The organism is Flavobacterium sp. B114r, assembly GCF_056824125.1.
In genome coordinates, this window is sequence record NZ_CP124858.1 from 3921656 (window position 1) to 3979326 (window position 57671).

The following is a 57671-nucleotide window of genomic DNA, read 5'->3' on the forward strand; positions in this document are numbered from 1 at the left end:
GAAATTACAGATTATTTTACCTCAGGGAACTGTAATTACACCACAACATATCGAGGAAAATATTGGTTTCAGTAAGGATTATAATGTGTTCGAACTTCGAAAAGCAATTGGCGAACGCAATCAGCTTAAAGCATATAAAATAGCAGAAAATTTTGCACATAATCCTAAAGAATATCCATTAGTGATGACAACCGGATTGGTCTTTGGTTTTTTTATTCAGCTTTTAAAATATCATGGACTCAAGGATAAAAACCCCAAAAATGTAGCCACAGTTATTGGTGTAAATCCATATTTTTTAAAAGAATATGATTTAGCCATAAAAAACTACCCAATGCGAAAAGTGAGTCAGATTATAGGAGCTTTGCGTGATGTCGATGTGAAAAGTAAAGGAGTGGGAGCAAATGCTTTGTCCCAAGGAGATTTATTAAAAGAAATGCTGTATAAAATATTTAATTAAGCCGTGAAAATTCACGATATTTGCATCTCTGAAAAAATTACTACTTTAAAATAATAATTACACAATTATGGGAATGAATAAAAATACCGTTTTAGGATGGGCTACTTTTATAATGGTACTTATGGGATTGTTACTTATAGGTCTTGGTGCTTTTAGATATAGAGACGTATCTGGTTGGGGATTTGTAGCAGTTGGTGTTGGTTTCTTTGCTAATGCCTGGGTTTTTAATGCTTTAAAAGGTAGAGTTTAATCAAGTTTCAATTGCAATACAGATCAAATAGAAAATAAATAATTAAAAATTAAAAATAAATAGAATGTCAGACGATAAGAAAGTAATTTTCTCAATGCAAAAATTGAGCAAAACCTATCAGGGAGCAGATAAGCCAGTGCTTAAAAACATTTACTTGAGCTTCTTTTATGGTGCTAAAATTGGTATTCTTGGACTTAATGGTTCAGGAAAATCTTCTTTATTAAAGATTATCGCAGGAGTTGATAAAAATTATCAGGGAGATGTTGTTTTTCAACCTGGATATACTGTAGGTTATTTAGAGCAAGAACCAATTCTTGATGATTCTAAAACTGTAATCGAAATTGTTCGTGAAGGAGCTGCCGAAACTATCGCAGTTTTAGAAGAATACAATCAAATAAATGATTTATTTGGTCTTCCTGAAAATTACGAAGATCAGGATAAAATGGATAAATTGATGGACCGTCAAGCGGCGTTACAAGACAAAATTGATGCTCTTGGTGCTTGGGAAATCGATACTAAACTTGAAATTGCAATGGATGCGTTGCGTACTCCGGAAGGTGATACGCCTATTAAAAACCTTTCAGGAGGTGAGCGCCGTCGTGTAGCTTTATGTCGTTTGTTATTGCAACAACCGGATGTATTATTGCTTGATGAGCCTACCAACCACCTTGATGCTGAATCTGTTCTTTGGTTAGAGCAACACTTGGCACAATATGCAGGAACTGTTATTGCTGTAACACACGATAGATACTTCCTTGATAATGTGGCAGGTTGGATTTTAGAGCTTGACAGAGGAGAAGGTATTCCGTGGAAAGGAAATTATTCTTCCTGGTTAGACCAAAAATCAAGCCGTATGGCGCAAGAAGAAAAAGTAGCTTCTAAACGTAGAAAAACTTTAGAACGTGAGTTGGACTGGGTTCGTCAAGGAGCAAAAGGCCGTCAAACAAAGCAAAAAGCACGTTTACAGAATTACGATAAATTATTAAATGAAGACCAAAAACAATTGGATGAAAACTTGGAAATCTACATTCCAAATGGTCCACGTTTAGGAACAAATGTTATAGAAGCTAAAAATGTTGCCAAAGCTTTTGGAGATAAATTATTATATGATAATTTGAATTTTACTTTGCCACAAGCTGGAATTGTTGGAATTATCGGACCAAACGGTGCTGGTAAATCTACGATTTTCAGAATGATTATGGGAGAAGAAAAAACAGATAGCGGAGAATTTTCAGTTGGTGAAACTGTAAAAATCGCTTATGTGGATCAATCACACTCTAACATTGATCCAAATAAATCTATTTGGGAAAACTTTGCCGATGGTCAGGAATTAGTAATGATGGGCGGAAAACAAGTTAACTCAAGAGCTTATTTGTCACGTTTCAACTTTGGTGGAGGCGAGCAAAATAAAAAAGTGTCAATGTTATCTGGTGGAGAACGTAACCGTTTACACCTAGCAATGACATTAAAAGAAGAAGGAAACGTACTTTTACTGGATGAGCCTACGAATGATCTGGACGTAAACACACTTCGTGCACTAGAAGAAGGTTTAGAGAATTTTGCAGGTTGTGCCGTAATTATTTCGCACGATAGATGGTTCTTAGACAGAATTTGTACGCACATTTTAGCTTTCGAAGGAGATTCTGAAGTGTACTATTTCGAAGGAGGTTTCTCTGAATATGAAGAAAACAAAAAGAAACGTTTAGGTGGTGATTTAACTCCAAAACGTTTGAAATACAGAAAGTTGATTAGATAATAATTTCTGATTAAAAGTATAAGCCTCAAGTTCTTAGAATTTGAGGCTTTTTTTTATTTTAATGATTTATTGGAAAAGTAATGTCCGTAATATTTTACAAAGAATTAGGAGCTATTTCCTGCTATTCACTACAATCTTTTTATTTTTAAAGAAAAAACAAAAAGGATTTTCGTTTCTATCAGGGCTAGGGCAGTCGTTTCAAAAGAAATTTTATTTTTTTTACAATTCTGTCAGACTGAACAAAGTCAAAGTTCCGCAAAGTAAATCATAAAGTGAATTTTATCATCGAATCACTAACTAAGCTTTCTCGTTCGAGATCACAAAAAACAAAAGACCTGTGCAAAACCTGTTCAACCCGTAAAATCCGTGTGCCAACTTTTTATAAAAATTTAGCCTTCAATTCCGGAGTAGGAATCATGCAGCTTTCTTTTTTGCCATACCATTTGTATCGATTTTTAGCAATACAATCATAAATATAATTTCGGAAACTTTCTGGGAAAATTTTAAAAACAAACATCAGATTATAAAAACCTCCTAAGTTTTTCGCAATTTCTAAAACTGCTGAAGATTTGTAATAATAAGCTACTCCGGGATTGTATAAAATAATACTATCAATTTTTTTTTGATCAACACCAATATAATTGGAAATTTCAATTCCTAATTCTGATTGCAAAGCCACAAATCTAAAAATATCCTTTTTGTCATTTTTTATAATAAACTGGACCGCGCCGTTGCATAAATTACAAACACCGTCGAATAGGATTATTTTTTTATTTTTTGGAAGATTGTTCTGCATTTGGAAAATTTCAAGGTTTCAAGTTTTTTAGCTTTGTCAAAGTTTTGAACTTTGACAAAGCTTTCCGTATAGTTTATCATTTCGAGGAATGAGAAATTATACGTGTACCTCTAAAAAGATTAGCAATTCTCTTTACGGAGTTTTATGTGTAATTTCTCCATGGTCGAGATGACAACGATTGTTATAATTGTAATCTTTAATTAGTTTTTATTAGATCTGTTTTATTTATCGATAAAATAAAATCCATAATTTTTATCAATCACAAACGGCTTTCATAAATTATTTTTAAGCGCTTTTTTAAAAATATCCATCTTCATAATTGCCTTTTTGAAAATGTTTGCTAAAATCGCGTTATTTTAATTTTTGATGTTTTATTACGTTTTTAGTAACTGAAAACTGCTACTAAAAACTGAAAACTTATTTCTTTGCAGCTTCAACCAATTCCAATTCATCCAAACTTACCTTTGAAGTAAAAATTCCATAATTGACAGTTGCCTTATTTTTTTCAATCGAATCAATACTTCCAACAGATCTTCCGTCGAGCATTCTTACTCTGTCGCCAACTTTTAAAATTGGCTTTGGTTTTTCGATTACAGGTTTAAGTTTTTTCTCTTTTTTCTCTTTTCGAATTTCTTCCACCTGAACAGAAACTTCTGCGATAACTTCTTTTTTCTTCTCGGTTATGGCTTTGGCTTCTTTTGGAGTTGCTTTTTTGCGTTTTGAATTTTCAATTTCTATAATTTTCAAAAATTCTCCAAGCAATTCTTTTTTATTTTTATTGTTGAAATATTTCTCTGAGATATCTTCTATTTTCTGACCAATGTAAATTGTCTTTTGATTACTATCATATAATTCCTGATAGCTTTCTAATTTCTGTTTGATTTTTACATTGATGTTTTCCATCTTTTTGCTTTCCTCTCGCGCCCTGGTTTCTTCTTCTTTTAAATTGATCGAAGTTTTTTCAAGCTTAGAACGCTCTTTCTGAAGTGTTGCAATCGTTTTATCAAAACGGACTTTTCCAACTTCAATTTTCTTTTTGGCACGATTAATCAAACCAAACGGAATGCCATTTTTTAAGGCAACTTCAAATGTAAACGAACTACCAGCTTGACCTAAAGCAAGTTTGTACATTGGTTCAAGCGATTTTTCATCAAACATCATATTCGCATTTGTGGCAAAAGGCAATTCATTTGCCAGAATTTTCAAATTGGAATAATGTGTTGTGATAATTCCAAAAGCTTCACGATGGTAAAATTCTTCCAGGAAAATCTCAGCCAAAGCACCACCTAATTCCGGATCAGAACCTGTACCAAATTCATCAATCAAAAACATGGTTTTCTTGTTGCATTTCTTCAGGAAATAATTCATGTTTTTTAATCGGTAACTATAAGTACTCAGATGATTTTCAATAGATTGATTGTCACCAATATCTGTTAGAATTCTGTCGAACAAGAAAGTTTCACTTCGTTCATGCACCGGAATCAACATTCCTGATTGCAGCATCAATTGTAATAAACCAACTGTTTTAAGCGAAATTGTTTTTCCTCCAGCATTTGGTCCTGAAATTACAATGATTCGATTATCTTGTTTTAATTCAATAGTTTGCGGATGTGTAATTTCGTTTTTTTGCTTGTTGTTCAAATACAAAATAGGGTGATAAGCTTCTCTAAAGAATAATCTGCGTTCTTCTGTAATTGTTGGTAATATTCCGTTGATTCTGTTGGCGTATTTTGCTTTTCCGGCAACTACATCAATGTCACTCAAAAACTCCTGATACTCAATTAATATTGGTAAAAACGGACGAATAGCATTCGATAATTGCTTTAAAATTCTCGTGATTTCTTCCTTTTCCTCGTATTCTAAATTGCTTAGTTCACGAGAATATTGAAGTGTAGTTTCGGGTTCGATATAAGCAATACTTCCAGTTTTAGAACTTCCTAAAATAGAACCTTTTACTTTACGGCGATACATGGCCAGGACTGCCAAAACCCTACGGTTTTGAACAAAGCTTTCTTTGATGTCATCAAGATATCCAAGGCTGTTATATTGCGTTAATGCGACCCCAAAGCTTTGATTGACCTTGCCGCGAACGATATTCATATTCTGGCGAATACTCAGTAAAGCGGGTGAAGCGTTGTCTTTGATTTCTCCGTATTTATCAACAATAGCGTCAATTAAAGTAACGATGTCTTTGGTATACTCAACTCTCGAAGCTCTTGCATTTAGATTTGGGTAATAATCGTCGAATTTTTTAAAAAAAGTCAACAACACATTTGCAGTTGATGAAAGAGTAGCTATTTTTCTAAAGCTGCCTACTTCCAGAAAACTATCTTCTATTGCAAGGAATTTGATTTCGTGAGTAATCGCGTCAAACCCATGATTGGGAATGGCGTTATTATTTTCAAAAGACGAAACATACTCAGATGTTTGCATCAAAGCCTGCATCAAAGTTTCTTTATCTCTGAAAGGAGTTATTTTTAAAGCTTTTTCTTTTCCTATGTCAGTATTACAGCCTGCCGAAATGGTTTCGAGCACTGTTGGGAATTGTAAATCTTGTAATGTTTTTTCGGTAATAGATATCATTTATATCGTAAGTTGTAAAGGTTCAAAGTTACAAAGTTTTAGAACGAAATGATACTATTAATTAGTACTTTGAAAAAAACTTTGCGTAATTTGTAATAAATTGTATTGAAAATGAAAATTAATCTTTCTCCTGAATGGCAAGTTGTTTTGTCAGATGAAATTGAAAAACCTTATTTTAAAGATTTGCTTTTGTCATTAGAAGACGAATGCAAGAAACATATTTGTTATCCGCCATTAGATTTAATCTTTTCGGCGTTCAATCATTGTTCGTTCAATGATGTAAAGGTTGTTATTATTGGTCAGGATCCTTATCACGGAGTAGGAGAAGCAAATGGTTTAAGCTTTTCGGTTAATGATAATGTGAAAATCCCACCTTCTTTGCGTAATATTTTTAGGGAAATAAATAGTGATCTGGATTCTGTATTTATGCCAACCTCAGGAAATCTGGAAAAATGGGCAGATCAAGGCGTTCTGCTTTTAAATGCTTCTTTAACAGTTAGGAAAGATACTCCTAATAGTCACAAACATCTCAAATGGAACTTATTTACTGATGCAGTTATTCAGGCTATCTCTGATAAAAAGGAAAATGTCGTGTTCTTATTATGGGGTAATTTTGCACAGAAAAAAGGACTTAAAATTGATCGCTCAAAACATTTCGTTTTAGAATCGGGACATCCATCTCCAATGAGCGCGAACCAGAGAAAATGGTTCGGAAACAAACATTTTAGTAAAACGAATGAATTTTTAAAATCTAAGGGAATTAAAGAAATTGAGTGGTTTTGAAACCAATTTAAAACTTTAATTTCTACAATATTACTATTTAAGCCTGAGGAAAAATCATAGTAGTAATTCCGTACAAACGTCATTAATTTTTCTCAAGTTTCATGTGTGATTTCTCCTTAGTCGAAGTGAAAAGAAAGTTCGATTAATTTAGATTTTAAGAACTATTTTTCTAAAGGCTTTTTTATAATTTCATCCAGAACAGCTTTGTTCTCGTAATTAATTACTTTAAGAATAATTTCCTGATTTTTTACTGTTTTTCCTTCAATGATATATAGTTTTCCTTTTTTGAAAGGCACATTGCTCTGATCAAAATCAACGTCTCCAAATTTTAATGTATTTTTGATATCAGCTGTATCAACCCATTTTTCATTCAGAACCTGAATTGCTTTTTCAGAATACTGAAAAGGTTTTGTGCGCAAAGTATTTAAAACTCGGGCATTCGGGAAATAGTTGCAACGGGTATCTTTTCCGCTAAAAACAAGGGCTACAAAAAAGCATCCCATAACTAAACCAACTAAATAATAAGCGAAACGGTGTGCGAACTTCATGAAATAAAATTTTTGCAAAGGTACATTAAAGTTCTCTTAAAATACAAGTAAATTGATGTCGTTATCCGGTAAATCAAACCATTCGCCAATTGCTTTGTTCGTTAAAATTCCGTGATATAAGTAAATTCCGTTTTTTAAACCTTTATTACATCTAATAGCACTTTCTAATCCGCCGTCTTCAGCTATTTGAAGTAAATACGGAGTTAAAATATTACTTATTGATAATGAGGCAGTTTTAGAATATCTCGAAGGAATATTTGGAACGCAATAATGCAAAACATTGCTTTTTATAAAAGTTGGTTTTTCGTGGGTCGTAACTTCAGAGGTTTCAAAACAACCTCCGGTATCAATACTCACATCGACTATTACGGCACCTTTTTTCATGTGCTCAACCATAGTTTCTGTAACTATAATAGGACAACGTTCTTTGCCGCGCATGGCACCAATAGCGACATCGCAACGACGTAAAGCTTTTAATAAGGCTTTTTGCTGCACTGTAGAAGTAAAGATTCTTTGATTTAAATTATTTTGTAAACGACGTAATTTTGTAATCGAATTGTCAAAAACTTTCACGTTTGCACCTAAACCAATAGCGGTTTTAGCCGCAAATTCGCCAACAGTTCCAGCGCCTAGAATCACAACTTCAGTAGGAGGTACGCCAGTAATGTTTCCAAATAAAAGTCCTTTTCCAAACTCGTCAGTAATCATTAATTCGGCAGCAATGAGTATAGAAGCTGTTCCGGCAATTTCACTTAATGATTTTACAGCAGGATAAGATCCGTCTTCATCTTTAATATATTCAAAAGCAAGTGCTGTGATTTTTTTTTGAGCCAGAGCTTCAAAATATTCTTTCTTCTTGGTTTTTAACTGTATAGCCGAAATGATAATTGTTTCAGGATTAATCATTTTGATCTCGGCAAGCGTTGGAGGTTCAACCTTTAATAGCAGCGGACATCCAAAAACTTTTTTAGTATCTTTTGTTACTTCAGCTCCTGCATCAGAATATTCTTTATCAGAGTAACTTGAACTCTCTCCGGCACCAGATTCAATCATGACGCGATGACCTTCATAAGTAAGCGAATTTACAGCATCTGGCGTCAGGCAAATGCGACGTTCCTGATAACTTGTTTCTTTGGGAATCCCTATAAAAAGTTCGCTTTTGAATCGGCCAATTTCAAGTTTTTCTTCTTGTGGCAACAATTGTTGCTTCGTAAATGGAGTTAAAGTAATTGACATGGGTGGTGCAAAAATTAAGAGTACAAATTACGTAAAAAGTTTTAGAATCAATGTAAAAATTCTGCTAATACTACAAGATGAAATTATGGTATATTTTTCTCCATTTTAATGTCAGCTCTTTCATAGCTCACATCACCTAAAGGGATTTGGGTAAAACCAAATTTTTCATACAGATGAATTGCCGGAAGTAACTTTCGATTTGAATATAGAAATAGTTTCCTGATGTTATTTTCTTTAGCTACAGCCATGCAGTGAACTAATAATTTATTTCCAATTCCTAGACCTTGCGCTTTATCTGAAACCGCCATTTTACTCAATTCAAAAGTCACATCATCTTCTTTGAGTAAAGATACAGTTCCAAGAATTTCATTATTATATCTGGCATAATAAATAAATCCGCCTTTATCAATAATTTCTTCCTGAGGATTCGAGAGTACAATCTCGTCATTTTCTTCAACTCTGAAATATTTTTGAAGCCATTCCTTATTTAAGGTTTTAATTGGCTCTTTTAGGGCTGGAGAGAAAGGGATTATTTCTACTGTGTTTTCGAGGTTCATTTATATATATATGTTATTTCACAGAAATTAATGAAGAAGTTCTACAAGGGGCCGCAAATTTTTGTTAGAAAGACCTTTGTGTTTCTCTATTAAATCTTGACAAATCTCTATAGAATTAAACTAGTACTAATTTTCTTTTTCCATCAGCCATTAGCTCAATTGTAACTACGGAATGTTCTTCGGGAATAAGATTTTTAATTTTTTCTGACCATTCGATAAAACACCAGTTTCCGGAATATAAATAATCATCAACTCCCATATCGAGCGCTTCTGTTTCTTTGTTTAATCGGTAAAAATCAAAATGGTAAACAATCTGATTATTAGTCGTGTAATATTCGTTAACTAAAGAAAAGGTTGGGCTGCTTGTAGCTTCTTCGACGTCGAGACTTTTGCATAATTGTTTGATTAAAGTAGTTTTTCCAACGCCCATTTCTCCATTAAAAAGTATGATTTTTTTTGGATTTGACGCTAAAATTTTTTCTGCTACTTCCTGAATTTGATCTAATGAAAAAACGATATTCATTGTACTGTATTTAATGTGACTGCCTGCTAAAGCAGACTATTTTTTGCCACAAATTTCACAAATTTTCACAAATTAAAAATTAAATAAGAGTATTTATTAAAAAAAATAATTTGTGAAAATTTGCGAAATTTGTGGCAACTTTTCTTTACTGCAAACTGAGACTGAAAACTCTTTTTTACTATTTAGGATTAAATACCAGAAACGGAATAATCATTTCTTCTAGTGAGATTCCGCCATGTTGATATGTATTTCTATAATAACTTACATAATGATTGTAGTTATTTACATAAGCCAAAAAGAAATCATTTTTAGCAAATATAAACGAGCTGCTCATATTTATGGCTGGCAAACCAATATCCTTTGGTTCTTTTACAACATAAACATCTTTTTGCTCGTATGTTAAACTACGACCAGTTTTATAACGCAAATTTAGACTTGTATTTTTATCTCCAACTACTTTCGATGGATTTTTTACATTAATTGTTCCGTGATCGGTGGTAAGAATTAATTTAAAACCTAGAAGTTGAGCTTGTTGTATAATCTCTAAAAGCGGAGAGTTCTTAAACCAGCTCAACGTCAAAGAGCGATACGCTTTATCATCTGATGCAAGTTCTTTTACTACATCCATTTCGGTTTTGGCGTGCGACAACATGTCAACAAAATTATACACTACCGTTACCAAATCATTGCCTTTTAGGGCTTTAAAGTTTTCGGCTAATTTTTTTCCACCGGCATAATTGGTGATTTTAAAATAGTCTTCTTTAATATTTAATCCTAAACGTTTTAATTGTGCACTTAAAAACTCTGCTTCATACAGGTTTTTTCCACCTTCTTCAACGTCGTTTTTCCAGTATTGCGGAAATTGTTTTTCCATTTCTGTAGGCAATAGACCAGAGAAAATAGCATTTCTGGCATATTGTGTTGCAGTTGGAAGTATAGAAAAGTAAGGAACTTCTTTTTCTAGTTTATAATAATTAGCTACAACAGTCTCAAATGATTTCCATTGGTCGTAACGCAAATTGTCAATTACAACAAACAAAATCGGCTTATCTTTCTTTTTGATTTCAGGAACTACTAATTCTTTGAATAAAGTATGAGATTGAATTGGTTTTTCGGCTTTTGGAGCAAACCAGTCTTCGTAATTTCTTTCGATAAATTTACCGAATTGCGAATTGGCTTCTACTTTCTGAGACTCAAGAATCTCAATCATTCCCTGATCATTGATGTTTTCTAATTCTAATTCCCAGAATATTAGTTTTTTATATAGTTCTACCCAATCTTCATAAGAATTGACCATTGCCATTTCCATCGAAATTTTTCTAAATTCTTTTTGGTAATCTAAAGTTGTTTTTTCAGAAATTAACCTTGAATGATCCAGGTTTTTCTTTAAACTCAATAAAATCTGGTTGGGATTTACTGGTTTTATCAAATAATCGGCGATTTTAGAACCAATAGCCTCTTCCATTATGTATTCTTCCTCACTTTTAGTGATCATAATCATCGGAGTAGCTGATTTTTTTTCCTTCATTTCCGAAAGGGTTTCCAGACCGCTCATTCCTGGCATGTTTTCATCTAAAAAGACAATGTCAAAATTACCTTCTTCAAATAAGGTAATAGCATCCAAACCATTATTACAAGTGGTTACAGCGTAGTTTTTTTTCTCGAGAAATAATATGTGGGGCTTTAAAAGATCGATTTCATCATCGACCCAAAGTATTTTTATCTTATCCATAAACGTGTTTAATTTTAATGCAATTTAGATGTATAGAACTTAAAAAGTATTAAAAATAGTATAAATTTCCGTATCACAAATGATGTTTTTTTTATAAAAACTTATTTCAAATTAAGTATTCCCTTGAAAATCACAACAATTTAATGTTGATTTTTAAATGAAAAACGCAAAGCTGTTTATGGTTATTTACTTATATTTGTTGACCTAAAAATAACCAAATAGTGACTCATATCAATAAGTTAAAAATATTCAACGACCCTATCTACGGGTTTATTTCTATCCCGAACGAACTTATTTACGACTTAATCCAGCATCCGTATTTTCAGCGTTTACGCCGTATTTCGCAAATGGGAATGTCGTATTTGGTTTATCCCGGAGCGAATCATACGCGTTTTCATCATGCATTGGGCTGCATGCATTTAATGCAAAAAGCAGTTGAAACACTTCGTTTTAAAGGTGTTGCAATTTCATCTGAAGAAGAAAATGCTTTGTTTATTGCTATCTTACTCCACGACATTGGTCACGGGCCATTTTCGCACGCTATGGAAAAAAGTATCGTGGAAGATGTGAATCACGAGGCAATTTCATTATTGTTTATGAATCAGCTAAATGACGAGTTTGACGGAAAATTAAGTTTAGCAATTCAGGTTTTTAAAGGTGATTATCATAGAAAATTCATGTTGCAGCTGATCTCGAGTCAGTTGGATATGGATCGAATGGATTATCTAAAACGTGATAGTTTTTATACTGGAGTCGCAGAAGGTAACGTTAATTCTGAGCGTCTGATCCAGATGATGAACGTTGTTGACGGAACTTTGGTTATTGAAGAAAAAGGAATCTATTCTGTTGAGAAATTCTTACTTTCGAGAAGATTAATGTACTGGCAGGCTTATTTACATAAAACAAGTTTGGTAGCAGAGTTAATTTTGATGAATGTTCTAAAAAGAGCGAAAGAATTAACATTAAAAGGAATTAGTTTGCCTTGCAGCGAGCCGCTTTTGTATTTTATGCAAAATAAGGTGACTTTGGAGGATTTTGATACTGAGAAGTTGGATTTATTTGCTCAACTAGATGATTTTGATATTATTAGCGCCTTGAAAGCATGGCAAAAGCAAGATGATTTTATATTGTCTACTTTGAGTAAGATGTTGATTAATAGAGATTTATTAAAGATTAAATTAAGCGCTGAGAAAATTTCGGCGGAAGAGTCTCAATCTTTAAAAGAAGATTTTGCTAATAAGCATAATATCACGCAGTTAGAGGCTGGTTATTTTATTTTTAGAGGAAAAATAAAAAATCAGGCCTATAGTAAAGAAGCTGAACCGATACGAATTTTGAAAAAAGATAAAACAATTGAGGATGTCGTAGAAGCATCTGATCAGCTGAATTTGAAATCGTTATCTAAATTGGTAACAAAATATTACATCTGTTTTCCAAAACAACTTATCTAAAATTAACATTTAAAATCTATTTTTTATATTTTTGTCGCAATGAAATTTACAGCAGAACAAATAGCGGGGATTTTAGAGGGAGAGGTTGTTGGGAATCCCAATGCGGAAGTTTCTCGGCTCTCTAAGATAGAAGAAGGGGAGGAAGGATCTCTTACTTTTTTGGCTAATCCAAAATATATCAATTACATATATACTACAAAAGCTTCAGTAACGATTGTTAATGACAGCTTTATACCTGAACAGGAAATTACCACAACTTTAATTAAAGTAGAAGATGCTTATGCTTCGTTTTCTAAGCTTTTACAATTTTACAATCAGGTAAAATTGAATAAAAACGGAATAGAAGCACATTCTTTTATGTCTGAAGGAACTAAATATGGAGAGAATTTATATTTAGGAAGCTTTAGTTATATAGGACAAAATGTTGTGCTGGGTGATAATGTAAAAATTTATCCTAACAGTTTTATTGGCGATAATGTTGTTATTGGTGATAATGTGTATATTTTTGCAGGTGCTAAAATTTATTCTGAAACTATTATTGGTAACAATTGTACGATTCATTCAGGAACTATTATTGGTGCAGACGGATTTGGTTTTGTTCCGGATGAAGAAGGAGTGTATAGCAAAGTTCCTCAAATTGGGAACGTTGTTATAGAGGATAATGTTGATATTGGAGCAAATACTACAATAGATCGCGCAACTCTTGGTTCTACAATAATTAGAAAAGGAGTTAAATTAGACAATCAAATTCAGATTGCCCATAATGTAGAAATTGGTAAAAACACTGTAATTGCAGCGCAATCCGGTGTGGCTGGTTCTACAAAAATAGGCGAAAACTGTATGATTGGCGGGCAAGTAGGTATTGCAGGTCACTTAATAATAGGTAATAATGTCAGACTGCAGGCTCAATCCGGAGTAGCAAGAAATATTAAAGATGATGAAACGCTTCAAGGGACACCGTCTCTTGCTTATACTGATTTTAATAAATCGTATGTGCATTTTAGAAATCTACCTAAAATTGTAGCCGAAATTGATGAATTAAAAAAACAAATAATAAACCCAAAAAATGGAAATAATGGTTAAACAGAAGACCATCAAAAATGAAATTTCACTAACAGGCGTTGGATTACACACTGGAAAAGAAGTTACAATGACTTTTAAACCGGCTCCAATTAATAATGGTTTCACTTTTGTTAGAGTAGATTTGCAAGGTCATCCCGTGATCGAAGCAGATGCTAATTATGTTGTTAATACGCAAAGAGGTACTAATTTAGAAAAATTAGGTGTAAAAATTCAAACCCCTGAACACGTTTTAGCGGCACTAGTTGGTTGCGATTTGGATAACGTTATTATAGAATTGAACGCGTCTGAACTTCCTATCATGGATGGTTCTTCGAAATATTTTGTTGAAGCGATTGAAAATGCCGGTATTGAAGAACAAAATGCTAAACGTAACGTTTATGTAGTAAAAGAAGTTATTTCGTTTACTGATGAAACTACCGGAAGCGAGATTTTAGTAATGCCAAGCGATGATTATCAGGTAACTGCAATGGTTGATTTTGGTACTAAAGTTTTGGGTACTCAAAATGCAACTATGAAAAGCATAGCTGACTTTAAAGAGGAAATTGCTAATTCAAGAACTTTTAGTTTTTTACATGAGTTAGAGTCTCTTTTAGAGAACGGACTTATAAAAGGTGGAGATTTAAACAATGCCATTGTATATGTAGATAAAGAAATTTCTGACGCTACAATGGAGAATTTAAAGAAAGCGTTTGGTAAAGACAAAATTTCTGTTAAACCAAATGGTGTTTTAGATAATCTTACTTTACACTATCCAAATGAAGCTGCAAGACATAAATTATTAGATGTTGTTGGAGATTTATCTTTGATTGGAGTTAGAATTCAGGGGAAAATTATAGCTAATAAACCTGGACACTATGTAAACACTCAGTTTGCTAAAAAACTGGCTAAAATCATCAAAATTGAACAAAGAAATCATGTTCCTGTTTATGACTTAAATTTGGAACCATTGATGGATATTCATAAAATTATGGCCGTGTTGCCGCACAGACCTCCATTTTTATTAATTGACAGAATTATAGAAATGTCTGATAGTCATGTGGTAGGAATGAAAAATGTTACAATGAATGAAAATTTCTTTGTTGGACATTTTCCTGAAGCTCCGGTTATGCCGGGTGTTTTAATTGTGGAAGCAATGGCACAAACAGGAGGGATTTTGGTATTAAGTACTGTTCCTGACCCTGAAAATTACTTGACATACTTCATGAAAATTGACAATGTTAAGTTCAAGCATAAAGTATTGCCTGGTGATACCTTAATTTTTAAATGCGAATTAATTTCTCCTATCAGAAGAGGAATTTGTCACATGCAGGCAAATGCATACGCAAATGGAAAATTGGTAACAGAGGCAGAATTAATGGCTCAAATTGCAAGAAAACAATAATAATTAATCATTTTTATTGTTTACGTTTGTTGCCCAAATTAGACTATTTTAATATAAAATATAAAACTTACAGATGAATCAACCATTAGCATATGTTCATCCCGGCGCTAAAATCGCTAAAAATGTTGTAATTGAGCCTTTTACAACAATTCACAATAATGTTATTATTGGTGACGGTACTTGGATTGGTTCAAATGTAACCATCATGGAAGGTGCCCGAATTGGTAAAAATTGTAATATTTTTCCAGGTGCAGTAATTTCAGCCGTACCACAAGATTTAAAATTTGGAGGAGAAGATTCTTTAGCTATTATAGGTGATAACTGTACTATTAGAGAGTGTGTAACGATCAATAGAGGTACAGTTGCTTCAGGACAAACAATTTTAGGTAATAATTGTTTAATTATGGCTTATGCTCACATTGCACACGATTGTGAGATTGGTAATAATGCAATTATTGTAAATGGTGTTGCATTGGCAGGTCACGTTGTTGTTGGTAATTATGCCGTTATTGGAGGTTTGGCAGCCATACATCAATTTATTCATATTGGTGATCATGCTATGATTTCTGGTGGATCTTTGGTCAGAAAAGATGTTCCGCCATATACAAAAGCAGCAAAAGAACCGTTATCCTACGTAGGAATCAATTCAGTAGGTTTAAGAAGAAGAGGATTTAGTACTGAAAAAATTAGAGAAATTCAGGAAATTTACAGAATTTTATACCAGAAGAACTACAATACAACGCAAGCTTTAAGTATTATTGAAGCCGAAATGGAAGCTACTCCTGAGAGAGATGAGATTTTAGATTTTATCAGAAATTCATCAAGAGGAATTATGAAAGGTTATTCAGGAAATTATTAGATAAAAGTTGAATCGTTTATTTGTGAATCGTTAAATCGAAAACAGATAAACGATTTAACGATTCAACAAAATATTAAATAAAACAAAACAAAATGGCATCTACATCAGATATTAGAAACGGATTGTGTATTAAGTTCAATCACGATATTTATAAAATCGTTGAATTTCTTCACGTAAAACCTGGAAAAGGACCTGCTTTCGTAAGAACAAAATTAAGAAGTTTAACTACAGGAAGAGTATTGGACAATACATTTTCGGCAGGACACAAAATAGAGGATGTACGTGTTGAGACACATACTTATCAGTTTTTATATGCTGAAGGAGATGAGTTTCATTTTATGAATACAGAATCTTTTGAGCAAATTTCTTTGAATAAAGCAATTTTGGATGCTCCGGGATTGTTAAAAGAAGGAACAAATGTTATGGTTCAGGTTAATACTGAAACTGATTTGCCTTTATCTGTAGATATGCCTGCTTCTGTAATTCTGGAAATTACTTATGCTGAGCCAGGAGTTAAAGGAAATACAGCTACAAATGCTACAAAATCTGCTACGGTAGAAACTGGCGCAACTGTAAATGTTCCTTTGTTTATCAATGAAGGTGATAAAATTAAAATCGATACAGCTTCAGGGAATTACATGGAGCGTGTAAAAGAGTAGTTTCTTAATTGGATAATTTGTCAATGAGTCAATTAGAAAATTAGTGAATCATCACAATTTTGAGTATTCATTTTCTGATTGACACATTTTCTAATTGGCACATTTTCTAATTGACAAATTTTCTAATTTAAATATATGAAATTTCCAAAGATTCATTCTTTACAAGAAATTGCAAATTTGCTTCAATGCGAATTTATAGGTGATCAAAACTTTCCGGTTTCTGGCATGAACGAAATACATGTCGTTGAACCTGGAGATATTGTTTTTGTCGACCACCCAAAATATTATGACAAAGCTTTACAATCAGCAGCTACTATTGTTTTAATAAATAAAAAAGTAGATTGTCCGGAAGGTAAAGCTCTTTTAATTTCTGATGATCCTTTCAGAGATTTTAATACCCTGACCAAGCATTTTAGACCTTTTCAAGCTACGACTGTTTCTATTGCTCTTTCTGCAACTATTGGAGAAGGAACAGTAATTCAGCCTAATTGTTTTGTTGGGAACAATGTTACAATTGGTAAAAACTGTTTGATACATCCTAATGTTACAATTTATGATCATACAGTAATTGGTGATAATGTAATCATTCATGCCGGAACTATTTTAGGAGCTGATGCGTTCTATTATAAAAAACGTCCTGATGGTTTCGATCAGTTACTTTCAGGAGGAAGAGTTGTGATTCAGGATAATGTGGGTATAGGTGCGCTTTGCACAATCGATAAAGGGGTTACTGGTGATACCACTATTGGCGAAGGAACAAAACTCGATAATCAGGTACACGTTGGGCATGATACTGTAATTGGTAAAAAATGTCTAATCGCGTCACAAACTGGTATTGCAGGTTGTGTTATCATCGAAGACGAAGTTACAATTTGGGGTCAAGTTGGTACTACCAGCGGCATCACAATAGGAGCTAAGGCTGTTATTATGGGACAGACCGGAGTAACTAAGTCAGTAGAAGGAGGTAAATCATATTTTGGAACTCCAATCGAAGAATCAAGAGAAAAGTTAAAACAATTGGCCAATATCAAAAAGATTCCTGAAATTTTAAATAAATTGAAGTAATATGTCTATTAAAGAATTTGTTCAGAAATTTTACAAGTCAGATGCCTTAATTGATAGCGAAATCATGAAAACCTATTTGCATCCCGATGTAAAGTTAGATTGGAATAGCACGAAAGGATTAATTGAGATGGATCATAATTCGATGCTAGATATGGCGAATGAGCTAAGTCGTGCTTATGTACGATCAAAAGTAAGAATAAGCCATATTTTAGCCGAAGACGACTTGGTTTCAGTTCGATATTCTCATTTTGTGAAAACGATTGAAAACCCAAGAGAAGAGATGTTATTGGCACATTTTGCTATAATTTGGCAAATAAAAGATGATAAATTATATCGAGGTTATCAAATGAGTCAATTTTCTTAATTTTTTTGAAGACAAAAAGGTTAAAATACGTTACAAAACCTTACTTTTGCATCACAATTTTAAAAACTACATAAAATATATATCATGAGTGTTTTAGTTAATAAAGATTCCAAAATAATTGTTCAAGGATTTACAGGAAGCGAAGGAACTTTCCACGCTTCTCAAATGATTGAGTACGGTACTAATGTTGTTGGTGGTGTTACTCCGGGTAAAGGAGGAACGAGCCATTTAGATCGTCCGGTTTTTAATACAGTAAAAGATGCTGTTGAGCAAGCTGGAGCTGATACATCTATCATTTTTGTACCACCAGCTTTTGCTGCTGATGCAATTATGGAAGCTGCTGATGCTGGAATCAAAGTAATTATTGCTATTACAGAAGGAATTCCTGTAGCAGATATGATTAAAGCAAATAATTATGTTAAAGAAAGAAATTCTAGATTAATCGGGCCAAACTGTCCGGGAGTAATCACTCCGGGTGAAGCTAAAGTTGGTATTATGCCAGGTTTCGTTTTCAAAAAAGGAACAGTTGGTATCGTTTCTAAATCGGGAACTTTAACTTATGAAGCTGCTGACCAGGTTGTAAAACAAGGTTTAGGAATTACTACAGCTATTGGTATTGGTGGAGATCCAATTATTGGAACTACAACTAAAGAAGCTGTTGAATTATTAATGAACGATCCAGAAACTGAAATTATCATCATGATTGGTGAAATTGGAGGTCAATTAGAAGCTGATGCCGCTAAATGGGTTAGAGCTGATGGTAACCGTAAACCAGTTGTTGGTTTTATCGCTGGAGAAACTGCTCCTGCTGGTAGAACAATGGGGCACGCAGGTGCTATTGTTGGTGGTTCTGATGATACAGCTGCTGCTAAAAAACAAATTATGAGAGACAACGGAATTCACGTTGTTGATTCGCCAGCTGAAATTGGTAAAAAAGTAAAAGAAATATTAGGATAATTTCTAATATTCAAAATAATAAATTCCAAAAAAAAGTCTCAATATTTTGTTGAGACTTTTTTACATTTTTAAAATGTGCGGAACAAAATTAAAAATCTCAGCAACTTAGTCCCTATATCTATCAGGATAGACTTAGAAGCTTAAAATAAGAAATATGTACAAAGAATTAGAAAAATTTAAAGTAAGCAATAGTTTTACTTTTACAACAGAAGACAGTTTAGAACAAGTTTGCAATGCTCCTGAGGCTGGCGCAGGTGTTTTTGTTGTTTATGCTGTTGGTGATGAAAAAGAGTTAATTATGGTAGGTTCTACAGGAACTGTTCAAAATGATGGAACTCTTAAAAGTAAAAATGGCGGATTGTATGATAAAATTGTAAACGGTCATCAATTTGCTAAAACCGGAAGAAAATATTCTTGGCCGGCACAAATGAAGTTAGAAGGTATCTCTACTCTTGAAGTTGTTTGGTACGAAACTTATAACGCAGATGTAAAAGGAATTCCTACTGCAGTTGAAGGTCAGGTTTTGCAAAATTTCTTAGATGAAAATGCAAAATTACCAAAATGGAATGTAGCTTTCTAAAAAGCTTTTTTTCGAATAAAAATTATCAAAAGCCTTGCTATTTATTTAGTGAGGCTTTTTTTGTTCAAAATCCTAAAATCTGTATGTTAAATTTTTTAAGGGACAAAGTATTTAATTTGTTAAAAAAAAATTTAAATTAAATGGTAATTTAATCTTACAAAAATAAACATTAACAAAAAACTAAAATATTTTTTTTATCGCTTCAATCCGCAGTAAGTCAATAAACAGTGACTGTTCCTGATGTTAGGAAACCATCTTTTTTATGTAAAAAAATTTGTTTTATATATTTGCTTTTATATATTTATCGCACAGAAATAAAGGATAATGTTAAAAAACCGTATTCTTTATGTTAAAACCAAGTGCTTATTTTTAAGAATTCTACCCAAAATTAATATGAAGGCCAAAACTTTACAATTCAAGACTTTTGATGATAATACACTTTGGAATAACTTGAAAGATGGAGATGAAAAATCATTCTCAATTTTATTTGAGAAATATTATACAGATTTAGTTCGTTACGGAAATTCACTTTCACCATTTGCAGAGAAAGTACAAGATTGTGTACAGGACGTCTTTACAGACATCTGGGTTTATCGTAACGGATTACAAAATTCGGTTGTAGTAAAAGCTTATTTATTATCAAGTGTACGTAAGCGAATTGCACGATTGCACGAACGTGATCGTATTTTTCGTAAAGCGACTAGTACAGATACAATAGCATTCCTTTTAGAGTTTTCAGTAGAAAATGACCTTGTAGATGATGATTATGCAACGAGGGAGAAAGTTGTTCATTTGAATAAATTATTAAATGATTTGCCATCGCGCCAAAAGGAGGCTTTGTATTTACGCTACCATCAAGGTTTGACAGTAGAACAAATTGCCGAAATGTTAGAAGTTAATTATCAATCAGCAAGCAACCTCTTACACCGCGGTCTGCTTACATTACGTAAGGAATGGAAGGGGAGTTTTTCGTTAATTTTTCTACTATCTTTAACTGCATGTTAAATTTGTTTTAAAAAAAATAAAAAAAAATCACAATTTAGTGAGTATATAATAAGAAAAGTGTCCTCTATGTTTTTGTAACCTTATTTTTAAATGCAAAAACGTAACAAATATACCGAAATTGAAGATTTTTTATCTGACGAATCATTCCAGTCATGGGTTTTATTTAAAACTGATGAGAATGGTTGGGAAGAATGGACTTTAGAAAGTCGCCAACGTGCTAAGTTGGTAGAAGACGCAAGATTATTATTGTTGGCTATGAAAGTGCCAGATTCAAATTTGACTGCATCTGATATCCACAATGCGTTACAAACTACATGGATTAAAATTGAAGAGAAAGAAAATCAAAACAGTTCAATTCAGGATTCGAAAATAAATTTTTTTAGAAAATATTTCCTTAGTGGTGCTGCAGCTATTTTAGTTTGTGGCCTGATATCAGTTTGGTTTTATCAAAATCAAATTGGCCCCAAAAGTAATGTAATTACGTATAAAGAACTTATAGATGAAAATAGTGAAGGATTAGTTGAGCAGACTAATAATTCAAATAAACCACAAATCATCACATTGTCTGACGGCAGTTCTGTTTTATTGCAACCAAATAGTAAATTAAGTTATCCTAAAATCTTTACCGGAAACGAAAGAAAGGTGTATTTATCCGGCGAAGGTTTCTTTGAAATTAGTAAAAATCCTAAAAAGCCTTTTTTTGTTTATGCAAACGAAATCGTTACAAAGGTAGTTGGAACTAGTTTTAGAGTTAAAGCTTATTCTGATCAGCCTGATGTAGAAGTTCTTGTGCGCACCGGTAAAGTTAGGGTAAAATCTAATGATTTATTAGCTAAATCTAATCAGAAAGAAGTGGTTTTACTACCCAACCAGGCACTCCGTTTTTTACGAAGTGATTTGAGTTTTAACAAAATTACAAACATTACCCAAGATGTCGCTTTGACTCGTAATGTTGGTAATATTGAGCAGTTGAGTTTCGAATTTACCGATATTCCTGTATCACAGATTTTTCAAACAATCGAACAAGCTTATCTGGTAGACATTGATTACCCTAAAAATAAACTAAAAGATTGTCACCTTACCACTTCACTTAGTGATCAGCCATTGACAGAAAAACTAAAAATTGTCTGTAATAGCATAGGCAATAATACCAGTTTTGAAATGAATGGAAATCAAATTATCATTACGTCTGAGGGATGTAATTAATACTACTGTATAACTGTAATTGTATAGTTGGATTTAAATAAAAAAAACAACCAAAAACTAAATTAAAACCAATAGTGAATGCCTATGTAAAAGATTATAATGCAGAAAAAAAGTGCCGAAATGCTGTAACATTACCGACACTTAAATTTATTTGAATTGCTCTCTGTAAAGAGTAATTCGTAACGTTTCTTAAAATACACTCGAATCAGTATTAATCAAAACAATCCAAAATTATGAAAAAACCAGTTGTTAAACAACGATTACTCCATCGAATCATGAAAATAACACTATTTCAGTTTGTCTTGGCGCTTGTATTTTCAAGTGTTGCCATGGCAAATAATGTAAATGGGCAAAAAAAATTAGATACAAAGGTTACTATTAATGTTGATAATTTAACATTAGACAATGCGCTATCTAAGTTGGAGAAGTCTGCCCACGTAAAATTTTCTTATAACTCAAGGTTGCCTCAGCTTGCTCAAAAGGTAAGTATAGATGCAGATCAGGAAGTGCTGTCAAGCATTCTTAACCGAATTTTAATACCTTTTAATATAACCTATACTGAAGTAAGCAATCAAATTGTTTTACAAAAAAATACCGCTGATTCTTTTACAAGTTCAGACGCCAGTAATTCACTGTTTGCAATATTAACTGCAGGTCCAATTATCAAAGGTGTGGTTACAGATGCTAATGGTAGCCCATTACCAGGAGCTACGGTTTCTGTAAAAGGTACAAAAAATGCAGTTCTTACTGATTTTGATGGTAGGTTTACTATCGAAGTACCTTCTAATAGTGATAAACTTGTAATTTCTTATGTTGGAATGGAGTCCAAAGAAATTGGAATATCGAACACTAGTCCAACTATTGTCTTAAATGATGAAGGACAAAATTTAAAAGAAGTTGTAGTAACTACAGGTTACGAAAAAACATCTAAGAGAACCTTTACTGGAGCTATCAGCAAAATTTCTGGTGCAGAATTAAAAGTTGATGGTGTAGTAGATGTAAGCAGAATGATCGAGGGTAAAGCTGCCGGTGTAACTGTGCAAAATGTAACAGGTACTTTTGGTACAGCTCCTAAAATTACAGTGCGTGGATCTTCATCTATTTTTGGGGACACAAAACCTTTATGGGTTATTGATGGAGTTGTTCAGGAAGATATCATAAATGTTTCATTTGCTGATTTGGCTTCTGGAAATTCATCAACATTATTAAGTTCATCTGTAGCGGGTTTAAATGCTAACGATATCCAAAGTATTGAAATTCTTAAAGACGCATCAGCAACATCTATCTATGGTTCAAGATCGTTAAACGGAGTTGTGGTTGTTACAACTAAACAAGGACGTAGAGATTCACCATTAAAAGTGAGTTATTCACTTGAAAACACAGTGAGAACAGTACCAAGTTATACACAATATGACATCTTGAACTCTCAGGAATCTATGAGTGTTTTTCAGGAAATGAAACAAAAAGGATATCTTGATTTAAGTTCTTCTTACACAGGAAGATTTGGAGGAGCATATAATATCCTTGCAAAAGAGATCAACCGTTATAATGAAACAAATGGTCAGTACGGTGTTAGAAATGAACAATCAAATATTAATCAGTTCTTAAAAAAATACGAACTAGCTAATACAGATTGGTTTAGTGTTTTATTTAGACCTTCGATTACTCAAAATCACTCTTTAAGCTTTTCTGGTGGTGGAAAAAATAATACATTTTATGCTTCTTTAGGTTATTATACAGATCCAGGATGGACTATTGCTGATAACGTAAAGCAGTTAACATCAAATATTAAAGGAACATTTTTTATAAATGATAGATTGAACATTACGTTATCTACGATGGGATCTATTCGTGACCAAGAAGCTCCTGGAGCTTATGATAGTAAAAAAGATGTTGTATTTGGAAAAACAGCCAGAGATTTTGATATTAATCCGTTCAACTATGTTTTAAGTACTAGCAGAACATTAAGACCTTATGATGATAATGGTAATCTGGAATATTATCAAAACAACTGGGCACCAATGAACATTGTGAATGAATTAGAAAATAACACTTTAGGAATTAAAGTAAATGATATTCGTTTTCAGGTAGATTTAGATTATAAAATCAATAAACATTTAACTTATAACCTTACCGGTTCTGCGCGTTATGCAAATACATCAAGAGAGCACAAGATTTTAGAAGGCTCGAATGTAGTAGCAGCATACAATGCAGGCGTTGGAGATAACGTAAATACACAAATACAAAAAGATAATGTATTCTTGTATCAGGATCCTACGGATTTAACTATACCAAAAGTTTCCGTATTGCCAAGTGGTGGTTTTCTAAGAAAATACACTAATGATATGACTTCTTATAACGTTAGAAATAGTGTTACTTATAGAAATATTTTTAAAGAAAAACATGAAGTAGAAGGTTTCTTTGGTACAGAATTAAGATCAGTGGATCGAAACAATGATAATTTTACAGCTGTAGGTATTCAATATGATAAAGGACTTACTTCTTTTATTGATCCTAAAATGATCGAGAAAATTGTAAATGGAGGTGATTCATATTACGAATTTGGCGCAGAAAGAGAAAGGACTGTTGGTTTCTTTGGTAAAGTTGGATATACTTATGATCGTCGTTATACAGCTTCGTTGACTGGTCGTTATGATGGATCTAACAGACAAGGAGATACAGGGTCTTCAAGATGGTTGCCTACTTACACAGTTAGTGGAAAATGGAACGTTGCTGAAGAAAAATTCATGAAAAACGTTGAGTCAATCAATACTTTAGCTTTGAGAGCTTCTTATGGACTTACAGCAACAGCTGGACCTGCAACAAATTCATTAGCAATTTATAAAAGTTTTATTACAGACCGTTTTAATCTTTCAGATAGAGAAAATGCGATAAAAATCGAAGATTTACAAAACAAAGATTTGACTTGGGAAAAACAATATGAAACTAATATTGGTTTAGATCTTGGAATGTTTAATAACAGAGTGCAGTTAACTACAGACGTTTACAGCCGTAAGGCATTTGACTTAATTGACTATGTAATTACGTCTGGTGTTGGCGGACAATCTGTCAAACAAGGTAACAATGCTGATATGGAAACTAAAGGTATTGAGTTGGGGTTTACTACTCAAAATATTGTAACTAATAACTTTAAGTGGTCAACAACATTAAACTTTTCTGTTTACAATCAAAAAATCACAAAATTAGCAAACAAACCTTCAGTTTATGATCTGGTAGATTCCAATGGAGGTAATACAGTAGGACACCCTAGAAATTCAATATATTCTTATCAGTTTACCGGATTGAATAATCAAGGATTACCTACTTTTATTTTACAGGACGGAGCAGAAAATAATATTACAAAAGCTAATTTTCAAGATACTAAAGACGTTGCAAATTACTTAAAATATGAAGGATCTATTGAACCTAATAAATCAGTTGGTTTAGCCAATACATTTTCTTATAAAAGCTGGTCGTTATATGTATTTATTGTTGGATCCGGAGGAAATAAAGTTCGTCTAAATCCTGTTTACAGTAACGAGTATAACGATTTGACAGTTTTTACAAAAGAATTTAAAAATAGGTGGATAAGTCCAGGAGATGAAAATAGTACAAACGTTCCTGTTATTGCAGATAAATTATTAAATAGAAATTATGGGGAAAGCGATTTACAAATAGCTTATAATACTTATAATTATTCTGATGTAAGAGTTGCTGATGGTGATTTTTTGCGATTAAAGAATATTTCGCTTAGTTGGGAATTTCCTAAAGATTTTAAAAGAAAGTTAGGTGTTAGTGCATTCACCTTAAAAGGTTCAGCAGTAAATCCCTGGTTGATTTATTCAGATAAAAGATTACACGGCCAGGACCCTGAGTTTCGTAATACAGGAGGAGTTGCATTTCCAATAACTTCTCAATATACATTTACTTTAAATGTTTCATTCTAATATAGTTAATTATGAAAAATATAAAAATAGCACTTTCATTAGTATTACTTGTTAGTATTAGTAGTTGTGATGAATTTCTTTCAGAAGTGCCAGATAACAGAACACAAATAAATACACCAGAAAAGATCTCAGAATTATTAGTAACCGCTTATCCTAACAGGACGTATATGGCGATTGCAGAAACAATGTCTGATAATGTATTCGATAGTGCATTACCAGGGTCAGACTTGGACAATAAACAAAGTTACAACTGGGAAATGCAGACTCAATTTGCAGAAGATACAGAGGCAGCATTTTGGAATTCTTCCTATAAGGCTATAGCAGCTGCAAATCAAGCCTTAGAAGCTATCGATCAATTGGGTAACCTAACTAGTTTGAATCCTCAAAAGGGAGAGGCATTAATAGCAAGAGCTTATTCTCATTTTATGTTGGTTCAATTATGGGCAAATAGATACAACCCTGCGACAGCTGCTACGGATTTAGGGGTTCCGTATATAACAGAGCCGGAAGGAGCTTTATTAGTAAAATACAAACGAAACACAGTTAAGGAAGTATTTGATTTTATCGAGAAAGACATTAATGAAGGATTGAAATATGTTACTAGTAATTATAAAGAACCAAAGTACCATTTTAATGTAGAGGCTACAAAAGCTTTTGCCAGTCGTTTTTATTTAGTAAAAGGAGATTGGGATAAGGTACTTGAGTTTTCAAATGGATTGGGCTCAAAACCGACTACTCTTAGAGATTATGCAGCTTTTAATGCAGTTGCTTTTGCTCAGATGCCTATTGAATATTCTAAGGTAGAGCAAGCAACAAATTTATTAGTAGCTTATCCGGAATCAATCTGGAGTAGAAGCTTTACAAATAGATTTACTCTGGCAGGAAACAAAGTAGATTTAATTTTAGGAAAAGAAACTAGTCTTTTTAATAAAGCCTGGTTAATACGTGCAGCAGGCCAATACAAAGGGGGGCAAACGGTTTTGGTACCTAAGCTTTATGAGTATTTTAAATATACAAATTTAACAGCAGGTGTTGGTGATCCTTATACCAGTACAGTTCTTTTAAGTAATGATGAGTTTTTCCTGAATAGAATTGAAGCACATGTAATGAAAAATCAAATTACAGAAGCGAATGCTGAATTAGAATACTTTTTAGCAACAAGAACTTCAGGATACAATCCAGCGACAGATAAGTTAACACAAGCAAAAGTGATAGAAAAATTTCCAGTAATAGCAGATGAGTTTACACCGTTTTATCCGCTAACTCCTGTACAGGCTTCTTATATAAAAGCTATTGCAGAAGCAAGAAGAAGAGATTTTTTGCATGAGGGTGTTAGGTGGTTTGATATCAAGCGTTTTAATCTTGTTGTAGAACACGATACTTTTGAGTTTGGGCAAGTATCAAGACATAATGTTTTAGTAAAAGATGACAAACGTAGAGCATTACAGATACCAGTTAGAGCTTCTGATAATGGAATCGAACTAAATCCTAGATAAAAATTTAATTTAATTTATTATGAAAATATTAAAAAGATATAAAACGATTTTAATGATTACAGGGACAATATTATTTATTTCTTGTGCACATGAAGATCAGCCTACAGAAAGTCAATTAGATTTTTCACAGTCTACTAAAACGGAATTAGACAAATGGATTGATACTGGTTTCTTGGATCCTTATAATATCAAAGTATATTATGAATGGAATCAAAATCTGGTAGATAATACTCGTTATTTATTTCCACCAACTATAGAAAAGGTAAAGCCAGCTCTTGAGATTGTTAAAACAATATGGATAGACAGTTACACGACTATAGGAGGTGCGAATTTTGTAAAGAAAATTGCACCAAGAGAATTTGTTTTAGTAGGAGGGGTAAACTTAAATACAACTGGTACAAGAACATTAGGTTTAGCAGAAGGAGGACAAAGAGTTACACTTTTTCAGGTAGATTATTTAAATAAAAATAGCAGACCGGATGTTACTGAGTTTATTCATACTATTCAGCACGAGTATGTGCACATTCTAAATCAAACTAAACCTTTTGATGAACAGGCCTGGTCTAAATTAACACCGTCAGGATATACTACCAGTTGGTATGTTGAAGAAATTGAAGATTCAAGAGAATTAGGTTTTATAACAAGTTATGCAAGATTAAATATTTATGAAGATTTTGCAGAAACCGCTTCTACAATATTAACAAGCTCTAAAGCAGAATATGCTGCAATTCTTGCAAGTATTACAGATCCTGCAGGTAAAGCAAGTATTCAAAAGAAAGAAGCTATTGTAGTACAATATTATAAAGATGCCTTTAATATGGATTTCTATGCTTTAAGAGATGAGGCACAAAAAAATACAGATGCAGTTCTTAAAAAGTAATTATAAATAATAATGAGCAATAATTAATAAAAATCAATATTATGAAAATAAAATATATATATAAGTATTTATTAGTTGCTTTTGCGGCAATACTACTAGGTTCTTGTACGAGTACAGAAGCTGATTCGAAATTTGATCAGAACCCTATAGATAGATTAAATGCTAGGGAAAAAGAATTAAATGATTTATTGCTTTCTTCCGCAGATGGGTGGAAAGCGGTTTATTATACAGATAGTACACAATTAGGAGGATTTACACATTTATTCAAATTTCTGCCTGACGGAAAAGTAGATATGGCATCAGATTTCGATGGAGATACCGGTGTTAAAAGAAGTCAGTATGATATTCAATTAGGAAGTACAGTAAGTTTAGTTTTCACAACAGCTAGTAGAATACATCTGTTATCAGAGTCAGATAATTATCCTACCGCGGCCCTTAGAGGTAAAGGATATTTGGGTGATTTCCAATTTTTCTATTACGGTCAGGAGAATGGAGATATTATTTTTAAAACAAACAGGAATTTTAAGGAATTAAGATTTGTAAAAGCGAAACCACAGGACTGGACAGATTTACCTAAAAACACTCCAATAATTGAAAAGATTACAGGAGGAATAACTAGCCCCTTGTTTAGATTGTTAGAAATTAATGATGGTAGTGCAGTGAAGTTATTCGATTTTGATTTCAATCCAAAAGCGCGTTTTGGTATTGCAACATCTTTAGATGCCTCTACAAATCAAATTTATAATCTGGCTCTTTCCTATACTCCAACAGGTGCTATTGTTAAACCAGCTTTAGTGGTAAAAGGACAAAAATTATCAAATTTTGTTTATGATAGTGTCAGCAATAATTTTATCGCTACAGGTACCGGAGGAGTTAGTGCTACTATTAGATTCTCAAATGCACCGCCAAGATTAACTGATGATTATAAAATATTACTCCCGGGTAAAATATTTACTAACTTTGGTTATTATGTTGGTGATTTTACGGAAAGCGCACCTACAAATTCACAATTATTTAAAAAGGAACTTGCTGGAATTAACGCTGCTTTACCAGCAGGCGTATCAGTATCATCTATACAGATTTATACAAATCATTCCCTTGGAAATTTCATCTATTATACATTTGTAGGAAGAGCAGCTATCTTCCATTACGTAGATGTTGTAGAAGATGCGACTGGTAAAAAAATTATCCTGAAACATAAATCTTGGTCAACAGGTACAGTTCCAGCATTTCTTAAGAATTTCGATAGTTATCTAACAGATCCTAGTGGAATCTATGTAAAAAAAGAAAGTTACAAATTAACTTATTCAAATACTGTTTACACCTTTACTGGTGCTTCAAGTTCATTTAGAATGAACACTTGGCAACTTAATTAATTATTTTTGATAAAAGGCAGTTCAATTGAATTGCCTTTTTTTAAGCTAAATCATAGAAAGAAAGTTAGACGCTTAATTTGTGAAAAAAATTAAAAATAGTAATTTAATAAAATATGATGAAGAAGGTTTTTATCCCAATAAATATTGTTGTTTTTTATGAGGCTTAGCGTTGGTAACTATTTCAGGAATATATCCGGAATACAACAGATATTATTTATAGCTTTTAATTTTAGTCTTGATTTTAATAATTACTATTGATCTAAAAAAAAAGAGAAAAGAGGACAAACTTAATAATACTGAAAATTTTAAATTTTCAATGTATAGCATATTAATTTCAGCAGTTATACTTGGAATTTTATTTTTCGCCATAAGCCAAAATTAAATATTCAATTTAACATGAAAAGAAAAAGCAACTCAAAAATGAGTTGCTTTTTTCTTTTCATGTAATTAGAGTTAAATCTTATAAAAAATCATTTTAATAGATGTTTTTTCGTATTTTTATATTGAAAATCAAATAGTTGTGTTTGGTTTTTTGTCTGAAACTCAACAGATAAAAGGATTGAGTATATAAACATCAAACAATTTAATCATTATGTTAAAAACAATTTTGAATTTTAAAGGAGTAGAGATTTTGAGTCGTAACGAGCAAAAAAATATTGCAGGTGGCGGAAACACCTTAACTTATGATTGTGAAAAGGGAGACGGTGCGGTAATGGGACAATATCTAACACCCTGTATAAATCAGCCAGTACCTAAGTGCTTTGAAACAGTAGATGGAGATGGCCCACTGTGTCCATAATTTTATAAGACATTTTTAATAATTAAACCGTTTCACAATCTGAAGCGGTTTTTTTTATCTACATTATTTTTAAAGAAACTTCCAAATTCATAATTTATACTATTGTTATTTTTTTAAAAAGGGAATTATCATATATTTGACAAGTCATTCATAGCTTTGATAAATGCAATATACTTTTCTGTTTTTTAGCAAGGAAAAAAATATAGTGGATATCGAGATTAAGCTACAAATAAATATTAAATTAATTTTGAATATGAAATTACTAGAAGGAAAAGTTGCCATTATTACAGGCGCTAGTCGTGGAATTGGAAGAGGAATTGCAGAAGTTTTTGCTAAACATGGTGCAAATGTGGCGTTTACATATAGCTCATCTGTAGAATCTGCTCAGGCTCTAGAAGCTGAGTTAAACGGTTTAGGAATAAAAGCAAAAGGATACCAGTCGAATGCCGCCGATTTTAATGAATCACAAACTTTTGTTGATGCTGTTTTAGCTGATTTTGGAACAGTTGATATTTTAATTAATAACGCAGGAATTACAAAAGATAATTTATTAATGCGTATGTCTGAAGCTGATTTTGATCAGGTTATTGATGTAAACCTGAAGTCAGTATTTAATATGACAAAAGCGATTCAGAAGACTTTCCTAAAACAACGCGCAGGTTCAATCATTAATATTAGTTCTGTTGTTGGGGTTTCCGGAAACGCAGGACAAACAAATTACGCCGCTTCTAAAGCAGGTGCAATTGGTTTTACAAAATCTGTAGCATTAGAGTTAGGTTCCCGTAATATTCGTTGCAATGCAATTGCTCCTGGATTTATTGAAACTGAAATGACTGCAAAATTACCGGAAGATGTAGTAAAAGGATGGAGAGACGGAATTCCGTTAAAACGTGGCGGAACTGTTGAAGATGTTGCAAATGCATGTCTTTTCCTAGCGTCAGATATGAGTGCTTATGTTACAGGGCAAGTGCTTAATGTTTGCGGAGGAATGCTTACTTAAAAAGTTAATTGTTTATGGCTTGTTGTTTATTGTTCTGCAACCATAAACTAAAAACTATAATCTACAAACTACATAAAATATGACTACAAACACGATTCTATTATTATTACTTTCTTTAGTAATAGCGGGTGGGTTATCGTATTTTCAATATTTTTTTAAAGCCAAAAACAAATCCAATGTGATTTGGTTTTTGGCTTTTTTACGTTTTTTAGCTATTTTCGGCCTGTTGGTTTTGTTGATAAACCCAATAATGACTAAAAATTCGCTGCAAATCACTAAAACACCTTTGGCTATTGCGGTAGATAATTCGAGTTCGATTGAAGTTTTAAAATCAGATAAAAAAGTTGCCGAATTATATCAAAAACTAATTTCGAATCCTGCACTTAAGGAAAAATTTGAAATTCAATCGTATCAATTTGATGCAGATTTTAAACCTTCGGACAAATTTGATTTCAAAGGAAAACAAACAAATCTTGACGAAGTTGCCAAAAATCTAAAAAGCATCAATAAAAACCTGATTTTCCCGACGGTTATAATTACTGACGGAAATCAAACTACAGGAAACGATTACGTATATCGCTTTGATCCTGCTAATAAAGTTTATCCTTTGGTTGTGGGAGATACAACCACTTTTCTTGATTTAAAAATCAATCAGCTTAACGTTAACAAATACGCATTTCATAAAAATAAATTTCCGGTTGAAGTTTTTCTGCAATATTCCGGAGATAAAAATGTAAATGCCGATTTTACCATTACACAGGGAAATAATGTTGTTGCCAAAGAAAAAGTTTCTTTTTCAGCCTCAAAAAAAACAGCTGCTTTAAATTTGTTATTGCCTGCAGATAAAGTAGGATTACAAATTTTTAAAGCCAGTATTTCTTCTGGTTCAAAAGAAAAGAATAGTTATAATAATGTCAAAAATTTTGCTGTTGAAATTATTGATCAAAAGTCGACCATCGCCATAGTTTCTTCTATAAATCATCCTGATATCGCAGCGTTAAAACGTTCTATTGAAGTTAATGCACAGCGTAAAGTGATATTGGCTAAACCTAATGATATTAATCAGTTACAAGAAGCTTCTGTTTTAGTTTTATATCAACCAAATTCAAGTTTTAAAGCAATTTTTGATAATAATAAATTAGCAGGAACCAATACCTTTATTATTACAGGAACCAGTACTGATTTTAATTTTTTGAACCAGCAACAGAACAGTCTGGTTTTTAAAATGAGCAATCAAAGAGAAGATTATTTATGTGAGTTTCAATCGCAATTTAATCTGTTTGCGATCGATAATATTGGTTTCGAAAATTTCCCACCATTGCAAAATTTATTCGGAACGATTACTACAAACGGAAATGTCTCCGTTTTGCTTTCTTCTAAAATCAGAAATGTCGCTACCAACGCGCCTTTATTAGCTTTTACCGAAAATCAGGGCAAAAGAACTTCTTTTCTTCTAGGAGAAAACAGCTGGAAATGGCGTTTGCAAAGTCATGTTGATAATCAGTCATTTGAAAAATACGATATTTTTATAGACAAGATAATTCAGTATTTGGTTTCGACAACTTCTAAAAAATCACTCGTAGTAACACACGAAAGTTTTTATAATTCAGGAGAAGCAATTGTGATCAATGCGCAGTACTTTAATAAAAATTATGAATTTGACGAAAAAGCCAGATTGACCATTGCAGTTACAAATGCAGAAACAAAACAAGCCAAAAACTACGATTTATTAAAAGGGAATAATTCGTTCTCAGTAAATTTAGACGGATTGTCTACAGGAAAATATAATTTTACAGTAAAAGAGTTAAACACGAACACGTTATATTCAAGTCATTTTGAGATTTTAGATTTTGATATTGAAAAACAATTTGTAAATCCTGATGTTTTAAAGCTAAAACAATTGGCGCTGCAAACAAACGGAAAAGCTTTTTTCGAAGATCAGGCCGATGATTTGATTCAGCAACTTCTGGAAAATAAAGAATATAAATCGATAGAAAAAAATGTTTCAACCAAGACTCCGCTAATTGATTGGGTTTGGTTATTGATTTTAATTGCTGCGGTATTGACTACGGAATGGTTTGTTAGGAAATATAATGGAATGTTGTGATGAAATATAATCGCATTCTCTCTAGCTTTTTGTGATCTTGTGGTTATGAATTAAAAGTATAAATTATGAAAGTTAAATTCTTATTTATTGTAGTAATTTTGATGGTGATTTTTTGTTTTTTTTCATTTTCAAAGACAAACAATACTAACCAAAGCAACCTTTTGGGAAATACGATTCAGCAACGTTTTCAACCACCTCCAGGATTTGTGAGAGAAGAGGAATCTAAAACTTCGTTTGGATCTTTTTTACGAAATCTTCCATTAAAGACTTCAGGTTCAAGTGTTTTGTATTTTAACGGAACTGTAAAATCAAATCGAAACGTTTATGAAGCGGTTGTTGATTTACCCATTGGAAAACAAGATTTGCATCAATGTGCTGATGCTGTGATGCGTTTGCGAGCGGATTATTTTTATAGCCAAAAACAGTACGATAAAATACATTTTAATTTTACAAATGGTTTTCGAGTTGATTTTAGTAAATGGGCTGAAGGTTACAGAATTGCAATTAAAGGCAACAAAACCAGTTGGGTTAAAACTGCAAAGCCATCTGATAGTTATCAAACCTATTGGAAATATTTAGAGACGGTTTTTATGTATGCCGGAACTGCTTCGTTAGAAAAAGAACTGAAATCAATTAATGTTACAGACGTAAAAATTGGAGATGTCTTTATAAAAGGTGGCTTTCCAGGTCACGCTGTTATTGTGGTTGATATAGCCGTGAATCCAAAAAATAACCAAAAAATTATGCTATTAGCACAAAGCTATATGCCAGCACAGGAAATCCAAATATTAAAAAATCCAAATAATAGTTCGTTGAGTCCCTGGTATACTGTCGATTTTGGAACCACTCTGAAAACGCCTGAATGGACTTTTAGTTCTTCACAATTAAAACGTTTTTAAATGAAACGATTCCTTTTTTTAGTCCTTATATTCCAAAATGTTTTTTCGCAGGAAATCCCATTGAATGTTCAAAAATTAATTAAAGCATATCCAGATCAAGTTGTTGGTTATAAAGATAATAAAATTATTTTTAGTGATAAATCTAGTTTGATTTACGATGATTTTAAAAATAAAACGAATCAGGAATTGTTGGAAAATCCAGATATTGAAGATCAATTTAAGTTTGTTTATAATAAAGTAAATAAGAATTTAATTCCAAAGGAAGATGCAGGAAGAATTCGAAATGAAGCTTTTTTTAAGAAAATTTACGGAAATTCAAAATCAGAAGTTGAATCAAAAATGACTGAAATTATTTGGTGCCCAAAATTAGTCAATCAAAAAATAAAAGTCACAACAGTGAATGGAATTGATAAAATAGTAAAAAAACTCTCGGCAGAATTAGATAATAATCCAGAATTTAAAAAATATATTAATGCTATTGGAGGTACATTTAGTTGGAGAAAAATTTCAGGAACAAACCGATTGAGTACGCATAGTTATGGAATGACTATAGATATTAATGTCAAAAATTCCAATTATTGGCAATGGGATTGTAAATGTAAAAATGAAGAAGCTATTCTTTCGTATAGAAATCAAATTCCTGTAAAGCTAATTTCAATTTTTGAAAAATATGGCTTTATTTGGGGAGGAAATTGGAAACATTACGACACAATGCATTTTGAGTATCGACCTGAACTTTTTTTATAAATTTTAGAATATTTTATTTCAAAAAAATATTGTGGAGGAAAGTGGGTTACGAATTATAAATTTATGATTATGGATTTCAGGCTAAAAGTTTTCTACACCGTTGCGCTCCGCCTTAATTTTACTAAAGCAGCTCAGGAATTATATATATCGCAGCCGGCAGTTTCTAAACATATCCAGGAACTCGAGGAAACCTATAAAATCAAGCTTTTTGAACGTAATGGTTCTAAAATTGCATTAACTCCTGCCGGAGAAATTCTACTAAAACATACCAAAAACATCTTCGAAATCTATCGCAAGATCGACTTTGATATGAGTTCTTTTATCAACGAGCGTAAAGGTTTATTAAGATTGGGAGCCAGCACTACAATTTCGCAATATATTATTTCCCCAGTTTTGGCCCGCTTTCATCAAAAGCAAAAAGACATTAAAGTCAATTTACTAAACGGAAATACAGAACAAATAGAAAATGCTTTAATCAGCAAAGAAATAGAAATAGGAATTGTCGAAGGGCAATCTAAAAATCAGTTGATTAAATATATTCCGTTTTTAAAAGACGAATTGGTTTTGGTTTGTAATATCAAAAATCCTTTTGTAAAACAAAACGAAATTTCATTAGAAGATTTAAAAGCGATGAAATTTATAACCCGGGAGCGTGGTTCCGGAACACTTGAAGTTATTGAATTTGCTTTGAAACAAGTCAATGTAAAAATAACAGATTTACAAATCGAGATGCAGTTAGGATCTACAGAAAGCATAAAATCATATTTATTAAACTCTGATTGTTTTGCTTTTATGTCAATACACGCGGTAGGCAAGGAGCTTAAAAATAATGAATTAATAGTGTTAGACGTCACTAATCTTTCTATTGAACGTTATTTTTATATTATAACTTTATTGGGTAAATCAGATTCTTTATCAGAATTATTTATACAGAATATGTCTTCTTATTATAACTTAGAGTTATAGTCGATTGCAATTTGCGATTAGTGATTACGGTGTAAAGAGCAGACCTTTGTAGAGAAATATTAAAATTATTATTTTGAAAACAAAACAACATACATCGACACATTTATTCCAGGTCAATCTTTACATACAACAAGCTATTTTTGCTTTAATAATCCTATTGTGTTTATTTTCTATTATTTCTGCACCGGTCGCTTTATTACTGGGAGTCGTAATGGTTAATGTTTTTGGTAATCCTTTTGTCGAATTCAATCATGTCGCTATTACTTATTTATTACAATTTTCAGTAGTTGGTTTAGGTTTCGGAATGAATGCTACAGCTGCAATTTCAGCAGGAAAAGAAGGTTTTTTGCTAACTGTATTCTCGATTTTTAGTACTTTACTATTAGGTACATTTTTAGGGAAATGGCTTAAAACTGATAAAAAAACATCACACTTAATTTCTTGCGGAACTGCTATTTGCGGAGGAAGTGCTATTGCCGCGATTTCACCGGTAATTAAATCAAACGAAAATCAAACATCAATTGCTTTGGGAGTTATTTTTATCCTTAATTCAATAGCATTATTCGTTTTTCCATTTATCGGACATCAACTAGATTTGTCACAAAAAGAATTTGGCTTATGGTGCGCCATTGCTATTCATGATACCAGTTCTGTTGTAGGTGCAGCTAATAAATACGGTGCCGAAGCATTGCAAATCGCAACAACTGTAAAATTAGCACGAGCATTATGGATTATTCCTATTTCTCTCATCACGGCTGCAATTTTTAAAAATAAATCCCAAAAAATCAAGATTCCTTATTTTATAGGTTTATTTATTCTTGCAATGCTTTTTAACACCTATGTTCCCGCTACTGCAGTTATTGCGCCGTTTATTGTGAATGTAGCTAAGATTGGTCTAACAATTACCTTGTTTTTAATTGGAGCTACTTTAAACATTAATACACTACGATCAGTAGGAGTGAAGCCTTTGTTACAGGGAGTTATTCTGTGGGTATTTATTGCCGGTCTGGGTTTAGCTTCAATTTTATATTTGAATTAATCAAAATACTATTTTACGTTAGAATACTTTACAATAGGTTTGCCTACAATATTATACCATTTCCCTTTAAAAGAAAAATGTCTTTCTATTGAAAAATTAAATTGTTTTTTTGTTTTAGCCATCTCACTTACTTCTTTCGGCATATCGACTTCATATTCTTCATCTCCGCCTTTTGACTTACGGTAAAATCCCGTTGTTGTAATGACAAAATCCCTGAAATATTTTTTATCCGAATCATTTACAACTTTATATGAACTTGACCAATTTGTGCCGCCTCCGGTATTTGACAGCGCATAATTGTCTACTTCCATCAAAGGCTGATACTTTCCATTAAAACCAACTATTAAATATAGATAATCGTAATACGGTGCACCAGCACCTCCATTTGAATGTACTAATGTAAAAGCGTACTGATCATCACCAATTTCGATCAATTTAGGAGAAGGAGCTCTTGAGAAAGCACCAAAAGCAGCAATTGCCGGCTGAAAAGATCTCATTTGCCAAACATTATCATTTTTTGCAAACTTGGCAACACCCACCAAACCTCCGGAAAATCTTCCTGTTTGTCCTCCGTCCCCATCATAAACGGAGTGATTAAAAAACAACAATTTAAATTGATTGCCCTTTGAATCCGTGTAATTTATATTTTCAAGAAGTCTTGTCGCAACACCTTCTTTATAGGGAAATAGTTGATCGCCTTCAGTACCATTAACATCTTTATAAGCCACCGGTTTACAGCTTTTGCATTTCCAACTCAAAAAAGTATTGTCGTCAGAAAGCTTGTATAATTTACCGGGAAACAATTTTTGCATCGTTTTAACGCCATCAAGCTGATCAGATAATTGTAAAGTTCTCTTGGTATTGAGAATAGTATCACTGACATTTTTTAATTGTATATCATCCTGAGCGGAACAAATTGAAGTAAATAATAAAAAAAGAACACTAAAACGAATCAGAGACATATATTAATATTTTTATGTAAAACAAAAACGAATTTACAAAGAAACTTTTAATATGAACTTACTGCCGATAAGGTTCGTAAAATTAAATTATAACAATATTATCTACTATTGTTTTGAATTCACTTTAAATGAAATAAATTTGCACCTCAAACAAAAAACAAATGAAAAACTTTAGAATGAAACCAAAGTTAATCGCATTTTTTGCATTAGCTATTGGATTTTTGACATTATCATGGGGAATCGTTGGCCATGAGCGTATTAATAAAGCTGCAGTAATGGCATTGCCACGTCCGCTTCAGATCTTCTTCTACAATCACATCGATTTTATTACACAAGAAGCTTCTGTTCCGGATATTCGTAAATATGCTTTAAATTATAAAGATGAAAATCCGAGGCATTATTTTGACATGGAGAATTTTGGTGCTTTAGACAGTATTCCAAAAACTATGGAGCAAGCAAAGAAAAAATACGATGCTAAATTTCTGAATGACAATGGGATATTGCCTTGGTACATAGAAGATATGATGGTAAAGCTAACCAAAGCCTTTAAAGATAAAAACAGAGCAGAAATTTTATTTCTTGCTGCAGATTTAGGTCATTATATAGGAGATGCACATATGCCATTACACACTTCTGCCAATCATGACGGGCAATTAAGTGAGCAAAAAGGAATTCACTCTCTTTGGGAAAGCAGACTTCCTGAATTATTTGCTAAAAATTACAAATTAAATGTTCCTGAGGCACATTATTATGAAGATGTTCATAAAGCAACCTGGGACATGATAAACGATACACATAGTTTAGTTCAGCCGTTATTAGACATTGATAAAAAATTAAGAACTGCGACTCCTGAAAATCAAGTTTTTAAAATGGATGCAGACGGAAAAGTATTGAAAAGCAAATACAATTCAGCTGTTTTCTCTGATGAATATGCTAAGAAATTGCATAAAGATTTAAATGGAATGGTTGAAAATCAAATGAAAAAAGCCATTACTGCAACAGCGAGTTTCTGGTATACTGCGTGGGTAAATGCAGGAAAACCTGATTTAAGCGATCTGGATGCGCCAGCGGTTACACAAAGAAACAACCAGGCTCTAAAAGATGATTTAAAACTGTTTCAGCAAGGTGACTTGTTCGGAATGAAGAATCAGAACGACTAGAGAAAGTTTTCAGTCTCAGTTAATAGTTTACATATTTTAAGCAATAAAAAAGTCTCAAATTCATCTGAATTTGAGACTTTTTTATTTTTTAGACAATCTTCATCTCGACCAAAGGGAGAGATCGCACGCGGGGAAAACGCACTGTTGCCGGGCTACTTTATGTGATTTCTCCCTTGGGTCGAAATGACAACCATGAACTATATCCAGCGGAAATCGGCTTAAATCAGTGTCATCCACTTGCTATTATATTTTCTCTTATTTCTGATATTTCTTATGTTTCAACATGTCCGAAGCTGTTTGATAAAAAGAAATTGTTTCGTTAACCAAATCAGTTCTTTCAGTTTTCATTGGAATTTCGTTATAATCAATTTGATATTCGGGAGCAATACCTGGTTTTGTATTAATTTTCAAATCAAATTGCTTTACCTGCTGTTTAGGAGATAAAACTGTTAGAACATTATCTTTTATTAAACCTAAATCCTGATAAGTTGCAATAAAAGCTCTTGGTTTATAATCAGGTTTTAGTACATCCTGACCAAAAAACTTGCTTTCATAGCTAAAATGTAATAATCCAAAAAGCGTAGGCATCAAATCAATTTGCGACATTAACTGATTGTATTGTGTTGGTTTAGCGGTTGGATCATAAATAAAAGCAGGAATCCTGTATTTATCCAACGGAAGCTCTGTTTTTCCTGCACTTGAAGCACAATGATCAGCAACAATCACAAAAACAGTATTCTTGAACCAAGGTTGCTTACTTGCCATCTCGAAGAATTTTTTTAACGAATAATCAGTATATTTTACACCGCCATCACGAGATTTAATATCTCCCGGAATGTCAATTTTATTATTAGGATATGTAAAAGGCCTGTGGTTGCTTACTGTCATGATATGATTAAAGAAAGGCTTATTTTGTTTTGCCTCAACATTCATAATCTTAATTGCTTTATTGTACATATCTTCATCACAAACTCCCCAAACGTTTGAAAATGCAATTTCTTCAGGAGAAAAGCTTGATTTATCTACAATCTCATAACCATTACCAGAATAAAAATCCTGCATATTATCAAAGAAGGCATCTCCACCATACATAAATTTCACATTATAGCCTTTTTGTTTAAAAATTGCTCCTGTCGAAAACTTGTTTTTGTTGTCCTCTCTTTTTAAAACACTTTCTCCTGCAGTTGGAGGTAAGCACAAAGTTACAGCTTCAAGTCCGCGAACAGTTCTGTTTCCTGCTGCATATAAATTTGTAAATTGTAAACTTTGCTGAGCCAGACTGTCCAGAAAAGGAGTTATGTTTTGTTTATTCCCATATGCTTTCATGAACTCTGCACTGTAACTTTCTATTGTAATTAAAACAACATTTTTATGATTTTCAACAGAATCAGCAGTTATTGTTCGAGTAGTGGTTTGCCCCGAAATAGTTGGCAATTGCTGCTTTAAGAGTTCAAATGCCTCGCTATCCGGAAGCGTTTTGTAAAATTTGAAATAATCGAGTTTATTGTTCTGAAACGCCAAATAAAATTTATACAATCCATTTGCTTGTAATTCATTAACAAAAACATTCTTAGAATTTTCTGTCTTTGCCAATAGAGGTATAGCAATCAAAGACATAATAAACAAAAGAATATAGATTCCGCTAATTTTTATTTTTTCAACTAAAGATGGAATATTATCAATATAGTTTCTGGATTTTTTTAAAATAAAATAAGTGAAAATTCCAGTGATTAAAAACAAAGCAGAAAATATAGGAACAACAGGATAAGATTGCATGATGTTCCCGATCACTTCATTAGTATAAATTAAATAGTTTACTGCAATAAAATTGTATTTTACACCAAATTCATTCCAGAAGAAATATTCACTTAATCCATTTTGCAGAATTAATAAAACGTAAAGGAAAATTACGAAAGCAAATAACCAATATCTGATTTTATCCCTTAAACGCGGAAGAAAAAGTAAAAGCGCAAAAAGAGCCGTTTTGATTCCAATAAAAATTAATACAATATTAGGTAAAGCCCCGCCATATTCAGTAATTACACTTTTACCGAAAGCAACATAAACAAACAGAAGCAATAAAACACCCAAAATTATATATCCTGAAGGTTTATTGTATTTAGAATTAGATATAAAAATAAGATAAAGCCATAAAAAAACACTCGCTACTGTAAAAACAAAAAAGTCAGAAATGAGTCCTAAAACGAAAATTTTCAGACTTTCAAGTAAAGTAAAAGAACTTTGAGTTATAGGATGAAAAAATAAAACTATTCGTAATATAAAGCTTACGGCAAAATAAAATAAAGCAAGATTGTAAAAAGGCGACAGTTTCTTGTAAATATTCATCTAATTATTTTTTTTTAGCAAAATTACATCCAATAGATTAGTTCCTGATTAAGTTATACTTTAACCTTACTTAACTTTGTCTTAATGTTGCCTTAAGATAGTAATTTTTATTCTATTCTTACAAATCTAATTCATTTCTGACTTCAAAATTTTTATCTTTGAAAACCAATTTTCCAATTTTTAATCTTAATCCCAAAATTTAATGCACATTCTAATAGTTGAAGACGAGTTAGGTATTGTTCAGTTTTTACAACAAGGCCTGCAAGAAGAAGGATACCAGATTACTACTGCAAATGATGGATCAAAAGGTTTTGAATTGATTCAGAATCAACACTTTGATTTGATTTTACTGGACTGGATGCTGCCCAAGATTAATGGTTTGGATTTATGTAAAGCAATTCGGGTAAAAGATCAAACCACACCAATAATCTTTCTAACGGCAAAAGATACAGTTCAGGAAACTATAGAGGGATTAAAAGCAGGAGCAAACGATTATATCAAAAAGCCATTTAGTTTTGAAGAATTGGTAGAACGCATTAAAATTCATTTTAGGAATCAAAAAGAATCAGAACTTTTAACTCTGGGAACTATTAAGATCGATTTGTTGAAACATATTGTTTATAAGAACGATGAAGAAATAGCCCTTACGCAACGTGAGTTTGAATTGTTAAAATATTTAATTCAAAATAAAGGAAAAGTGTGTACCAGAAATCAAATTTTAAAAGATGTCTGGGAGATTAATTTTGAATATGACACCGGAGTTATCGATGTTTTTATGAATGCAATAAGAAAAAAACTCAATTTAAAAATTGAAGAAGATTACATTAAAACAATTCGCGGTATTGGTTATATCGCCAACGACATATAAATGATACAGCTTTCTTTTAAAAATAGAATTGCATTAAACTATATTATCACCACAGGATTGTTGATTGTAGTAGTTTTTTCAGTTATTTATTCTATTGTAAAACACACCGTTTACAGTCATATTGATGAAAAAATTAAAGTTGAGATTGAAAATCATCTTGAAGAAATCAAAGAAGTTGACGGAAAAGTAATTCTTATTGATGAAGAAGAATGGAAAGAACGCGAACATAATACCGTAGATGTAAACCCGGTATTTGTTGAATTTCTTGATGTGAATAAGAAAATTATCGAAAAAGCACCAAATCTAAAAACGGAAACACTCGTATTTAACGATTCAGTTAAAGATTTTGAGTTATTTGATACTATAATGGGGGATCATGCTATTAGGCAAATTCAGGTTCCACTTCATCTAAAAGGTAAAAAAATAGGTTATGTAATTGTAGCAATGTCTTTGGCAGATTCAAAAATGGTATTAAATAATTTGTTTGATATTATGTGCCTGTCTTTCTTGGGAATTTTGTTATTACTGTTCTTTATTGCCCGCTTTTTTGCTGGCAGAAGCATAAAACCAATAAATGCCATCATTAATACTTCGAAGATTATCACGAAGGACAATCTGAAAACACGGATTCCGCTGCCCAAAACCCGGGATGAATTGTACACACTCTCTAAGACTATCAATAATCTTTTAAATAGAATTGAAGATGCTATTGAACGTGAAAAACAATTTACGTCTGACGCTTCTCATGAATTAAGAACGCCTCTCACGGTTATCAAAGGTACTCTTGAAGTTTTGATTCGTAAACCGCGTGATAATAAAGAATATGAAGAGAAAATAAATTATTGTATAAAAGAAGTCGATCATCTCAATATGTTAGTAGATCAGCTATTATTAATGGCACGTTTCGAGAACCAAAGCAAAAATATAAAAACAGAATCAGTTTACTTAAACGCAGTAATTTTAGATGTTTTGCAATTGAATTTGGAGAAGATAAATACAAAAAGAATAAAGATTAAATTTGATACAAAAGAAGATTATTATATTCAGTCGGATAATTTTTTAGTAATTACGATTTTGAGAAATATTATTTCAAATGCGATTAAATACACCAATACTGACGGAGAAGTCAAAATTTCATTTGCTAAACAAAACGACAAAATAATCTGTAAAATTTCAGACAATGGAATTGGAATCGCAAAACAGGATTTAGAATCAATCTTTAATCCCTTTTTCAGATCCAATTCAACAGATCATCCTGAGATAAAAGGAAACGGACTAGGTTTGTCGATTGTAAAAAGAATTACAGAATTGCTGCATATTAAGTTTAAAATTGAGAGCGAAATAGAAGTAGGAACTACTGTTGTTTTAAGTTTTGATGAAAATATGAAAACCGTATTATAAATTTAAAGAATTCAATAAAAACAGGGTCCCAGTTTTTTTTCTAACAATAAACTATCGTTAAGTTAAATTAAAAATTGCTTTTTTATGAAATTAACTAGTATATTTGCAACCGAATCAAAGAATTATAAAATAAACCAAGTCATGATTTCTATTCAATTACATCATCATCATTTTCATTATTGCCCTCAAGCGATGTGTTAATGGTATGCGTGTAAATCATCATATTTTAAAACCCGTTTGAGTACATCAAGCGGGTTTTTTAATTCCAATTCTTTGTACTCAAACTATTAATCCAACAAAAACTAAAAAAATGAGTACGTTAAAAATTGCAATTCAAAAATCAGGTCGTTTAAACGAAGAAAGCATTCAAATTCTAAGAGATTGCGGTATTTCGATTAACAACGGAAACGATCAGCTAAAAGCAGAAGCTTCAAATTTTCCTTTAGAAGTTTTATACTTAAGAAATTCAGATATTCCACAATATTTGATTGATGGCGTTGTAGATCTGGCCATTGTAGGAGATAATCTTTTAGTAGAAAAAGGAAAACACATTGAAGTGATTCAGAAATTAGGATTTTCAAAATGCAAAGTATCTGTTGCAGTTCCTAAAACTTTCGAGTACAACTCTATTCAGGATTTAGCAGGTTTGCGCATCGCGACGTCTTACCCAAATACAGTTAACGAATATTTCAATTCTTTTGGCTTAAGTGTAGATATTCACCAAATCTCAGGGTCTGTAGAAATCGCTCCAAACATTGGTCTTGCAGATGCTATTGTAGATATTGTTTCAAGCGGAAGTACTTTATTCAAGAATAATTTAAGAGAAGTTGAAGTTATTCTAAAAAGTGAAGCTGTTTTAGCAGTGTCCCCAAAAGTTTCTCCTGAAATTCAAAAACACATTGATACTTTAAAATTTAGAATACAATCAGTTTTAAGAGCCAGAAATTCAAAATATATTTTGATGAATGTTCCAAACGCTAAAATTGATCAAATCGGAAAAATTTTGCCGGTTTTACGCAGCTTAACAGTTTTGCCATTGGCTCAGGAAGGTTGGAGCAGTGTACACTCCGTAATTGACAAAGATACTTTTTGGGATGTAATTGATAAACTAAAAGAAGCCGGAGCCGAAGGAATTTTAGTTTGTCCAATTGAGAAAATGGTTCTTTAAGAGCTTCGCTCGCTTTAGGCTATAAGCGCTATGCTTTACGCCAGGAAAAACACAAAGTTAAAAAGCTTAAAGCCTACAGCTTATAGCATAAAGCAGAAAACAATGAATAAAATAGACAATCCAAAACCAGATACCTGGTCAGAAATACTAAAAAGACCAACCAAAACTATCGATGATATCGAAGTTACGGTTAAAGAAATTTTTAAAGAAGTACAGAAAAAAGGAGATGAAGCTGTTGCAAAATATACTTCGATCTTTGACGGAATCGCTTTAGAAAACTATGAAGTTTCGGGAGAAGAGATTCAGGAAGCTGTTAATTCAATTTCTACAGAATTAAAAGACGCTATTCAATTAGCAAAAGCAAATATTTTAAAGTTTCATACTGCTCAAAAAACCGATAAAATTTCGATTGAAACCATTGAAGGAGTAAATTGCTGGCAGGAAAAAAGACCTATTCAAAAAATTGGGTTGTATATTCCAGGAGGAACTGCACCTTTATTCTCAACAGTTTTAATGTTAGCAGTTCCTGCCGAAATTGCAGGTTGCAAAGAAATCGTTTTGTGTTCACCACCGGATAAAACCGGAAAAATAAATCCCGCTATTTTATATGCTGCTAATTTATGTGGCGTTACAAAGATCTTAAAAGTAGGAGGGATTCAGGCTATTGCAGGAATGACATTTGGAACAAAATCGATCCCGAAAGTATATAAAATTTTCGGACCCGGAAACCAATTTGTAACTGTTGCAAAACAATTAGCAACGCAATTTGGAGTTGCAATAGATATGCCGGCCGGACCTTCAGAATTGTTGGTTGTGGCAGATGATACTGCTGTTCCCGCATTTGTAGCTTCAGATTTATTGTCGCAGGCAGAACACGGAACAGACAGTCAGGTCATTCTGGTTTCGACTTCTAAAAAGTTAATTAATGCTGTAGAAAAAGAAGTTCAAAGACAAATTGAAGAACTGCCAAGAAAAGATATTGCTAAAAAAGCCATCGAAAATTCAAAATTGATTTATGTTAAAAATGATCAGATCGCTCTGGATTTAATCAACGAATACGGACCGGAGCACTTTATCGTTTGTTCTGAATTTGATGATTTTTATTGTAATGGGGTTTTGAACGCAGGTTCGGTTTTTATTGGAAATTATACTCCGGAAAGTGCCGGGGATTATGCTTCAGGAACCAATCATACTTTGCCAACAAATGGTTATGCAAAGAATTACAGCGGAGTAAATCTGGATAGTTTTTTGAAATCAATGACATTTCAGAAAATATCTGAAAAAGGAATTCAGAATATAGGAAAAGCGATTGAAATTATGGCTGATGCCGAAGGTTTGCAAGCACATAAAAATGCTGTGACTTTGAGATTGGCTAGTTTAGAGAAAAGAAAATAGAATAAAGAGAATAGAGAAAAGAATATAGATTGTAGAAAAACGGTAAAAATCTTTCTAATTAAGGTTAAGTCTATGCTCTATTTTCTATAATCTATACTCTTCTAAAAATTAAGATAATGAAATTCGATATAAATAACATAATCCGGGAAAACGTAAAAACATTAAAACCGTATTCTTCGGCTCGTGATGAGTTTGAAGATTTTGATACGGCTCAAATGATTTTTTTGGATGCTAATGAAAACCCTTTTCAAAATGGAGTAAATCGTTATCCGGATCCGCAACAGGCTTCGGTTAAAGCGATTTTGGCGAAGAATAATAGCGTAAAACCAAGTCAGATTTTATTAGGAAATGGAAGTGATGAAGTTTTGGATTTACTTTTCAGAGCGTTCTGTGAGCCAAAATTTGATAATATTATTTCGCTGCCACCAACTTACGGAATGTACAGTGTTTTGGCAAATATTAATGCGGTCGAAAATAGAGAAGTTTTACTTTCGACAGATTTTCAGCCACAGGTAGAAAAGATTTTGGATACCGTCGACGAGAATACAAAAATCATCTTTTTATGCTCGCCAAATAATCCAACCGGAAATTCTTTTTCAGACGAAAGTGTAGTGAAGTTACTTCAAAACTTTAAGGGTCTGGTAGTGATTGACGAAGCTTATATTGACTTTTCAGACAAGGAAAGCTGGTTGACAGAAATTGATGAATATCCAAATTTGGTAATCACGCAGACACTTTCAAAAGCATATGGTCTGGCAGGAATTCGTTTAGGAATCTGTTATGGTTCGGATGCTGTGATTTCAGTTTTGAACAAAATTAAACCTCCCTATAATGTAAACGAATTAACGCAACAAAGAGCAACACTTCGTTTGAATGATTCAGACAAAATAAAACAGGAAATAGCTTCGATTATTGAGCAAAGGGAAGAATTACTTAAAGTTTTACTTGAAGTAAGCTTCGTTGAGAAAGTATATCCTACAGAAGCAAATTTTGTACTTGTAAAGGTCGATGACGCAAACAAAAGATACGATCAATTAATAGCAGAAGGAATTGTAATTCGTAACAGAACAACTCAGCCATTATGCGAAAATTGCCTGCGTTTTACAATTGGAATTCCAGAGGAAAATGCAGTTTTGATTAAGGAATTGAAGTTGTTGAAATAGAAGAAAGAATATAGAAGAAATATAAGAACTTTAGTAGTAGGATGAAAAATCTATTCTCTTTACTCTATTCTCTTTACTCTTTACTCTCAAAAAATAAAATATATGAAAAAAGTACTTTTTATCGATCGTGATGGAACGATTGTTTTAGAACCTGAAAATTATCAATTAGATGCTTTGGAGAAAGTAGAATTTTATCCAAAAGCATTTCAATATTTGGCTAAAATTGCCAGTGAATTAGATTACGAATTGGCGATGGTAACCAATCAGGATGGCTTGGGCACAGATAGCTTTCCGGAAGATACGTTTTGGCCAACGCAGAATTTTATTTTGAGAGCCTTTGAAAATGAAGGTGTTTTATTTGATGATATTTTTATCGACAGGTCTTTTCCGGAAGATAATGCACCAACGCGCAAGCCAAGAACCGGAATGTTAACTAAATACATTGATAATCCCGAGTATGATTTGGTTAATTCATTTGTTTTGGGAGATCGTCTGACAGACATTGAACTGGCTAAAAACTTAGGTGCAAAAGCAATTTTTATCAATGATAATGACGGAATAGGAAGCAATGAAATCTCGTCGAAACGTGAAGAATTAGGTGAAACAATTATTCTTCAAACGATGAGTTGGAAAGAAATTTATGAGTTTTTGAAATTAGAGGCACGTTCGGCTTCGATTACGCGCAAAACAAATGAGACTGATATCTTCATCGATTTAAATCTGGACGGAACTGGAAAAAGTAAAATCGAAACCGGAATTGCATTTTTTGATCATATGTTGGACCAAATTGCACGTCATGGTCAAATGGATTTAGAAATTCTGGTAAAAGGCGATCTTGAAGTTGATGAACATCACACGATTGAAGATACGGCAATTGCTTTGGGAGAAGTTTTTGCAAAAGCGTTAGGAAATAAATTAGGAATTGAGCGTTATGGTTTCTGTTTGCCTATGGATGATTGTCTGGCGCAGGTAGCAATTGATTTTGGCGGAAGAAACTGGTTAGTTTGGGAAACCGAATTTAAGCGTGAAATGGTGGGTAAAATGCCAACAGAAATGTTTTATCATTTCTTTAAATCCTTCTCTGATGGTGCAAAAGCCAACATCAACATTAAGGCAGAAGGAATAAACGAACACCACAAAATTGAAGCAATTTTTAAAGCTTTTGCAAAAGCCATAAAAGTAGCGGTGAAAAGAGATACAGAAAAAATGATTTTGCCTTCGACGAAAGGAATGCTTTAAGATCGTTAAAAATTGTTTCAAATTTCAGGTTTCAAGTTCTGCAGAGCAACGTGAAACCTGAAACCTGAAACTTGAAACCTGAAACAAAAAAAATGAAAATAGTAATTATAAATTACGGGGCAGGAAATATTCAGAGCATTATGTTTGCCATTGAAAGACTTGGTTTTAAAGCTGTTTTGAGTAATGATCCCGAAGAAATACAAGCTGCAGATAAAGTTATTTTTCCGGGAGTAGGGGAAGCAAGCTCTGCGATGAAAAAGCTAAAAGAAAGCGGTTTGGATAGCCTGATACCAGCTTTGAAACAACCTGTTTTAGGAATTTGCCTCGGAATGCAATTGATGTGTAATTCATCTGAAGAAGGAAATACTAAAGGTTTAGGTATTTTTGATGTAGATGTGATTAAATTTACCTCAAAAGTAAAAGTGCCACAAATGGGATGGAATCAGATTTACGATTTAAAATCAGATTTGTTTAAAGGAATTTCTGAGAATGAATTTATGTATTTAGTGCATAGTTTTTACGCTCCTAATTGCACTGAGAGCATTGCAACAACGAATTATGAATTAGAATATGCATCGGCTTTGCAAAAAGATAATTTTTACGGAACTCAGTTTCATCCTGAGAAAAGCGGCGCTGTTGGGGAGAAAATTCTTGAGAACTTTCTTAAATTAAACTCCAATTTTTAAAATTCCAAATTCCAATTGTAAAATCAATATCAATCAAAATGTCAATTTAGAGAAATCGTTTTTTAATAATCGGAACTCTAAAATCTAAAATATCAAAAAATGAGAATAATACCAGCTATAGATATCATCGACGGAAAATGTGTTCGTTTGTCAAAAGGCGATTATGATACTAAAATAATTTACAACGAAAATCCGCTTGAAGTGGCGAAATCATTTGAAGCACACGGAATAGAATATTTACATTTAGTAGATTTAGACGGAGCAAAATCGAGCAAAATTGTCAATTATAAAATCCTGGAACAGATTGCCACACAAACGAGCTTGCAAATTGATTTTGGTGGCGGTTTAAAATCAGATGAAGATTTGAAGATAGCTTTTGAAAGCGGTGCAAGCCAGATTACAGGCGGAAGTATTGCTGTAAAAAACAGAGCAATTTTCGAAAAATGGATTGCAGAGTATGGTTCCGAAAAGATTATCCTGGGTGCTGATGCAAAAGAGGAAAAAGTTGCAATTTCAGGTTGGCTAGAAGACTCAGATGAAGATTTGGTGCCGTTTATTCAGGAATATCAAACTAAAGGAATTCAGTATGTTATTTGTACTGATATTGCAAAAGACGGAATGCTTGAAGGCCCTAGTTTTGATTTGTATGCTAAAATTTTGAAAGAAGCTCATGGTGTAAAGTTAATCGCTTCCGGGGGAATTTCAACTTTTGATGAATTGCCAAAATTGGCGCATTTGGGCTGTGAAGGAACAATTATTGGAAAAGCGATTTACGAAGGAAGAATTACTTTAAAACAACTGGAAAACTATATAATTAGAAAATGAGATAATTAGATAATTTACTTGTTGTGTAAAAAAATAGCTAATTATCAAATTCCAAATAACTCATTAAAAATATGATAACTTGTCATTTAAAATATATTATAGATCCTTATCAATTAGAGGCGTTTGAAGAGTATGGTAAAAGGTGGATTAAAATCGTAAATCGATTAGGAGGACAGCATCATGGCTATTTTATGCCTTCGGAAGGAGCTAATAATATTGCATATGCATTGTTTTCTTTTCCAAGTTTAACAGCTTATGAAGATTATAGAAAACAAATGTTTTCAAAGGACGATCAGGAATGTTTAGAAGCTTTTAAAATTGCCGAAGATACAAGATGTATCGTAAGTTATGAGAGAACGTTTTTAAGTCCTGTATTTAAATAAATTAGATAATGAGAAAATTAGATAATTCTACGTATTGTGTGAAAAATTAGCTAATTCTCAAATTCTCAAATTGACACATTAAAAGAAATGTTAGCAAAAAGAATCATTCCATGTTTGGATATAAAAAACGGAAGAACCGTAAAAGGCGTTAATTTTGTGGACTTACGCGATGCGGGAGATCCTGTTGAACTGGCAGAAATTTACTCGGCTGAAGGAGCTGACGAATTGGTTTTTCTTGATATTTCAGCTACCGAAGAACGTCGCAAAACGTTAGTAAATATGGTGCGAAGTGTTGCGGGAAAAATTAACATTCCATTTACTGTTGGCGGCGGAATTTCGTCTGTTGAAGATGTTGAAATTCTCTTGAATAATGGTGCTGATAAAGTTTCGATCAATTCATCGGCAGTAAAAAATCCGCAATTAATCAATGATTTGGCTCAGAGGTTCGGAAGTCAATGCGTTGTGGTTGCTATTGACGCTAAAGAAATTAACGGACAATGGATTGTACATTTGGTTGGTGGCAAAGTTCCAACAGAACTGAATTTATTTGATTGGGCTGTAGAAGTGGCAGAGCGCGGAGCAGGAGAAATTCTATTTACATCAATGGATAACGATGGGACAAAAAATGGTTTTGCCAATGAAGCTTTAGCTAAATTGTCAGAATTGATTAATATTCCGATTATTGCTTCCGGAGGAGCTGGAAATATTCAGCATTTTGTAGATTCATTTAAAGTAGGAAAAGCAGATGCTGCTTTGGCGGCCAGTGTTTTTCACTTTAAGGAAATTGAGATTAAAGCTTTGAAACAGGAATTGAGAAATAATGGTATCGAAGTTAGACTATAAAAACTGAGTCAAGAAAAAAAACAAGATTTAATCTATAAATTAAAGATTTCGGAAAATCTAAAATCTGAAGTCAAAAAATCTAAAATAATATGGACATCAATATAAAAAGCTCACACGGATTGATTCCGGCAATTATTCAGGATTCAGAAACTAAAAATGTTCTGATGCTGGGATATATGAACGAAGAATCACTGCAAAAAACAGTAGAAACACAAAAAGTAACTTTTTTTAGCCGCTCAAAACAAAGGCTTTGGACAAAAGGCGAGGAGAGTGGGAACTTTTTAAATCTTGTAAGCATTAAAAATGATTGCGATGGCGACACACTTTTAATTCAGGCAAAACCAGAAGGACCTACATGTCACACAGGAGCAGATACTTGTTGGCAGGAAGGAAATAAAGAAAGCTATGGTTTTCTTTCAAATCTTGAAAATACAATCAAAATCAGAAGAGAAAATGCCGATTCTGAGAAGAGTTATGTTGCTTCATTATTTGAAAAAGGGATCAATAAAATTGCTCAAAAGGTTGGTGAAGAAGCTGTAGAAGTTGTGATCGAAGCCAAAGATGATAATGATGATTTGTTCTTAAGCGAAAGCGCTGATTTGTTGTTTCATTATTTGATTTTATTGCAAGCAAAAGGTTTTCAGCTGAATGATGTTGTAGATGTTTTGAAGAAACGTCAGAAATAAATAAGAATTAATTTTCGGCTCAATTGTCAGACTGAGGGAACTCGAAGTTCCGCAAAGTGATTTAGTAAACGGAACTTCGACTTCCCTCAGTCTCACAAAAATGGTATCGCGCTAAAAAATAATGCATTTATGAAATTGTTTGTTTGTCTATTTTTATTTCTAAGTCCAACTTTAAATTTCGATTTTAAGAAAAATATTTTATCATATTCGATAGTTATTTCTAAAGCAGATTTAATTGTTGACGGTACAATTTCGAATGTTTCAAAGGATAGGTATGAATTTACAATAAGTCAATTTATTAAAGGAAAATCTGATTCAAAAATTAATGTTACAATCTGGAAAGAATGGATGTGTGACGGTCGGGTTAGCGATTTGAAAAAAGGACAAAAGTTACTTCTTTTTTTAGAAAAGACCTCTAAAAGTGTTTATTATCCCATAAATGAAAGTACGGGAGAATTATTTCTTGAAAAAGATAATTCGCCTTCTCCATCAATGTACAGGTTAGAACGATTTCCAAACGGAACTGTAATAAAAAAAGGCATAAAAATGTTTCTTGAAACCTATCAGGCTTATGGGAATTTAAATGATAGATTTTTGCAAAATGTATATTTTCAATCAAACAAATCTATCTTTGAAATTTATAAAATGAAGGAAGATAATAAGTTTTTTAAATATTTAGTTGATAATGAAATGCAATATTACACCGTTAAGTAACTTGCATCGTAGCTTTTTAAAATTTAAAGCAATCAGAATTAAGTTTCTTGTGGAGATCCCTCGTTCCTTGGGATGACAAGATTGCGGATAAAAAAAAAGAAAAAATCCGCGTTAATCTGCGTTTTCGCTTTAGCGAATCCGTGTCATCCGCGTACCATCTTATCGCTATTCCAGAAACTCGAAAACAGCAAATTCTTCCGGTTGGTGAAAACCATATTTTAAGCTCTTATAATATTGTAATGCAAGATATTCGGTTGTATTACCGTAATCAATTCTAAAAGTATTTCCCCTCCATTTTGTTCCGGCTTTCGGTTTATTGAAATTGCCGTTTTTAATAGTTTCTAAACTCGAAAACGGAATCTTAATTTCAGTATCAAAACCTTCGGGCGTTATTTTACTTTTTGCTTCAAGGCCTGCGATATCAAAAGCCATAGAAGTGTTCCAGCCACCACAATCCGGCGAAATACATTTAAGCAATAAATCATAGTTAGATGAAAAAGCATTTACCCCAATTTCGATATAATTTTGACCATCTCCGTCAGGATCGATAAAAATCTCTACTAAATCATCGGTACTAAAAATTTGAGAATCTTTTTTCTGAGCTGATCCAATTATTTTAGAATCTGTTGAATGATAGGCGATATACAGGTTCTCATCATTCCACGAAAGTGAAACAAAAGTATTCTGAGTACCTTTTTTTCCTGAATCATGAATTACAAAAGGTCCAAGAAAAGGGGTTTTCCAATCGGATAAATCTCCATCAATTGTTATTTTTTCAGCTGTTTTATAAATTGGTATGCTTTGCGAATAATTTGTTATTGAGCACATGAAACATAAAACAGTAGTGATTGCACTAATTTTCATAAATAGTATAAATGAATTTGATTTGCTAAAATACAGAAGAATAAATAACTTTTAATAATAATTTTTCTGATTAGCATTTCTAAAATCATTTAAAACTTAAATCGAATGTTTACATTTGTTGAAGTTTAAGCGGGTTGAAATACCTTTCTTATTTCGGTTAAAAGAAAATATTTACTTCATATGAAAAAATACTTCGGTGGCGCTTTAATCGCCTTTTTGTTTGGTTTTACAACCAATGCCCAGGGACTTTTGAATAAGTCAGAAACGGTTTTTACACATCAGGATACTTTACGCGGAAGCATTACAAAAGAAAGAGCCTGGTGGGATTTGAAATATTATCATTTAGATGTAAAAGTAAATCCAAAAGACAAAACTATTACGGGTTCAAACACTGTTCGTTATACGGTCCTAAAGGATTATAACAAAATGCAGATTGATTTGCAGGAACCTATGCAGATTTATAAAGTAACGCAAGACGGAAAAGAATTGAAATTCGAAAGGGACGGAAATGCTTTTTTTATTCAATTAACGGCTGCTCAAAAAGTAGGCGATACAAAGGAAATTATAATTTCATTTGGAGGTAAACCTAAAGAAGCTGTAAATCCGCCTTGGGATGGTGGAATTACATGGAAAAAAGATAAAAACGGAAAGGATTTTATCGCATCATCATGTCAGGGATTGGGTGCTAGTGTTTGGTGGCCAAACAAGGATCATATGTATGATGAAGTCGAAAACATGTTGATTACTGTAAATGTTCCCGGAGATCTAACTGATGTCTCAAACGGAAGATTGAAAAGTGTTAAAAAAGAAAAAGACGGTACTAAAACCTTCAATTGGTATGTTGCCAATCCAATTAATAATTATGGTGTAAACATAAATATTGGGGATTATGTGAATTTTACAGAGAAATATAAAGGAGAAAAAGGCGATTTAGATTGCAGTTATTATGTTCTGAGAGACAATCTGGAAATTGCAAAAGAGCATTTTAAAGATGCTCCAAGAATGCTAAAAGCTTTTGAAAACTGGTTTGGACCTTATCCGTTTTACGAAGACAGCTATAAATTGGTTGAAGCACCTTATTTAGGAATGGAACACCAAAGTAGTGTGACTTACGGGAATGGTTACAAAATGGGATACCGAGGGAAAGATTTAAGCGGAACCGGATGGGGATTAAAATTCGATTTTATCATTATTCACGAATCCGGACACGAATGGTTTGCTAATAATATTACCTATAAAGATATTGCAGATATGTGGGTTCATGAAAGTTTTACGAATTATTCTGAAAGCCTTTTTGTTGAATATTATTACGGAAAAGATGCAGGTGCAGAATATGTAATTGGGTGCAGAAGAAACATTCATAATGATAAGCCTATTATTGGTAATTATGATGTCAATAATGAAGGATCTGGAGATATGTATCCAAAAGGGGCGAATATGCTGCATATGATTCGTCAGGTCATTAACGATGATGCAAAATGGAAATCTATTTTAAGAGGTTTAAACAGCACTTTTTATCACCAAACGGTTACTGGTAAACAAATTCAGGAATATATCAATACGCAATCTGGAATTAATTTCAACAGGGTTTTTACACAGTATTTAAACACAACTCAGATTCCGGTTTTTGAATATATTTTTAAAAACGGATCTTTTGGATATCACTGGACTAATTGTGTAGCTAAGTTTGATATGCCGGTTAAAGTAAAATTAAACGGTGAAGAGATATGGCTTAAACCAACCACAGAATGGAAATCAGAGAAAACAACAAACGAGAAACGTACGCTTGAAGTTGATAAAGATTTCTACGTAACAAGTTCTAATATTGTAGAATAAAGATTAAATAAATTCCAATTTTTTAAAATTCCAAATTCCAATTCCGAGGTTTCGGGAGGGATTTGGGATTTTTTTTGCGTCTAGTAAACCCGACAGGTTTTAAAAACCTGTCGGGTTTGTTGGTTGTGTGCCCAGCATGGGCGATAACTCTAGGGTGTAAGTCCCGAACACGCCTTTACAGTGGGAAGTGTTAGCTGAATGCAAGGGTGTCCATCGCGAGGTGGAATCTGAAGGAAGCAGTAGGCAAACTCTTGACCTGACGAACAGAAACTATATAAAAGGCCAAAGATGTTGGATAAGGTTGCAACACAAACTGAAGTCCAAAACTGTACGGAAACATCATGGTAAATATAGCAGGTATATGAGAGGAAAGTTGTCGTTCTTACCTGGGGAGGTCTTATAGACATAGGGGGAGTTTTTTTTTTAAGAAAAGCACTTATGGATAACAATTGCTATAAGAAGTCAGCAGAGGTCATAGTAGGTACTGTAAATGAGTACCGAAGGACTGAACTTAATTAAGTGAGTAGTAAATGAATGTTACCTATGAAGGCACGAATGCAGAAAATATCAAGTAATTTGATAACTACCTTGGAAAGGATAGGACGGAATCCGACAGCTACCAGGGAGTGCAGACCTTTATTGGGATAACTGAAAACAACCTCACGGAAGTACTTTAGGTTAGGTATCTATCTTAAAATGTATCGTAAATTAAGAACCGCCTTGGTACGGATCCGTATGCCGGGTGGTGTGGAAGGTCGCCTAGGGAATTAATCCCTAGGCTCCTATCCGATTTAAAGGGATTTTGGCAGGGCTTGTCATTTCGATCGGAGAGAGAAATCGCACTAGAAATTCGTCAAAGATTTTCGACTTAAGATTGGAGACTTTCAGGGAGGAGTTTCTTACGGAGATTTTTCCTCACGTCAGAAATGACAAAAGCGTGAAAGATCTTAATCCTTCACGCTTTTTGTCTGTACTAATCTTTGTCAAAGTTTTAAACCAAGAGTGTAAGGAACTTTATTTTATGCATTGAATGTCTCTATTTTAGCAGGATCCCCACCACAATGTATTACTATTTGTTGAATGATTTCATTTTGTAATTGATTACAAAATGAAATTTTGGGGATCTTATATCCTTTTAATTCATTTAGTTTTATATAACTCAAGAGCAAGATTGATGCAATTAAAATAATATATATCATTACCTGAATTCCATTCCACTGTCTTGAAAAATAGTGCTTAAAATTCATTTCTTGCTTTATAAATCTAAAGAAACGCTCAATGTCCCAACGCTTTTTATAAATTTCTGCTATTTGATCTGCCGTAAATTCTTCTTCTGGCAAATTGCTTAAAAACAAGATCTTCTCTCCATCAGATTTTAATATCCCTTCCACTAATCTAAAAACTATTTTAGTCTTTTTTTGATTCGAGTAAAGATAAACCCTGCTATGTTTTGTTAATTTAAGAATATCATTTTCAAAATCCAATGGAGTGACCTTACTGCCTTTCTCTACTTCATATTTAGATGATTTATAAATTCGGGTTACAAAATATTTATCATCAGTAGAGAGATCAACCATTGTTTTTCTATTCTTCATTCCACGATCAAAAACGGCAATATCTTTTTTGTTGGCTATGTGCTCTTCTAGAATATTGCCCAAAGCCAAATCTTCACTAATCATTTTTTGATCCTTGTGAAACTTTACATTAAAGGGCAATTCATTAAAACCAATTGTAAATTTTATACTATTTTTGCCCTGTTCTCCTTTTTTGTTTTTCTGCCCATTTCGCATCCCGAAACTTAACAAAGAAGCAGATAAGCTTGTAATTGTGGAATCATACAAACTTAATTTGATCTTATCTTTATCATTGAGTTTATCCTGAAAAACAGTAACGGTGTGCTGATAAAGTTTTTCGAAATACTCAACGTTTATTTTTCCTATTCTCTCTGCAATACTGCTGTGACTTACACTTTTATCTTTGGGAATTTGAGCATATTTACAAAAAAAATGATTCTCATAAAAATTCTCAAATACTCTAGAGCTGGC

The 57671-nt window shown here is 32.7% G+C and carries 51 protein-coding genes (2 of these 51 running past the window's edge); 40 read left to right on the top strand and 11 right to left on the bottom strand.

The window, feature by feature from the left end; genetic code table 11:
- The 3 genes from holA to ettA all read left to right on the top strand — a co-directional run.
- Positions 1–457 carry the 3' end of a DNA polymerase III subunit delta gene (gene holA / locus QLQ94_RS16600; RefSeq protein ID WP_271336617.1) on the top strand. It extends 548 nt beyond the left edge of the window, so 457 of the gene's 1005 nt are visible here — the last part of the coding sequence; its start codon lies off the left edge, out of view; it ends in the stop codon at positions 455–457.
- Positions 458–524: 67 nt separating this feature from the next.
- The gene (locus QLQ94_RS16605) at positions 525–707 is read left to right on the top strand and encodes a CAL67264 family membrane protein (RefSeq protein WP_035680915.1); all 183 of its coding nucleotides are present in this window, start codon (positions 525–527) and stop codon (positions 705–707) included.
- Positions 708–771: 64 nt separating this feature from the next.
- Positions 772–2463: an energy-dependent translational throttle protein EttA gene (ettA, locus tag QLQ94_RS16610; RefSeq protein ID WP_271336618.1), complete on the top strand. Its 1692-nt coding sequence runs from the start codon at positions 772–774 to the stop codon at positions 2461–2463.
- Between the two features lie 379 nt (positions 2464–2842).
- On the opposite strand, the gene QLQ94_RS16615 is transcribed toward ettA, so the two are convergent.
- Positions 2843–3259, bottom strand: a complete 417-nt coding sequence (locus QLQ94_RS16615) for a thiol-disulfide oxidoreductase DCC family protein (RefSeq protein WP_482497868.1) — start codon at positions 3257–3259, stop codon at positions 2843–2845.
- A gap of 417 nt (positions 3260–3676) precedes the next feature.
- Complete coding sequence (locus QLQ94_RS16620) at positions 3677–5842, bottom strand: endonuclease MutS2 (RefSeq protein ID WP_482497870.1); 2166 nt, start codon at positions 5840–5842, stop codon at positions 3677–3679.
- A 111-nt stretch (positions 5843–5953) separates the two neighbouring features.
- Between QLQ94_RS16620 and ung the strand changes: the two genes are divergently transcribed.
- Positions 5954–6625: a uracil-DNA glycosylase gene (ung, locus tag QLQ94_RS16625; RefSeq protein ID WP_482497872.1), complete on the top strand. Its 672-nt coding sequence runs from the start codon at positions 5954–5956 to the stop codon at positions 6623–6625.
- A 161-nt stretch (positions 6626–6786) separates the two neighbouring features.
- On the opposite strand, the gene QLQ94_RS16630 is transcribed toward ung, so the two are convergent.
- From QLQ94_RS16630 to porX, 5 genes are all read right to left on the bottom strand, one after another.
- Positions 6787–7173 carry a DUF4258 domain-containing protein gene (locus tag QLQ94_RS16630; protein ID WP_271336622.1) on the bottom strand — a complete coding sequence of 129 codons (387 nt, stop codon included), beginning with the start codon at positions 7171–7173 and terminating at the stop codon, positions 6787–6789.
- 36 nt (positions 7174–7209) lie between these two features.
- Positions 7210–8409, bottom strand: a complete 1200-nt coding sequence (locus QLQ94_RS16635; protein ID WP_072963546.1) for an alanine dehydrogenase — start codon at positions 8407–8409, stop codon at positions 7210–7212.
- A gap of 83 nt (positions 8410–8492) precedes the next feature.
- Entirely contained in the window at positions 8493–8966 is a 474-nt protein-coding gene (locus tag QLQ94_RS16640; protein WP_482497874.1) for a GNAT family N-acetyltransferase, read from the bottom strand.
- A gap of 115 nt (positions 8967–9081) precedes the next feature.
- Entirely contained in the window at positions 9082–9489 is a 408-nt protein-coding gene (gene tsaE / locus QLQ94_RS16645; protein ID WP_271336624.1) for a tRNA (adenosine(37)-N6)-threonylcarbamoyltransferase complex ATPase subunit type 1 TsaE, read from the bottom strand.
- 178 nt (positions 9490–9667) lie between these two features.
- Positions 9668–11221, bottom strand: a complete 1554-nt coding sequence (gene porX, locus QLQ94_RS16650) for a T9SS response regulator signal transducer PorX (protein ID WP_271336625.1) — start codon at positions 11219–11221, stop codon at positions 9668–9670.
- A gap of 221 nt (positions 11222–11442) precedes the next feature.
- Between porX and QLQ94_RS16655 the strand changes: the two genes are divergently transcribed.
- The 22 genes from QLQ94_RS16655 (at position 11443) to QLQ94_RS16760 (ending at position 37087) form a co-directional block, all read left to right on the top strand.
- Positions 11443–12672 (top strand): HD domain-containing protein, encoded by a 1230-nt coding sequence (locus QLQ94_RS16655; protein WP_482497875.1) that lies wholly within the window; start codon positions 11443–11445, stop codon positions 12670–12672.
- A gap of 39 nt (positions 12673–12711) precedes the next feature.
- Positions 12712–13755 carry a UDP-3-O-(3-hydroxymyristoyl)glucosamine N-acyltransferase gene (gene lpxD, locus QLQ94_RS16660; RefSeq protein WP_482497877.1) on the top strand — a complete coding sequence of 348 codons (1044 nt, stop codon included), beginning with the start codon at positions 12712–12714 and terminating at the stop codon, positions 13753–13755.
- On the top strand, positions 13748–15136 hold the full coding sequence (locus tag QLQ94_RS16665; RefSeq protein WP_271336628.1) for a bifunctional UDP-3-O-[3-hydroxymyristoyl] N-acetylglucosamine deacetylase/3-hydroxyacyl-ACP dehydratase: 1389 nt from the start codon (positions 13748–13750) through the stop codon (positions 15134–15136). Before lpxD ends, QLQ94_RS16665 begins: the two co-directional genes overlap by 8 nt.
- Positions 15137–15209: 73 nt before the next feature.
- The gene (gene lpxA / locus QLQ94_RS16670) at positions 15210–15995 is read left to right on the top strand and encodes an acyl-ACP--UDP-N-acetylglucosamine O-acyltransferase (RefSeq protein ID WP_271336629.1); all 786 of its coding nucleotides are present in this window, start codon (positions 15210–15212) and stop codon (positions 15993–15995) included.
- Between the two features lie 92 nt (positions 15996–16087).
- Positions 16088–16654, top strand: a complete 567-nt coding sequence (efp, locus tag QLQ94_RS16675) for an elongation factor P (protein ID WP_271336630.1) — start codon at positions 16088–16090, stop codon at positions 16652–16654.
- A 135-nt stretch (positions 16655–16789) separates the two neighbouring features.
- Complete coding sequence (locus QLQ94_RS16680; protein WP_271336631.1) at positions 16790–17719, top strand: UDP-3-O-(3-hydroxymyristoyl)glucosamine N-acyltransferase; 930 nt, start codon at positions 16790–16792, stop codon at positions 17717–17719.
- Between the two features lies 1 nt (position 17720).
- A complete protein-coding gene (locus QLQ94_RS16685; RefSeq protein WP_271336632.1) occupies positions 17721–18083 on the top strand; it encodes a nuclear transport factor 2 family protein in 363 nt (120 codons plus the stop codon).
- Between the two features lie 84 nt (positions 18084–18167).
- Positions 18168–19040, top strand: coding sequence for a succinate--CoA ligase subunit alpha (gene sucD, locus QLQ94_RS16690; protein ID WP_047775108.1), 873 nt, complete (start codon positions 18168–18170; stop codon positions 19038–19040).
- 154 nt (positions 19041–19194) lie between these two features.
- Positions 19195–19620: a hypothetical protein gene (locus QLQ94_RS16695; protein ID WP_271336633.1), complete on the top strand. Its 426-nt coding sequence runs from the start codon at positions 19195–19197 to the stop codon at positions 19618–19620.
- A gap of 393 nt (positions 19621–20013) precedes the next feature.
- Positions 20014–20625 carry an RNA polymerase sigma factor gene (locus QLQ94_RS16700; protein WP_271337571.1) on the top strand — a complete coding sequence of 204 codons (612 nt, stop codon included), beginning with the start codon at positions 20014–20016 and terminating at the stop codon, positions 20623–20625.
- A gap of 90 nt (positions 20626–20715) precedes the next feature.
- Positions 20716–21831, top strand: coding sequence for a FecR family protein (locus QLQ94_RS16705; RefSeq protein ID WP_427401343.1), 1116 nt, complete (start codon positions 20716–20718; stop codon positions 21829–21831).
- A 233-nt stretch (positions 21832–22064) separates the two neighbouring features.
- Positions 22065–25778, top strand: coding sequence for a SusC/RagA family TonB-linked outer membrane protein (locus QLQ94_RS16710; RefSeq protein ID WP_271337569.1), 3714 nt, complete (start codon positions 22065–22067; stop codon positions 25776–25778).
- Between the two features lie 11 nt (positions 25779–25789).
- Positions 25790–27274: a RagB/SusD family nutrient uptake outer membrane protein gene (locus tag QLQ94_RS16715; RefSeq protein WP_271337568.1), complete on the top strand. Its 1485-nt coding sequence runs from the start codon at positions 25790–25792 to the stop codon at positions 27272–27274.
- A 19-nt stretch (positions 27275–27293) separates the two neighbouring features.
- Positions 27294–28154 (top strand): zinc-binding metallopeptidase, encoded by an 861-nt coding sequence (locus QLQ94_RS16720; RefSeq protein ID WP_271337567.1) that lies wholly within the window; start codon positions 27294–27296, stop codon positions 28152–28154.
- 41 nt (positions 28155–28195) lie between these two features.
- Positions 28196–29530, top strand: a complete 1335-nt coding sequence (locus QLQ94_RS16725; RefSeq protein WP_271337566.1) for a DUF4302 domain-containing protein — start codon at positions 28196–28198, stop codon at positions 29528–29530.
- A gap of 592 nt (positions 29531–30122) precedes the next feature.
- Positions 30123–30329: a hypothetical protein gene (locus QLQ94_RS16730; protein WP_271337565.1), complete on the top strand. Its 207-nt coding sequence runs from the start codon at positions 30123–30125 to the stop codon at positions 30327–30329.
- A gap of 253 nt (positions 30330–30582) precedes the next feature.
- Positions 30583–31329 (top strand): 3-oxoacyl-[acyl-carrier-protein] reductase, encoded by a 747-nt coding sequence (gene fabG, locus QLQ94_RS16735; protein ID WP_271337564.1) that lies wholly within the window; start codon positions 30583–30585, stop codon positions 31327–31329.
- 79 nt (positions 31330–31408) lie between these two features.
- On the top strand, positions 31409–33436 hold the full coding sequence (locus QLQ94_RS16740; protein ID WP_427401342.1) for a hypothetical protein: 2028 nt from the start codon (positions 31409–31411) through the stop codon (positions 33434–33436).
- A 65-nt stretch (positions 33437–33501) separates the two neighbouring features.
- The gene (locus QLQ94_RS16745) at positions 33502–34335 is read left to right on the top strand and encodes a DUF4846 domain-containing protein (RefSeq protein WP_482497882.1); all 834 of its coding nucleotides are present in this window, start codon (positions 33502–33504) and stop codon (positions 34333–34335) included.
- Positions 34336–34395: 60 nt separating this feature from the next.
- Positions 34396–35082 carry a M15 family metallopeptidase gene (locus QLQ94_RS16750; RefSeq protein ID WP_271337561.1) on the top strand — a complete coding sequence of 229 codons (687 nt, stop codon included), beginning with the start codon at positions 34396–34398 and terminating at the stop codon, positions 35080–35082.
- Between the two features lie 69 nt (positions 35083–35151).
- Positions 35152–36048 (top strand): LysR family transcriptional regulator, encoded by an 897-nt coding sequence (locus tag QLQ94_RS16755; protein WP_271337560.1) that lies wholly within the window; start codon positions 35152–35154, stop codon positions 36046–36048.
- Between the two features lie 73 nt (positions 36049–36121).
- Positions 36122–37087 (top strand): YeiH family protein, encoded by a 966-nt coding sequence (locus QLQ94_RS16760; protein WP_271337559.1) that lies wholly within the window; start codon positions 36122–36124, stop codon positions 37085–37087.
- An 8-nt stretch (positions 37088–37095) separates the two neighbouring features.
- Here the strand turns inward: QLQ94_RS16760 and QLQ94_RS16765 are convergent, their stop codons facing one another.
- On the bottom strand, positions 37096–38049 hold the full coding sequence (locus QLQ94_RS16765) for a hypothetical protein (RefSeq protein ID WP_271337558.1): 954 nt from the start codon (positions 38047–38049) through the stop codon (positions 37096–37098).
- 161 nt (positions 38050–38210) lie between these two features.
- Here QLQ94_RS16765 and QLQ94_RS16770 point away from each other — a divergent pair, with 161 nt between their 5' ends.
- Complete coding sequence (locus QLQ94_RS16770) at positions 38211–39209, top strand: zinc dependent phospholipase C family protein (RefSeq protein WP_271337557.1); 999 nt, start codon at positions 38211–38213, stop codon at positions 39207–39209.
- 255 nt (positions 39210–39464) lie between these two features.
- On the opposite strand, the gene QLQ94_RS16775 is transcribed toward QLQ94_RS16770, so the two are convergent.
- On the bottom strand, positions 39465–41555 hold the full coding sequence (locus QLQ94_RS16775) for an LTA synthase family protein (RefSeq protein ID WP_427401340.1): 2091 nt from the start codon (positions 41553–41555) through the stop codon (positions 39465–39467).
- Positions 41556–41757: 202 nt separating this feature from the next.
- Here QLQ94_RS16775 and QLQ94_RS16780 point away from each other — a divergent pair, with 202 nt between their 5' ends.
- From QLQ94_RS16780 to QLQ94_RS16835, 12 genes are all read left to right on the top strand, one after another.
- The gene (locus QLQ94_RS16780) at positions 41758–42423 is read left to right on the top strand and encodes a response regulator transcription factor (RefSeq protein WP_271337555.1); all 666 of its coding nucleotides are present in this window, start codon (positions 41758–41760) and stop codon (positions 42421–42423) included.
- Complete coding sequence (locus QLQ94_RS16785) at positions 42424–43824, top strand: sensor histidine kinase (RefSeq protein ID WP_271337554.1); 1401 nt, start codon at positions 42424–42426, stop codon at positions 43822–43824.
- Between the two features lie 310 nt (positions 43825–44134).
- Complete coding sequence (hisG, locus tag QLQ94_RS16790) at positions 44135–44992, top strand: ATP phosphoribosyltransferase (RefSeq protein ID WP_271337553.1); 858 nt, start codon at positions 44135–44137, stop codon at positions 44990–44992.
- A gap of 102 nt (positions 44993–45094) precedes the next feature.
- A complete protein-coding gene (gene hisD / locus QLQ94_RS16795) occupies positions 45095–46387 on the top strand; it encodes a histidinol dehydrogenase (protein ID WP_427401338.1) in 1293 nt (430 codons plus the stop codon).
- A gap of 116 nt (positions 46388–46503) precedes the next feature.
- Complete coding sequence (hisC, locus tag QLQ94_RS16800) at positions 46504–47550, top strand: histidinol-phosphate transaminase (RefSeq protein WP_271337551.1); 1047 nt, start codon at positions 46504–46506, stop codon at positions 47548–47550.
- Positions 47551–47652: 102 nt separating this feature from the next.
- The gene (gene hisB / locus QLQ94_RS16805) at positions 47653–48789 is read left to right on the top strand and encodes a bifunctional histidinol-phosphatase/imidazoleglycerol-phosphate dehydratase HisB (protein ID WP_271337550.1); all 1137 of its coding nucleotides are present in this window, start codon (positions 47653–47655) and stop codon (positions 48787–48789) included.
- Positions 48790–48881: 92 nt separating this feature from the next.
- Positions 48882–49475: an imidazole glycerol phosphate synthase subunit HisH gene (hisH, locus tag QLQ94_RS16810; RefSeq protein ID WP_427401337.1), complete on the top strand. Its 594-nt coding sequence runs from the start codon at positions 48882–48884 to the stop codon at positions 49473–49475.
- A gap of 99 nt (positions 49476–49574) precedes the next feature.
- Positions 49575–50300 (top strand): 1-(5-phosphoribosyl)-5-[(5-phosphoribosylamino)methylideneamino]imidazole-4-carboxamide isomerase, encoded by a 726-nt coding sequence (hisA, locus tag QLQ94_RS16815; protein ID WP_271337548.1) that lies wholly within the window; start codon positions 49575–49577, stop codon positions 50298–50300.
- Positions 50301–50371: 71 nt separating this feature from the next.
- Positions 50372–50683, top strand: coding sequence for an NIPSNAP family protein (locus QLQ94_RS16820; RefSeq protein WP_271337547.1), 312 nt, complete (start codon positions 50372–50374; stop codon positions 50681–50683).
- 87 nt (positions 50684–50770) lie between these two features.
- Positions 50771–51526, top strand: a complete 756-nt coding sequence (gene hisF, locus QLQ94_RS16825; RefSeq protein ID WP_482497887.1) for an imidazole glycerol phosphate synthase subunit HisF — start codon at positions 50771–50773, stop codon at positions 51524–51526.
- A gap of 89 nt (positions 51527–51615) precedes the next feature.
- Positions 51616–52212, top strand: a complete 597-nt coding sequence (gene hisIE, locus QLQ94_RS16830) for a bifunctional phosphoribosyl-AMP cyclohydrolase/phosphoribosyl-ATP diphosphatase HisIE (protein ID WP_271337545.1) — start codon at positions 51616–51618, stop codon at positions 52210–52212.
- A gap of 129 nt (positions 52213–52341) precedes the next feature.
- Positions 52342–52926: a hypothetical protein gene (locus QLQ94_RS16835; RefSeq protein WP_271337544.1), complete on the top strand. Its 585-nt coding sequence runs from the start codon at positions 52342–52344 to the stop codon at positions 52924–52926.
- A 165-nt stretch (positions 52927–53091) separates the two neighbouring features.
- On the opposite strand, the gene QLQ94_RS16840 is transcribed toward QLQ94_RS16835, so the two are convergent.
- The gene (locus QLQ94_RS16840) at positions 53092–53790 is read right to left on the bottom strand and encodes a carbohydrate-binding family 9-like protein (protein WP_427401336.1); all 699 of its coding nucleotides are present in this window, start codon (positions 53788–53790) and stop codon (positions 53092–53094) included.
- 180 nt (positions 53791–53970) lie between these two features.
- On the opposite strand from QLQ94_RS16840, the gene QLQ94_RS16845 reads away from it, so the two are divergent.
- Complete coding sequence (locus QLQ94_RS16845; RefSeq protein WP_271337542.1) at positions 53971–55626, top strand: M1 family metallopeptidase; 1656 nt, start codon at positions 53971–53973, stop codon at positions 55624–55626.
- Between the two features lie 1019 nt (positions 55627–56645).
- Here QLQ94_RS16845 and QLQ94_RS16850 read toward each other — a convergent pair.
- Positions 56646–57671: the 3' portion of an IS4 family transposase gene (locus QLQ94_RS16850; protein WP_482497696.1), read on the bottom strand. Its footprint extends 159 nt past the window's final position; the window shows 1026 of its 1185 coding nt (coding positions 160–1185); its start codon lies beyond the right edge, outside the window — the gene reads right to left on this strand; it ends in the stop codon at positions 56646–56648.

Excerpts from the sequence above, each read along its gene's own strand:
- QLQ94_RS16605 (WP_035680915.1), top strand. The coding sequence starts at position 525 with ATGGGAATGAATAAAAATACCGTTTTAGGATGGGCTACTTTTATAATG.
- ettA (WP_271336618.1), top strand. The coding sequence starts at position 772 with ATGTCAGACGATAAGAAAGTAATTTTCTCAATGCAAAAATTGAGCAAA.
- QLQ94_RS16615 (WP_482497868.1), bottom strand. The coding sequence starts at position 3,259 with ATGCAGAACAATCTTCCAAAAAATAAAAAAATAATCCTATTCGACGGT.
- QLQ94_RS16620 (WP_482497870.1), bottom strand. The coding sequence starts at position 5,842 with ATGATATCTATTACCGAAAAAACATTACAAGATTTACAATTCCCAACA.
- ung (WP_482497872.1), top strand. The coding sequence starts at position 5,954 with ATGAAAATTAATCTTTCTCCTGAATGGCAAGTTGTTTTGTCAGATGAA.
- QLQ94_RS16630 (WP_271336622.1), bottom strand. The coding sequence starts at position 7,173 with ATGAAGTTCGCACACCGTTTCGCTTATTATTTAGTTGGTTTAGTTATG.
- QLQ94_RS16635 (WP_072963546.1), bottom strand. The coding sequence starts at position 8,409 with ATGTCAATTACTTTAACTCCATTTACGAAGCAACAATTGTTGCCACAA.
- QLQ94_RS16640 (WP_482497874.1), bottom strand. The coding sequence starts at position 8,966 with ATGAACCTCGAAAACACAGTAGAAATAATCCCTTTCTCTCCAGCCCTA.
- tsaE (WP_271336624.1), bottom strand. The coding sequence starts at position 9,489 with ATGAATATCGTTTTTTCATTAGATCAAATTCAGGAAGTAGCAGAAAAA.
- porX (WP_271336625.1), bottom strand. The coding sequence starts at position 11,221 with ATGGATAAGATAAAAATACTTTGGGTCGATGATGAAATCGATCTTTTA.
- lpxD (WP_482497877.1), top strand. The coding sequence starts at position 12,712 with ATGAAATTTACAGCAGAACAAATAGCGGGGATTTTAGAGGGAGAGGTT.
- QLQ94_RS16665 (WP_271336628.1), top strand. The coding sequence starts at position 13,748 with ATGGTTAAACAGAAGACCATCAAAAATGAAATTTCACTAACAGGCGTT.
- lpxA (WP_271336629.1), top strand. The coding sequence starts at position 15,210 with ATGAATCAACCATTAGCATATGTTCATCCCGGCGCTAAAATCGCTAAA.
- efp (WP_271336630.1), top strand. The coding sequence starts at position 16,088 with ATGGCATCTACATCAGATATTAGAAACGGATTGTGTATTAAGTTCAAT.
- QLQ94_RS16680 (WP_271336631.1), top strand. The coding sequence starts at position 16,790 with ATGAAATTTCCAAAGATTCATTCTTTACAAGAAATTGCAAATTTGCTT.
- QLQ94_RS16685 (WP_271336632.1), top strand. The coding sequence starts at position 17,721 with ATGTCTATTAAAGAATTTGTTCAGAAATTTTACAAGTCAGATGCCTTA.
- sucD (WP_047775108.1), top strand. The coding sequence starts at position 18,168 with ATGAGTGTTTTAGTTAATAAAGATTCCAAAATAATTGTTCAAGGATTT.
- QLQ94_RS16695 (WP_271336633.1), top strand. The coding sequence starts at position 19,195 with ATGTACAAAGAATTAGAAAAATTTAAAGTAAGCAATAGTTTTACTTTT.
- QLQ94_RS16700 (WP_271337571.1), top strand. The coding sequence starts at position 20,014 with ATGAAGGCCAAAACTTTACAATTCAAGACTTTTGATGATAATACACTT.
- QLQ94_RS16705 (WP_427401343.1), top strand. The coding sequence starts at position 20,716 with ATGCAAAAACGTAACAAATATACCGAAATTGAAGATTTTTTATCTGAC.
- QLQ94_RS16710 (WP_271337569.1), top strand. The coding sequence starts at position 22,065 with ATGAAAAAACCAGTTGTTAAACAACGATTACTCCATCGAATCATGAAA.
- QLQ94_RS16715 (WP_271337568.1), top strand. The coding sequence starts at position 25,790 with ATGAAAAATATAAAAATAGCACTTTCATTAGTATTACTTGTTAGTATT.
- QLQ94_RS16720 (WP_271337567.1), top strand. The coding sequence starts at position 27,294 with ATGAAAATATTAAAAAGATATAAAACGATTTTAATGATTACAGGGACA.
- QLQ94_RS16725 (WP_271337566.1), top strand. The coding sequence starts at position 28,196 with ATGAAAATAAAATATATATATAAGTATTTATTAGTTGCTTTTGCGGCA.
- QLQ94_RS16730 (WP_271337565.1), top strand. The coding sequence starts at position 30,123 with ATGTTAAAAACAATTTTGAATTTTAAAGGAGTAGAGATTTTGAGTCGT.
- fabG (WP_271337564.1), top strand. The coding sequence starts at position 30,583 with ATGAAATTACTAGAAGGAAAAGTTGCCATTATTACAGGCGCTAGTCGT.
- QLQ94_RS16740 (WP_427401342.1), top strand. The coding sequence starts at position 31,409 with ATGACTACAAACACGATTCTATTATTATTACTTTCTTTAGTAATAGCG.
- QLQ94_RS16745 (WP_482497882.1), top strand. The coding sequence starts at position 33,502 with ATGAAAGTTAAATTCTTATTTATTGTAGTAATTTTGATGGTGATTTTT.
- QLQ94_RS16755 (WP_271337560.1), top strand. The coding sequence starts at position 35,152 with ATGGATTTCAGGCTAAAAGTTTTCTACACCGTTGCGCTCCGCCTTAAT.
- QLQ94_RS16765 (WP_271337558.1), bottom strand. The coding sequence starts at position 38,049 with ATGTCTCTGATTCGTTTTAGTGTTCTTTTTTTATTATTTACTTCAATT.
- QLQ94_RS16770 (WP_271337557.1), top strand. The coding sequence starts at position 38,211 with ATGAAAAACTTTAGAATGAAACCAAAGTTAATCGCATTTTTTGCATTA.
- QLQ94_RS16775 (WP_427401340.1), bottom strand. The coding sequence starts at position 41,555 with ATGAATATTTACAAGAAACTGTCGCCTTTTTACAATCTTGCTTTATTT.
- QLQ94_RS16780 (WP_271337555.1), top strand. The coding sequence starts at position 41,758 with ATGCACATTCTAATAGTTGAAGACGAGTTAGGTATTGTTCAGTTTTTA.
- QLQ94_RS16785 (WP_271337554.1), top strand. The coding sequence starts at position 42,424 with ATGATACAGCTTTCTTTTAAAAATAGAATTGCATTAAACTATATTATC.
- hisG (WP_271337553.1), top strand. The coding sequence starts at position 44,135 with ATGAGTACGTTAAAAATTGCAATTCAAAAATCAGGTCGTTTAAACGAA.
- hisD (WP_427401338.1), top strand. The coding sequence starts at position 45,095 with ATGAATAAAATAGACAATCCAAAACCAGATACCTGGTCAGAAATACTA.
- hisC (WP_271337551.1), top strand. The coding sequence starts at position 46,504 with ATGAAATTCGATATAAATAACATAATCCGGGAAAACGTAAAAACATTA.
- hisB (WP_271337550.1), top strand. The coding sequence starts at position 47,653 with ATGAAAAAAGTACTTTTTATCGATCGTGATGGAACGATTGTTTTAGAA.
- hisH (WP_427401337.1), top strand. The coding sequence starts at position 48,882 with ATGAAAATAGTAATTATAAATTACGGGGCAGGAAATATTCAGAGCATT.
- hisA (WP_271337548.1), top strand. The coding sequence starts at position 49,575 with ATGAGAATAATACCAGCTATAGATATCATCGACGGAAAATGTGTTCGT.
- QLQ94_RS16820 (WP_271337547.1), top strand. The coding sequence starts at position 50,372 with ATGATAACTTGTCATTTAAAATATATTATAGATCCTTATCAATTAGAG.
- hisF (WP_482497887.1), top strand. The coding sequence starts at position 50,771 with ATGTTAGCAAAAAGAATCATTCCATGTTTGGATATAAAAAACGGAAGA.
- hisIE (WP_271337545.1), top strand. The coding sequence starts at position 51,616 with ATGGACATCAATATAAAAAGCTCACACGGATTGATTCCGGCAATTATT.
- QLQ94_RS16835 (WP_271337544.1), top strand. The coding sequence starts at position 52,342 with ATGAAATTGTTTGTTTGTCTATTTTTATTTCTAAGTCCAACTTTAAAT.
- QLQ94_RS16840 (WP_427401336.1), bottom strand. The coding sequence starts at position 53,790 with ATGAAAATTAGTGCAATCACTACTGTTTTATGTTTCATGTGCTCAATA.
- QLQ94_RS16845 (WP_271337542.1), top strand. The coding sequence starts at position 53,971 with ATGAAAAAATACTTCGGTGGCGCTTTAATCGCCTTTTTGTTTGGTTTT.